The sequence below is a fragment of the Streptomyces sp. NPDC085900 genome (assembly GCF_044540925.1).
In the GTDB taxonomy this organism is placed as follows: Bacteria; Actinomycetota; Actinomycetes; order Streptomycetales; family Streptomycetaceae; genus Streptomyces; species Streptomyces gilvifuscus.
Map to the genome: position 1 here is coordinate 816,871 of NZ_JBITSP010000004.1, position 57,221 is coordinate 874,091.

A 57,221-nucleotide genomic window follows, 5' to 3' on the forward strand; every position below is an offset into this window, starting at 1 on the left:
GTCGAGACCGCCGCGGACGGGCGCGCGCAGTGCGACGGCCAGGAAGAAGTGCAGCTGCCACTGGTCCTGCTGGTCGCCCCCGGGCGTGCCGAACGCCATCACCGGAACGCCGTCGCGCAGGGCGATGGAGGGGGTGAGGGTGGTGCGGGGGCGGCGGCCGGGGGTGAGCGAGTTCGGCAGGCCCTCCTCCAGCCAGGTCATCTGCAGCCGGGTGCCGAGCGGGAAGCCCAGTTCGGGCACGACGGGGTTGGACTGCAGCCAGCCGCCGCTGGGGGTGGCGGCGACCATGTTGCCCCAGCGGTCGACGACGTCGAGGTGGCAGGTGTCGCCCCGGGTGGTGCCGTCCGGGGAGAGGGGCGGCTCACCGGGCACCGGTGAGGCCGGGCTCTTGGCCACGGTGGGCTCCCCCGCCCCCATGGGGCTGAACCCCGGCTCGTCGGTGACCACCACGTGCGCGTGCGCGCTGAGCCGCGGTGCGCGTCCGCCGGGGCTGCCGGGGCGCAGCTCGTACGAGGCCTGGTCGCCGACGAGCGCGCGCCGGGCGGCGTTGTACTCGGCCGACAGCAGCTCGTCGAGCGGCACTTCGGCGGCGTCGCCGTACCAGGCCTCCCGGTCGGCCATGGCGAGTTTGCAGCCCTCGATCAGCAGGTGCAGGTAGTCGGCGGAGCCGTACGCGGGCAGCTCGGCCGGGAGCAGGGCGAGCTGCTGGAGCAGGACGGGGCCCTGGCTCCAGGGGCCCGCCTTGCACAGGGTCCAGCCGTTCCAGTCGTATGTCGCCGGGCTCTCGTAGGTGGCGGACCAGCCGGCGAGGTCGGCGGCCGTGAGGGTGCCGGTGTGGCGCTCGCCGCTGGTGTCCATGGTGGGGCGCGCGGACTGGCGTACCAGGGCCTCGGCGATGAAGCCGGAGCGCCACACCTCGCGCGCGGCCTCGATCTCGGCGACCCGGTCCCCGATGCCCGCGACCTCGGCGAGCAGCCGCTTCCAGGTCGCGGCGAGGGCGGGGTTGCGCAGCAGCTCACCGGGGTGCGGGGCCCGCCCGTCCGGCAGGTACACCTCGGCCGACGAGGTCCACTCCGTCTCGAACAGCTCGCGGACCGTCTCGACGGTCGCCCCGACGTTCTCCACGGGCGCGTGCCCGTGTTCGGCGTATCCGACGGCGTACTTGAGGACGTCGGCGAGGGGCTTCGTCCCGTGGTCGCGCAGCAGCAGCATCCAGGCGTCGAAGGCACCGGGGACGGCGGCGGCGAGCGGCCCGGTGCCGGGCACCAGGTCCAGGCCGAGTCCCCGGTAGTGGGCGACGCTCGCCCCGGCGGGTGCGATGCCCTGTCCGCACAGCACCCGCACCTCGCCGCCGGCCGGCGCGAGCAGGATCGGCACCTCGCCGGCGGGGCCGTTGAGGTGCGGCTCGACGACGTGCAGCACGAACGCCCCGGCGACGGCCGCGTCGAAGGCGTTGCCGCCGTCCTCCAGCACGGCCATCGCGGACTGCGAGGCGAGCCAGTGGGTGGAGGACACCATGCCGAGGGTGCCCTGGAGGGTCGGCCGGGTCGTGAAGTGCATCTCTCACCTCGCCGCTCGCGCACCCCGGGCGTTCCGGAGCGCGATCACACCTGTGGGGCTGCCTCTACCCGTCCGAGGGGGCTACGAAGATTTTGCGATCCCTCGGGCACTTCATGAGCCGTACTCAACCCCCGCGTTTCTACGCGCGTGGTGTCATGCTCACGCCCGCCACCCCCCACACGGGCATCAACTCGACTAGGAGTCGGGCATGTTGTCGAAGGTCCTCCGCCGTGCGGGCGTGACCCTGGCGGCCGGTGCCGCGGTGATCGCCACCGCCGTTCCCGCCAATGCCGCGAGCTACACCGCGTTCGCCTTCTCGCTCAGCGGCAGCGAGCCCACGATCTACGACTTCATCAACTCGGCCACCACCTCCCTCGACATGACGATGTACGAGCTCGAGGACACCACCGCGGTCGACGACCTCATAGCCCTGGAGAACAAGGGCGTCACCGTCCGGGTGGTCCTGGACCAGGCCCACAAGTCCGCCAACTCCTCCGCCTACACCGCGCTGACGAACGCGGGCGTGGGCGTGGCCTGGTCGCCGTCGAGCTTCGTCTACACCCACCAGAAGACGATCACGGTGGACGGCACCAAGTCGCTGGTCCTCACCGGCAATCTGACCTCGCAGTACTACACGACCGGCCGCGACTACGGCGTCTTCACCGACGACACCCGCGACGTCGCCGCCATCGAGAAGGTCTTCAACGCGGACTACGCCGGCACCTCGGTCACGCCCACCGACGGCGACCACCTGCTGTGGTCGCCGACCGACTCCCGCAGCCGCCTGCTGTCCGTGATCAACGCGGCCACGAAGACGCTCGACGTCGAGGAGCTGGAGTTCAGCGACAGCACGGTGGTCAACGCCATCGTGGCCAGGGCGAAGGCCGGCGTCACCGTGCGCGTGGTGCTGGAGACGCCGGGCAGCTATTCCAGCCAGGTGTCCGCGATCAAGGCGGCGGGCGGCAAGGTCGCCGGGTACTCCGACCCCAACGGCTTCTACATCCACGCCAAGGCCATGGTCGCCGACTACGGCCTGTCCACCCAGGAGGTGGAGGCGGGCTCCATGAACATCAGCAGCAACTCCCTCTCCAACAACCGCGAGTTGGGCATCATCCTCACGGGCACCGGGGTCGCGCAGTCGGTGGCCACGACCATCGAGAACACCTTCGCCGGCGACTTCGCGGGCGGTACCGCGGCGTAGTGGCTCCGGACCGGCGCCCGCCTGCCGTGAGCGCGTGACCGTTCACGGCCGGCGTGGCGCCACCAGTCCCGACTCGTAGGCGAAGACGACCAGTTGAGCCCGGTCGCGAGCCCCGAGCTTCGTCATGGCCCGGCTGATGTGGGTCTTGGCCGTGAACGGGCTGATGACCATGTGCCCCGCGATCTCCTCGTTGGTCAGGCCCCGGGCGGCCAGGGCCGTCACCTCGCGTTCGCGCCGGGTCAGGCAGTCCAGGCCGGGTGCCGTCGCCCGGTCCGGCGGCCGGGAGACGAACTCACCGATCAGCGTGCGGGTGACCGACGGGGACAGCAGTGCCTCGCCACGGGCCACGACTTCGATGCCCTGGAGCAGGTCGGCCGGTTCGGTGTCCTTCAGGAGGAAGCCGCTGGCGCCCGCCCGCAGCGCCTCGAAGACGTACTCGTCGAGGCCGTAGTTGGTGAGGATCACCACGCGTACGGCCGCCAGGGCGGGGTCCGCGGCGATCAGCCGCGTCGCCTCGATGCCCGTCATCACCGGCATCTGGACGTCGATCAGCGCGATGTCGGGCACGTGCGCGCGGACGAGGGCGAGACCCCGCTCGCCGTCCGCCGCCTCACCGACCACCTCGATGCCGTCCTCGGCGTCCAGCAGGGCACGGAACCCGGCACGCATCAGCGCCTGGTCGTCGACGAGCGCGACCCTGATCATCTCAACTCCCCCTTGGCATGGGGGATTCGTCGGGCCGCGCCACCCCCGGCCGGCCGACCTCCCCGATGGGCGGCCGCGCCCGCGCCCCCGAGCCCGCCCCGCTGACCCCGCCTCCCCCAGTGGCCGGCCCAAGCCCAACCCCGAAGCCGGCCCGCCCACCCCGCCTCCCCCAACGGCCGGCCCGAGCCCAACGCCGAAGCCGGCCCCGCTGACCGCGCCTCCCCCAGTGGCCGGCCCAAGCCCACCCCCCTCACCCCGCCTCCCCCAGCGGCAGCCGCGCCCGTATCGCGAAGCCGCCCTCCGCGCGCGGGCCGGCGTCCAGTGTGCCGCCCAGTGCCGTGACGCGTTCCCGCATGCCGGTGAGGCCCACGCCGGGGGCGGGAGGGCGGGCCGGGTCGGCGGCGCCGTCGTCCTCGACGCGTATCGCCAGTTCGTCGCCCCCGTAGTCCAGCCGGACGCTCACCTTGGCCGGGCCCGCATGCCGGGCCGCGTTGGTCAGGCCCTCCTGCACGATGCGGTAGACCGCCCGATCGACCGTGGCCGCCAGCGGCCGTTCCTCCCCGGTCACCGTGAGTTCGGTGGTGAGGCCCGCCGCGCGGGCCCGCTCGACCAGCAGCGCGGGGGTGCCGGTGGGCTCGTCCTCGGAGCGCAGGATCTCCAGGGTGGCGCGCAGTTCGCGCATGGCCTCGCCGCTCGCGTCCTGGATGGCGAGCAGCGCCGGCGGTATCTCCTCGCCGCGCTTCTTCGCCAGGTGGACGGCGACGCCCGCCTGGAGCTTGACGATCGAGATGCTGTGGGTGAGCGAGTCGTGCAACTCCCTGGCGATGCGCAGGCGTTCCTCGCCCGCGCGGCGCAGGGCGGCCTCCTCCCTGGTCCGCTCGGCCTCCAGCGCGCGCCGCTCGGTCTGGCGGAGGTACGCCTGCCAGTTGCGGTCGGCCTGTCCCGCGACCACGGCGCACAGGAACCAGCCGGCGAGCAGCGCCGTCCGCTCGACCACGTCGTGCGTCGTCGGGCCCGTCGCCAGCCACGCTCCCAGGAAGACCCCGCTGGCCGCGGCCGCCCAACCCCGGTGTCCCGCACTGGCCGTCGTGGCCACGGCGACGAAGACCGGCAGGGCGGAGAGCGGGCCGGGGTGCGCGTGCAGCACGTACCCGGCCCCGCACAGCGCGGCGACGACCGCCACCGTGCGCGGGGCCACGCGGTGGAACGCGAGGACGGCCGAGGACAGGACGACGAGGGCCTGGTCGACGGCCGTGGTGTCCCGGCCGAAGGCTGCCGTGGTCACGGCGAGAGCACCGACGACGACCGCGAGGGCCACGTCGGCGAGCCCCTTGCGTGTGGTGAAGTGCCCGCTCATGCACGCACAGTAGAGGGCGGCGCCGACAACGGCGTCACCCCTGTGGACGGCTCCCCGGCTACTCCCCACGCAGTAGTGCGCGGCCCCGGCGGCCTCGTCGTCGTAGCGCCAAGTGCCTCCGCGGGGACGACGCCCGGGCCCGCCCCGGCCGCGCATGCTGCCGTACATGTCCACACCCTTCAGGTACACACAGCCACCGTCGCCCAAGTCGGCCACCGGCCGGGTCGCCGAGGTCCACGCGCAGATCGCCGCCGGCTTCGGCATCGACCGGCCCGCAACCTTCATGGTCCTGTCCTCGACGCCCGAACTCCTCGTGTCAGCCTGGGCGTTGATGCGCGAGTCGCTGATCGCCGGCCCCGGCAGCCGCACCGGCAAGGAGCTGGCGGCGCTCGGGGTCTCGCTCTCCAACAACTGCCCGTTCTGCGTCGACGCGCACACCGTGCTGCTGCACGCGACCGGCGACCACGCGCTGGCCGAGCGGCTGGCCCGCGGCGACGACCCGGAGAGCGAGGAGCACAAGCGCGTGCTCGACTGGGGGCTCGCCAGCCGCGCCCGCGGGCCGCGCTGCGGCCGTACCCCTTCCCCGAGGAGCACGCGCCCGCCTATCTGGGGACCATGCTCACCTTCCACTTCATCAACCGCGTCGCCTCGGCGCTGCTGTCCGAACAGCTCATGCCGGGCGGCGTCCAGCGGTTCCGGGCGGTGCGCAGCCTCGCGGGCCGCGCCCTGGGGCGCACCGTCCGCCGCGAGGCCGAGCCCGGAGCGTCCCTGCCGCTGCTCGACACGCTCGGCCCCGGGCCGGACTGGGCCCTCGGCTCCCCCGTGGGCCCGGCCTACGCGGCGCTGCGCGCGGCCGCCCGCACCGGCGCCGAGCTCCTCGATCCGGACGAACGCGCCCTCGTCCACCACGCCCTGCGGGACTGGGACGGCGAGCACCCGTCGGCCGTCCTGCGCGGCTTCCCGACCCGGCGTGAGCGGCCCGGCGCGCGCCTGGCACTGCTCGCCGCGCTCGCGCCGTACGGGCTCACCGACGAAGACGTGGCCGCCTGGCACATGCCCTGGCACAACGACGAGCAACTGGTCCGGCTCGTCGCGTACGGCGCCTTCGCCGCCGTGGACCGCATCGAGAGCGCGCTCGCGCTGCCGGCCGCCCAGGAGGCCACCCCATTGACGACGACCAGAGGTGAACCCTTTATCCGATTCCGGCATTTTTAGAGGGGTTTTATGCGCATACGAGGGGATCGTCGTCGCTTGTTCGGACGGAGTCCGGTTGGTCATGGCACATCGGCACCGGCCTCGGTGACCGCCCGAGCACGGAGCGAGTTGACGCTTCCGTCTCACAGGGACTCATGTGAGACTGGCGCTCCGTCCGCAGTGCGGACCCCCTTCCGCACACCGTCCCCCACCGAGAAGTGTGCCCGTGCGTGAATTTCCTCTGCCGCTCGCTCTGACCGCGCGCCTGTCCCCCGTCGTCGTGCTCGCCGCGATGGGCTGGGCGCTGACGTCCAGTCCCGCGACGCCGGCCGACCGGCACGACGAGGCGCAGCACAAGAGCACTTCGACGCCCTCCGCGCCGTCGACGGCGGCAGCGGCGACCAAGTCGTACAGCGCCGCCCCCGCTCCGTGCGGCAGCGTGGCCACGGCGACGGTCAAGTCGCTCGTCCCGGGCGCCAAGACGGCCGGGAAGGAGATCAAGTCCACCGACGAGAAGCTGCGCCGCACCTGCTCCTGGAACGCCCTCAAGGGCTACGACTACCGCTGGCTCGACGTCTCCTTCGAGGTCCTGGACTCCGACGCGGCGGCGCAGAAGGAGTACAAGGAGAGGACCGCGGAGAAGAGCGGCGGAGGCGCCGTACCGGGGCTCGGGGACGCGGGCTACTCGGTGGTGAACCTCACCACCGAGGACAAGCAGCAGACCCGGGAGGGCGTGGTGATCGCCCAGGTGTCCAACGTCCTGGTGGTCACCACCTACAACGGCAGTGACTTCGAGACGAAGAAGGCACCCGGCACGGACGAGATCAACAAGGGTGCCATCAAGGCCGCGAAGGACGCCGTGACCGCGCTGAAGGGCAGCCGGTAGCGTTCGCCGGCCGCCCTTCGGGAGGCTTCAGGCCTCCAGGCGCTGTCGGCCGCGCAGCAGCATCAGGACCAGGTAGAGGGCCATCGAGGTGCCCAGGCCCACCGCCCAGCCGTAGTCGGCGAGCGGCTGCAGCGCCGGAATGGGCCGTCCGTCGATCAGCGGCTTGAAGCTCGCGCCGCCGATCGCCAGCACACCGCCCGTCACGAATGCGACGACGGCCCGCCAGTTCCAGCCGCCCGCGTACCAGTAGCGGCCGCCCGAGCGGTACAGGTCGACCAGGTCCAGCTTTCCGCGGCGCAGGATCCAGTAGTCGGCGATGAGGATGCCGGCGACCGTGCCGAGCAGGCCGCCGACCAGGCCGAGCCAGGTGAAGATGTAGCCCTGCGGGTCGGAGTACAGCTTCCACGGGAAGATCAGGACGCCGATGAAGCAGGTGGCGAGGGCCCCGGCCCGGAAACTGACCTTCCTGGGCGCGATGTTGGAGAAGTCGAAGGCCGGTGAGACCAGGTTGGCGGCGATGTTCACGGACAGGGTCGCCACCAGCACGGTCACCAGGGCGAACAGCAGGCCGAAGACGTTGTCGGTCTTGGCGGCGAGCTGGACCGGGTCCCACACGGCCTGGCCGTACACCTTCTGCGAACCGGAGGTGACCAGCACCGACAGCAGCGCGAACAGCGTCATGGTGGTGGGCAGTCCGAGCGCCTGCCCCCACGTCTGGGCCTTCTGGCTCCGGCCGTAGCGGGTGAAGTCGGGGATGTTCAGCGACAGGGTGGACCAGAAGCCGATCATGCCCATCAGGGAAGGCCAGAACAGCTTCCAGAAGTCGCCGCCCCAGCCGAGCTTGGAGGGCTGGTCGAGCAACGGGCCGAAGCCGCCCGCCTTGTTGCTCATCCAGACCAGCATCACCAGCGCGCCGACGATGACGAAGGGCGCCGCCCAGTTCTCGAAGCGGCGGATCGTGTCCATGCCGCGGTAGATGATGGCGACCTGGATCGCCCAGAAGATCGCGAACGACAGCCACATCGTCCAGGCGTAGCCGCCGATCTTCCCCGCGTCGGACCAGCCGTTGCCGATGAGCTTGCCGGCCAGGAAGTAGATCGCCTCACCGCCGATCCAGGTCTGGATGCCGAACCAGCCGCAGGCCACCAACGCCCGAACCACAGCAGGCAGGTTGGCGCCGCGGACGCCGAACGAGGCACGCGCGAACACCGGGAACGGGATGCCGTACTTCGGCCCGGCGTGCCCGGTGAGCAGCATCGGAACCAGCACGATCACATTGGCCAGGGCGATGGTGAGCACCGCCTGCTTCCAGTCCATGCCGACGGCGATCAGACCGGAGGCGAGGGTCCAGGAGGCCGTGTTGTGGGCCATGCCGACCCACAGGGCGGAGAAGTTGTACGTGGTCCAGGTGCGCTTCTCGATCGGGACCGGGAGCAGGTCCTCGTTCGCGTACGGGCCGCTGGGCAGCGGAGCCCCGGGCGCGATCTCCACGCGCCCGTCGGCGAGGGTGACTTGAGCGGTCGGCGGTATGGCCGTGGGAGCGGTGTCGGTCATGGGCAGGCCAATCGATGAGGGGTGGTCCGGAAAGGCCGTGCGGGCCGGCGGGGCCGGGGAGGGGCGGGTGGGTTCCCGGGTCGTCCGGTGCGCCGAGAGTGCGTGCCGGGCGGCGTGGGGACGTGCCCGCCCCTCCCCGGCCCCGCCATCCCCTCCCCGGGGAGGTGGGGAGGGGAGATCTGGAGTGGGGGGGTGGGAACTGGCTTTGAAGGCTCAGGAGTTGACGGCGGGGATGACCTTCTGGCCGTACGCGTCGATCACGGCCTCCTGGGCGTCATGCATGTCGTAGACGGCGAACTGGTCGACGCCCAGCTCACGCAGGGCGTTGAGCTTCTCGATGTGCCTCTCGACGGGGCCGATGAGGCAGAACCGGTCGACGATCTCGTCGGGCACGAACTGGGTGTCGGGGTTGTCCGCGCGGCCGTGGTGGGAGTAGTCGTACCCTTCGCGCGCCTTGATGTAGTCGGTGAGTTCCTCCGGGACCTGCGAGGAGTGCTCGCCGTACTTGGAGACGAGGTCGGCGACGTGGTTGCCGACCATGCCGCCGAACCAGCGGCACTGCTCCCGGGCGTGGGCGAGGGCCTCGGGCGAGTCGTCCTCGGTGACGTAGGCGGGGGCGGCGACGCAGATGCGGACGTCGGCGGGGTCGCGGCCCGCGGCCACGGCCGCGTCCTTCACGGCCTTGACCATGTACTCCGTCAGGTAGAGGTCCGCCAGCTGCAGGATGAACCCGTCGGCCTCCTCGCCGGTCATCTTCAGGGCCTTGGGCCCGTACGCGGCCATCCAGACGGGGAGTTCGGCGCCGGGCTTGATCCACGGGAACCTGACGACCGCGCCGCCGAGGTCGGCCTCCTCGCCCCGGCCGAGGGCCCGGATGACCTTCATGGCCTCGCTGATGCGGGCCAGCGTGTTGGGCTTGCGGCCGGCGACGCGCATCGCGGAGTCGCCGCGGCCGATGCCGCAGACGGTGCGGTTGCCGAACATGTCGTTGAGGGTGGCGAAGGTGGAGGCGGTGACCTCCCAGGTGCGGGTGCCGGGGTTCGTCACCATCGTGCCCACGGTCAGCTTCTGGGTGTTCGCCAGGATCTGACTGTAGATCACGAACGGTTCCTGCCACAGCACGGCCGAGTCGAAGGTCCAGCCGTAGGTGAAGCCGTTGCGCTCGGCGCGCTTCATCAGGCTGACGACCTTCGAGGCCGGCGGGTCGGTCTGCAGGACGAGTCCGAAGTCCATAAGCGCCACTCCTAGTTGAGGTACTGACAGGTGGAGCGCGGGGTGTAGACGCCGTGTCCGGCGCGTCCGGTGTACTCCCGCTCGGTGATGACGGGTTCGCCGCGCGAGAGGACCGTCTCGACCCGGCCGGTGGTGCGCTTGCCTTCGTACGCCGAGTAGTCGACGTTCATGTGGTGCGTCTCGGCGGACATGACCTGCTCGGCGTTCGGGTCGTAGATGACGATGTCCGCGTCGGCGCCCGGGGCGATGGTGCCCTTCTTCGGGTACATGCCGAACATCCGGGCGGGGGTGGCGCAGGCGATCTCGATCCAGCGGCGGCGACTGATGTGCCCGTCGACGACGGCCTGGTGGAGCAGGTCCATGCGGTTCTCGACACCGGGAAGGCCGTTCGGGATCTTCGAGAAGTCGCCGCGGCCCAGTTCCTTCTGGCCGACGAAGCAGAACGGGCAGTGGTCGGTGGAGACGACCTGCAGGTCGTTCGTCCTCAGCCCCTGCCACAGCTTGGCCTGGTGCTCCTTGGGCCGCAGCGGTGTGCTGCAGACGTACTTCGAGCCCTCGAAGTCGGGCTCGGCGAGGTTGTCGGTGGACAGGAACAGGTACTGCGGGCACGTCTCGCCGAAGACGTTCAGGCCCTCGTCGCGTGCCCGCGCCAGCTCGGCCACCGCCTCCATGGCCGAGACGTGCACGACGTACAGCGGCGCGCCCGCGACCTGCGCGAGCCTGATGGCGCGGTGGGTGGCCTCCGCCTCCAGCAGGGCCTTGCGCACCTCGCCGTGGTAGCGCGGGTCGGTCTCGCCGCGGGCCAGCGCCTGCTCCACCAGCACGTCGATCGCGATGCCGTTCTCGGCGTGCATCATGATCAGGCCGCCGTTCTCGGCGGAGCGCTGCATGGCGCGCAGGATCTGGCCGTCGTCGCTGTAGAAGACGCCGGGGTAGGCCATGAACTGCTTGAAGGAGGTGACGCCCTCCTCCACGAGCAGGTCCATCTCCTTGAGCGTCTCCTGGTTGACGTCGGAGACGATCATGTGGAAGCCGTAGTCGATCGCGCAGTTGACCTCGGCCTTGGCGTGCCAGGCGTCCAGGCCCTCGCGCAGCGAGTGCCCGACGCTCTGCACGGCGAAGTCGACGATCGTGGTGGTGCCGCCCCAGGCGGCGGCCCGGGTGCCGGTCTCGAAGGTGTCGGAGGCGAAGGTGCCGCCGAACGGCAGCTCCATGTGCGTGTGGGCGTCGACACCGCCCGGGATGACGTACTTCCCGGTGGCGTCTATCGTCCGCTCGGCGGCGAAGGCCTCGGCGGCAGGAGTGCCGGAGGCGGCGAGGGCGGCGACACGGCCGTCCTCGATCAGGACGTCGGCGTGGATCTCGTCGGACGCGGTGATGACGAGGCCACCACGGATGACGGTGCGGCTGCTCATTCTCCCTCTCCTGCCGTGCTCGACACTGATGCGGTTACGGGGCGGTGATCGGGGCGTACGCGTCGGGCCGGCGGTCCCGGAAGAACTGCCAGCGGTCGCGGACCTCGCGCAGCTTGGCCAGGTCCAGGTCGCGTACGACGAGTTCGGTCTCCTTGTCGGAGGCGACCTCGCCGACGAACTGGGCTTCCGGGTCCACGAAGTAGGAGGTCCCGTAGAAGTCGTTGTCGCCCAGGTCCTCCACGCCGACCCGGTTGATCGCGCCGACGAAGTACTCGTTGGCGACGGCCGCCGCCGGCTGTTCCAGCTGCCAGAGGTAGCGGGACAGGCCGCGCGAGGTGGCCGAGGGGTTGAAGACGATCTCCGCGCCTTCCAGGCCCAACGCCCGCCAGCCCTCCGGGAAGTGGCGGTCGTAGCAGATGTAGACGCCGATCCTGCCGACCGCCGTCTCGAACACGGGCCAGCCCACGTTGCCGGGCCGGAAGTAGAACTTCTCCCAGAAGCCCGGGACTTGGGGGATGTGGTGCTTGCGGTACTTGCCGAGGTAGGACCCGTCCGCGTCGATCACGGCGGCCGTGTTGTAGAGGACGCCGGGCTGCTCCTCCTCGTACATCGGCAGGATCAGGACGAGGCCCAGCTCCCTGGCGAGCGCCTGGAAGCGCTGGACGATCGGGCCGTCCGGGACCGCCTCGGCGTACTCGTAGAACGCCTTGTCCTGGACCTGGCAGAAGTAGGGCCCGTAGAACAGCTCCTGGAAGCACAGGACCTGGGCACCCTGCGCGGCCGCGTCCCGGGCCGCCTGCTCGTGCACCTGGATCATCGACTCCTTGTCGCCCGTCCACGCGGTCTGGAAGAGGGCGGCACGGATCACTCTGCTCATCGGGACCTCCGGTCGCTCGGTGTGCGAGAAGCGTAGGAAGTCCGGAAACCGGCTTTGAGTTGCACGGTGTCACGTCTGCGGGGGTGCCGCGTGTCACGGTGTCACCCTGTCGTGGGCCCATGTTTCACCGCCGTTTTCCCAGGTCGTCGCATGTTTCACCCCTGTTGCGCGTCATGCGCGAGGAGCGCGATGTGCACCGAGGCCGCCTGCTCGAAGTCGTCGAGGTCCACCCCCAGCCGGCCCTGTATGGCCTCCAGCCGGCGGTAGAGCGCGGGCCGGGAGACATGGTGGAGCTGGGCGGTGCGGGACTTGTTGCGACCGGTGGCGAGGTAGGTGCGCAGCACCGACAGCAGGTCGTCGTCGGCCGAGCACAGCAGCCCGTCGAGCTCCCGCTCCGCGAACGACTGCACATGCGGATCGTCCCGCAGCAGCCGGATCAGGCCGCGCAGGTGCACGTCCCTCAGGCGTACGACGGCCGGGAGGTCGAGGGCGGCCGAGGAGTCCGCCACGGCGTCGGCGACGTGCTGGGCCTCGCGCAGCCCGGCGGGCACGTCGTCCCAGGCGGTGCGCGGGTCGGCGGCGGCCACGGCCGTCCGGGCCGCCTCCGACCGCAGGCGGGCCGCGAAGTTGGCCACGAGCACGGTGGCGTCCTGGTCCCGCGCCAGGCTCAGCAGTACTGCGGTGGCTCCGTCGGCCAGCTCGGCGACGATACCGGGCAGCCCCAACAGCCGCAGCACCCGCTCCAGTTGGGCGGGTTCGCCGTCGCGGACGACCAGCGGCACGAAGGTGCGCCGGTTGACCGGAAGCCCGGCGGCCCGCGCCCGGGGCAGCAGCTGCCGTGCCGGTACGACCCCGCTGACGAGGTCGGTCAGCAGGCTCTGCGCCGACTGCTCCTCCCAGGTGTGGGCCGAGTTGCCGCCGAGCATGCGGTGCAGGACGAGGGCCTCGGCCGCCCGGTCGGCCAGCAGCCGTCCGGTGGCGGTGTCCCCCCGGTGCCCGCACAACACGATCTGGCCCCAGCGCTCTCCGCGCCCGCCCAGCTCGGCGCGGATCCAGCCGTCGCCCTCGCTGCCGCCCGCCTGCCGGGCGATGCGCTCCCAGTCGCGCAGCACGTCGTCCACGGCCGGCCGTTCCCCGGCGGTGGCCAGGACGCGGTGGGCGAGGTTCGTGACGACGACCGGGCAGGCGCTGTGCTGGGCGACCTCGTCGAGGAGGCGTTGCAGCGGGGCGCCGGCGGTGATGAGGCCGGTCAGGGCGGTCCGTACGGACTCCGACAGGCTGACGGCGGCGAACTTCCGCCGCACCAGGCGGGCCTGGACCTCCTCCGTCAGCTCGGCGAAGGGGAAGGGCCGGTGCAGCACGATCATCGGCAGCCCGCACCGCTCGGCGGCCCGGCGCATGACGTCCGGGGGCGCGGGGAAGGCGCGCCCGAGCCCGAGGACCACGGCCGACGCCTCCGCCCGGTGCAGGGACCGGATGTACTCGGCCTGCTTCTCCTCGTCGCCGGCGAGCAGCACCCCGGTGGTGAGGACCATCTCGCCGCCGCTGAGCATCACGCCCACGTCGGGTGCCTCGGCGACGTGCACCCAGCGCACCGGCCGGTCCAGCTGGCCCGCGCCGGCCACCACCTCGGGCTCCCCGGCGAGCACCCGTTCCATGGTCAGCACCTGGCGCACCGACAGGGCGGGTTCGAGGGTCCCGAAGGTGGTGGTCATCAGGGTCTTCCCTTGCTCAGCGCACGGCTACTACAGGCTCCTCAGAGCGGATTCGAGGATCGCGGCGCCTTCCTCGGCCTCCGCGACGGTCAGGGACAGCGGCGGGGCGATGCGCAGCGCGCTGGTGTTGTGGCCGCCGCCCTTGCCGATCAGCAGCCCGCCCGCGCGGGTCGCCTCCAGCACGGCGGCCGCCGCGTCCGGATCGGCCTGGTCCGTGCCCGGCTTCACCAGTTCGACGCCGAGCATCAGACCGCGCCCGCGCACCTCGCGTACGTGGGGAACCTGCGCGGCGACGCCCCGCAGCCGTTCCATGAGCAGACCGCCGACCCGCCGGGCGTTGCCCTGCAGGTCGTGCTCCAGCAGGTAGTTGAGGTTGGCCAGGCCCGCCGCCATGGTGATCTGGGTGCCGCCGAACGTCGAGATGCTGTTGGCGTCCAGGCAGTTCATGATCTCGGCGCGGGCGACGACACCGCCGATGGAGCTGCCGTTGCCGATGCCCTTGGCGAAGGTGAGCATGTCCGGCGGCCCGCTCCGGCCGTGCGCCTGCCAGCCCCAGAAGTGGTCGCCGGTGCGGCCCCAGCCGGTCTGCACCTCGTCGGCGATCCACAGGATGCCGCGCTCGGCGAGGACCTCGCGGAAGGCCGCGTACAGGCCGTCCGGGCCCGAGGTGAAGCCGCCGACGCCCTGGATGGGTTCGGCGATCAGGGCCGCGGGCGGGCGGGTGTGGCCGAGCAGGTCCTTGAGGTCGTCGACGCAGGCCGCGATGAAGTCGGCGTCGCTCAGGGAGGCGTACGGGCCGCGGGTGCGGACGCCGCCGTGGACGTAGAGCGTCTGCAGCGGGGACAGCGAGGTCGGTGACCAGCCGCGGTTGCCGGTGATGCCGACCGCGCTGAAGGAGCGGCCGTGGTAGCTGTTGCGCATCGCCAGGATCGTGTTGCTGCGCCGGTAGGTGGTGGCGAGCAGCAGCGCGGTGTCGTTGGCCTCGGTGCCGGAGGTGGTGAAGAAGACGCGGGCGTCCGGGATGCCGCTCAACTGGGCGATACGCTCGGCGAGTTCCACCATCTGGCGGTTGAGGTAGAGAGTCGACGAGTGCAGGATGCGGCCCGCCTGCTCGCTCACCGCCTTCGTCACCTCGGGCAGCGCGTGCGCGGTCATCGTGGTGAGGATGCCGCCGAAGAAGTCGAGGTACTTGTTGCCGTCCGAGTCCCAGACGTGGCGGCCCTCGCCGTGGGTGATCTCGATCGGGTCCTCGTAGTAGAGGGCGAGCCAGTCCGGCAGGACGGATCGATGGCGTGCGTAGAGGTCGCTCACGGCTGCACCAGCCCCTCGTAGGCGTCGGGTCGTCGATCGCGGTAGAACGCCCACTGCTGGCGCACTTCCTCGATCAGGTCGAAGTCCAGGTCGCGGACGACGAGTTCCTCCTTGGTGTCGCTGGCGACGTCGCCGACGAACTGGCCGCGCGGGTCGACGAAGTAGCTCGTGCCGTAGAAGTCGTTGTCGCCGTACTCCTCCTGGCCGACGCGGTTGATGGCGGCGATGAAGTACTCGTTGGCGACGGCCGCGGCGGGCTGTTCCAGCCGCCAGAGGTAGGAGGACAGACCGCGGTGGGTGGCCGACGGGTTGTAGACCAACTGGGCGCCGTTGAGGCCGAGTTGGCGCCAGCCTTCGGGGAAGTGGCGGTCGTAGCAGATGTAGACGCCGACCCTGCCGACCGCCGTGTCGAAGACCGGCCAGCCGATGTTGCCCGGCTTGAAGTAGTACTTCTCCCAGAAGCCCTTGACCTGCGGGATGTGGTGTTTGCGGTACTTGCCGAGGAAGGTGCCATCGGCGTCGATCACGGCGGCGGTGTTGTAGTAGAAGCCGGACTGCTCGACCTCGAAGACCGGGACGACGACCACCATGCCCGTCTCCCGGGCGAGATCCTGCATACGACGGACGGTCGGCCCGTCGGGCACGGGCTCGGCCCAGCGGTAGTGCTCGGGTTCCTGGACCTGGCAGAAGTAAGGGGCGTTGAACACTTCCTGGAAGCCGATGACCTTCGCGCCCTGTCGGGCCGCCTCGCGGGCGTGCTCCTCGTGTTTCGCCACCATGGACTCGGTGTCGCCGGTCCAGGTGGCCTGGACCAGAGCGGCACGTACGACGTTGGCCATGAGCTGCTCCTTCGGCGGGGACGTCAGAGCCTCTACGCCCGTAGACACGGCCGTAGAGGGATGAACGTAAGCCTCCGGGAGGGCCTTGCCAAGACCATCGCCGTCAACCCGCTGAGTCGATCATGTTTCGCACTCCTGTGGGTGATAGGAGGGGCCGGTGGTAGGGGGGTGTCGGGCGGGTCGCAGGAGGTCTTCCGGCGGTTGTCAGGCGGTCGTACGACGGTTGTCAGGCGGTTGTCAGGCGGTGAAACCGGCCACCCGGAGGGCGTGCACCAGATCCCAGTGTCGCTCGTCCGACACCCCGTGCGCCGCCTCCAGCAGAAGGGGTACGAGGGTGCCGGGATCGGGTTCCGCGCTGCGGGCCGCCTCCTCCGGCGTGCGGACGCGGACGTAGGCGTCGAGCAGCGCGCCCACCTCGCGCCGTCGCCCCTCGGCCGCGAGGCCCAGCACGGCCTGCCCGATCTCCGTGGCGGGCCGGACGACGCCCTGCCGCAGGATCTGCTCGCCGTCGGCCGCGCGCCCCGCCGCGACCAGCGCGTCCGCCGCGGCGACCAGCCGTTCGGCGGGCAGCGAGGCGGCCTCCCACAGCAGCGTCGTCCAGTCGAAGCCGAGCCCCGCACCCTGCAGTTCCGCGGCGAGCAGCGGGAACCGGGCGGCGGGCCACTGGGCGACCTCGACGAGCAGGGCGTGCGCGTCACCGCTGCGTCCCTCGGCACGCAGCCGCACCAGCCTCCCGACCGCCTCGGCCACCTCCTGCGGCCCCGCCGTGTCCAGCGGCTCCGCCTCGGGCTCCGACCGCGGCTCGGGAGCCTCGGCGGCCCCGGCGAACCGGGCTCCGCGCGGGGTGCGGCCCCCGGCGGCGGCAGGACCGGCGGCGGCAGCGTCGGGCGCGCCGACCGGCGGCGCGACGACGGGAGCGGCCTCCTCCACCATCCCGGCGAACCGAGCACTCCCTCGGCGACGCTTGCGTTGCTTGATGGTGGGGGGTGCGGGGGTGAGGGGTGCTGAGGTGGGGGCTTCGAAGCCGTGAGACTCGGCTGCTGGGGCATCGGAGCCGCGGGACTCGGGGGCGGAGGCATCGGAGCCGTGAGTTTCGGGGGCGGGGACTCCGGAAGCCGGGGCGTCGAAGACGGAAGCTTCGGAGGCGAAAGGGATGGGAGCGGGCGCGGGAGCAGGGCTCGCAGGTCCGGGGGCATCCGGGCCGTAGGGTTCGCGCAGGTCGGGTCCCCGGAACACGGTCCGGGAGCCGGCATCCGGGGCGTTCGGGGCCTGCGAGGCCGGGGCGACGGCGTCGCGAGGGGCGGAGTTCGGCCGTACGGCCGGAGCACCGGCGCGGTACGACCCGGCCTGCCGACGCGCATCAGGGCCGTACGGTCCGGCCTGCCGACGCGCATCAGGGCCGTACGGTCCGGCCTGCCGACCCTCACCGATACCAGTACCGGCCGTCTCACCGCTGCCTCGGCCCGCCCAGGCGTCGCCGAACGGTGCGGCATCTCGCGGATGGGTGGCGTCGACGCGGTATCCGGCGCTCTCCGGCGGGTGGCCGCGGCGGACCGCCGACACCCGTTCGCCCGCCGCGCGCCGGTCCGTCTCGGCCATCCGGGCGCGGAGTTCGGCGCACCGAGCGGTGGCGCGGTCGTGGTCGTCGCGGGCCCAGGCGAGGTCGAGGCGGAGGGCGTCGGCCTCCTGACGGGTGGCGACGGACGCGAGGAGGCGGCTCAGCTCCGCCTGCCGTTCGGCGGCGTAGCGCTGTTCGCGGAGCATCACGTCGAGCCGGTCGCTCAGGGCGTCCCGGCCGCCGGGCCGGGCGTCGTACGCGGTGAGCGCGGCGGCGTGCAGCGCGCGGGCCCGCTCATGTTCCGGGGCGGCGACGCCGGGGCCGAAGGCCGCCGCGAGATCGTGCAGCAGCGCCTCCATGACGTCCCAGGGCGGCACCTCGCGCCCGTCGAGACAGGCCCGCATGCCGTCGGGGTCGCGCTGCCAGAACACCGCGCACCAGCCACCACGCTGGTCCAGGCGCGCCAGCAGGCCGTTCAGGTAGTTCGCGAACTCCCGCACCCGTCCCGGGAGTTGATCCACAGCCATCGCTCAACTCCCGCCAGACCGGAGCACTCCGGTCCGTAGGCAACACCAGTTGTGTTACGGCGGTGCTACGGACAGTTTGCAACGGGCGCGCGGAGAGCTCATTACGGGATCTTGACCGATGAGCGTCACACGACCAGCAGAGCGCACTGTTCCACGAGGTCGTCCATCGAGAGGCCGAGCGTCCGGGCGAGCGCGGCGACGGTGAAGAACGCCGGGGTCGGCGCCCGTCCCGTCTCGATCTTGCGGAGCGTCTCCGCGGAGATCCCCGCCGCCGCGGCGACGTCCGTCATGCTCCGTCCGCCGCGGGCCTCGCGGAGCAACCGCCCGAGACGCTCGCCGCGTTCGCGCTCTTCGGGGGTGAGAGGGGTGCGCACCATACCGTCATTCTAATCCCGCATTTCAAGCCGGTCGAGTAAGCCGGTATAGTAATTGGCATGGTGGAGCTCAAGACAGACACATCTATCGACGCGATGTACGCGGCGGGCCAGGTGCTCGGCCGGTCCCTGACGGCCGTGCGGCAGGCCGCGGACGTGGGCGTTTCCCTGTTGGAACTGGACGAGGTGGCCCGCGGGGTGCTGCGGGAGGCCGGTGCCTCCTCCCCCTTCCTCGGCTACCGCCCCTCCTTCGCGCCGATCCCCTTCCCCGCCGTCATCTGCGCTTCGGTGAACGACGCGATCGTGCACGGCATCCCGACCGGCTACCGGCTGCGTGACGGCGACCTCGTCTCCATCGACTGCGGGGCCGAACTGGACGGCTGGGCGAGCGACTCGGCGATCAGTTTCGTCGTGGGCGAGCCCCGCCCGGCCGACGTACGACTGATCGAGACGGCGGAGCGGGCGCTGGCGGCCGGCATCGAGGCGGCGGTGGTCGGCAACCGCACCGGCGACATCGCGCACGCGATCGGCAGGGTCTGCCGGGACGCCGGATACGGCATCCCGCAGGGTTTCGGGGGCCACGGCATCGGCCGCCGTATGCACGAGGACCCCTCGGTGCCCAACGAGGGCCGTCCGGGCCGGGGTTTCCCGCTGCGCCACGGAATGGCCCTCGCGATCGAGCCCATGCTGATCGCGAGCGGTAGGGACGGCTACCACGAGGCCCCGGACGGCTGGACCCTGCGCACGAACGACGGCTCCCGCGCGGCCCACGTGGAGCACACGGTGGCGATCACCGACGACGGGCCGCGGATCCTCAGCGAGCGCTGAGTCCCGCGCGCCCCGACCGTCCGCGCGCGCCGACGCGGTCCCGTCGAGCGCACGCGCCGACGTCGTCCCGGCGGCCATGCCGCCGGTCCTCCCCACCGGTCGTGCCGCCGGCCCTCCCCGCCCGTCGTGCCGCCGATCCTCCCTCCGGTCCTCCCCGCCGGTCGTGCCGCCGGTCCTCCCCGCCGGTCGTGCCGCCGATCCTCCCTCCGGTCCTCCCCGCCGGTCGTGCCGCCGGTCCTCCCCGCCGGTCGTGCCGCCGGTCCTCCCCACCGGTCGTGCCGCCGGCCCTCCCCGCCCGTCGTGCCGCCGATCCTCCCTCCGGCCCTCCCCGCCCGTCGTGCCGCCGATCCTCCCTCCGGCCCTCCCCGCCCGTCGTGCCGCCGGTCCTCCCCGCCGGTCGTGCCGCCGATCCTCCCCGCCGGTCCTCCCGCCGGTCGTGCCGCCGATCCTCCCGCCCGCTCGTCCCGCCCGGTCATCCCGTCCGGCCATCCCGCCCGCTCGTCCCGCCTGGTCACCCAGCCCGTCGGACCGCTGCCGGATCTCTGTCGGACCGCCGCCCGCGCCCTGCACGGCCCCGCTGGACGTGCCCCCGTCCGGGGGCCGTGCCAAGGTGGTGTAACCGGGCCCTGCAGGGGCACCCGCGTGGACCGGCACGTCGATCAGCGAGCGCGTCCCGCCAGGCGCCGGGACGCCGGAACGGAACGAACGCTCATGACCAGCGGCTACCCCGGTCCCGGCGACTTCGGATCGGACCCCTTCCAGGAATTCTTCGCCCGCTTCTTCGGCGGACCCCGCCAGGGTCCCCGGCAGATCGACATAGGCCGTCTGCTCAGTCAGCCGGCCCGGGAACTGGTCCGCGGCGCCGCCCAGTACGCGGCCGAGCACGGCAGCCGGGACCTGGACACCCAGCATCTGCTGCGGGCCGCGCTGAGTGCCGAGCCGACCCGGAGCCTGCTCAGCCGGGCCGGTGCGGACCCCGATTCGCTGGCGTCGGAGATCGACGAACGCTCCGGCCCCGTCCAGCACACCCCCGAGGAGGCACCGGCGCCCACCTCGCTGTCGCTGACCCCGGCCGTCAAGCGCGCCCTGCTGGACGCGCACGACCTGGCGCGGGCGAGCGGCGCCGGTTACATCGGCCCCGAGCACGTCCTCAGCGCGCTCGCGGCCAACCCCGACTCGGCCGCGGGGCACATCCTCAACTCGGCCCGCTTCGCGCCGTCCGGACTGCCGCCCGAGCAGCCGGAGACGGCCCAGCCCCGCCCCGAACGGGCGCGCTCGACGGGCACGCCCACCCTCGACAAGTACGGCCGCGATCTGACCGACCTGGCCCGGCAGGGCCGTATCGACCCGGTGATCGGCCGGGACGACGAGATCGAGCAGACCATCGAGGTGCTGTCCCGGCGCGGCAAGAACAACCCGGTGCTCATCGGGGACGCGGGCGTCGGCAAGACCGCCATCGTGGAGGGGCTCGCCCAGCGGACCGCGGACGGGGACGTCCCCGACGTGCTGATCGGCCGCCGGGTGGTCGCCCTGGACCTGACCGGTGTCGTCGCGGGCACCCGTTACCGGGGCGACTTCGAGGAGCGGCTCAACAACATCGTCGGCGAGATCCGCGCCCACTCCGACCAACTGATCGTGTTCATCGACGAGTTGCACACCGTCGTCGGTGCGGGCGGTGGCGGCGAGGGCGGTTCGATGGACGCGGGCAACATCCTCAAGCCGGCACTGGCCCGGGGTGAGCTGCACATCGTCGGGGCGACGACGCTGGAGGAGTTCCGCCGCATCGAGAAGGACGCGGCCCTGGCCCGCCGGTTCCAGCCCATCCTGGTGCCCGAGCCCTCGGTCCCGGACACCCTCGAGATCCTGCGCGGCCTGCGCGACCGCTACGAGGCCCACCACCAGGTCCGCTACACCGACGAGGCCCTGGTCGCCGCCGTCGAGCTGTCCGACCGCTACCTCACCGACCGCCGCCTGCCCGACAAGGCCATCGACCTGATCGACCAGGCGGGCGCCCGGGTCCGGCTGCGCGCCCGCACGAAGGGCACGGACGTACGGACCCTGGAGCGCGAGATCGAGCAGCTGACCTGCGACAAGGACCAGGCGGTCGCCGACGAGCAGTACGAGCGGGCCACCCAGCTGCGGGACCGTATCGCGGAGCTGAAGCAACGGGTCACCGACACCTCGGGCAGTGACGAGGCCGACGAGGGCCAACTGGAGGTGACGGCCGAGGCGATCGCGGAGGTGGTCTCCCGGCAGACGGGCATCCCGGTCGCCAGCCTCACCCAGGAGGAGAAGGAGAGGCTGCTCGGCCTGGAGGGGCATCTGCACGAGCGGGTCGTCGGCCAGGAGGAGGCGGTCGCCGTGGTCGCCGAGGCGGTCATGCGCTCGCGCGCCGGACTGGCCAGCCCGGACCGTCCGATCGGCAGCTTCCTCTTCCTCGGGCCGACCGGCGTGGGCAAGACGGAACTGGCCCGCGCGCTCGCCGAGGCCCTGTTCGGCAGCGAGGAGCGCATGGTCCGCCTCGACATGAGCGAGTACCAGGAGCGCCACACCGTCAGCCGTCTGGTCGGCGCCCCGCCCGGTTACGTCGGCCACGAGGAGGCCGGCCAGCTCACCGAGGTGGTCCGCCGGCACCCGTACTCGCTGCTCCTCCTGGACGAGGTGGAGAAGGCACACCCGGACGTCTTCAACATCCTGCTGCAGGTGCTCGACGACGGCCGCCTGACCGACTCCCAGGGCCGCACGGTCGACTTCACCAACACGGTCATCGTGATGACCAGCAACCTCGGCTCGGAGGCCATCACCCGGCGTGGCGCCGGCATCGGCTTCGGGGCGGCCGGCGCGGACGCCGACGAGTCGGCCCGGCGCGAGCAGATCCTGCGCCCGCTGCACGAGCACTTCCGCCCCGAGTTCCTCAACCGCATCGACGAGATCGTCGTCTTCCGCCAGCTGACGGGCGATCAGCTGCGGCGTATCACCGACCTGTTGCTGGAGCGGACCCGTCGGCTGATGCAGGCCCAGGACGTCACGGTCGATTTCACGGACGCGGCGGTGGACTGGCTGGCGGAGCGCGGCTACCAGCCGGAGTACGGCGCCCGTCCGCTGCGCCGCACGATCCAGCGCGAGGTGGACAACCGGCTCTCCCGGCTGCTGCTCGACGGCACGGTCAAGAAGGGCGGCCGGGTGACGGTGGACGTGGCCGACGGTGCCCTGGAGTTCCGTCCCGCGCCGGTGGCCTGAGAGCGCGGGGACCGCGCGACCGGTCCCCGCGCCCGCGATCGCGGTCTACCGGGCCGGGTCCACCACCTGGGCCGACCCCCCGCCCCGTCGCACGGTCTCGGCGGCGGCCAGCCACTTGCCGCCCGGCAGCCGTTGCACGCCGGTGGCCGCCCCGATCTCGGGGTTCAGCGAGAAGGAGTGCCCGATGGCCTCCAGCCGAGTCCTCAAGTCGCTGTTGTAGAGGCCGGGTTCGAGTTCGGTCTTGGCGGCGTTGCGCTGGCTGGCCCGCGGCGCGGCGATCGCGTCGACCAGCGGCAGGTGTCGGTCGAGGAATTCGGTCAGCACCTGCAGGACGGTGGTGATGATGGTCGCCCCGCCGGGTGAACCCACGGCCACCACGGGCCTGTTGTGCTGGTCGAGGACGATCGTCGGGGAGATGGACGACCGCGGACGCTTGCCGGGACCGGGCAGGTTCGGGTCGTGGACGGCGGGGTTGGCCGGGGCGAAGGAGAAGTCCGTCAGCTCGTTGTTGAGCAGGAAGCCGCGCCCGGGCACGGTGATCGCGCTGCCGCCGGTCTGCTCGATGGTCAGCGTGTAGGACACCACGTCGCCCCACTTGTCGGCGACCGTGAGATGGGTGGTGTTCTCGCCCTCGTACGTCGTCGGAGCCGCCGTGCCGCCCGAGCCGCACGCCGCGGGATGCCGGGGGTCGCCCGGCGCCACCGGGCTGGTGAGCACCGCGTCGTCCTTGATGAGGCACGCCCGCGAGTCGGCGTACTTCTGCGACAGCAGTTCCTTCGTCGGTACGTCCTCGAAGGCGGGGTCGCCGACCCAGCGGCCGCGGTCGGCGAACGCGATCCGGCTCGCCTCGATGTAGTGGTGCAGGTACTGGACCTCGCTCGCCTTCGAAAGGTCCGTGTTCTCCAGGATGTTGAGGGCCTCGCCGACCGTGGTGCCGCCGGAGGAGGAGGGCGCGATCGAGTACACCTTCAGGCCGCGGTACGACGTCTCGGTGGGCGCCTGGAGCTTGGCGCCGTAGGCCGCGAGGTCCTTCTCGGTGAGCTTGCCCGGTCGCGCGTTCCACCCCGAGGCCGGGTCCACCGGGGGCTTCTCGACCGTGTTCACGATGTCCCGGCCGAGGTCGCCGTGGTAGATCGCCCCGACGCCCTTCCTGCCCAGCTCCCGGTAGGTCCGGGCGAGTTCGGGGTTCTTGAAGGTGGAGCCGACCACCGGCAGCTGCCCGCCCGGCAGGAACAGCTTCGCCGTGTCCGGGAAGTAGCGGAAGCGGGTCTCGTTCGCGGCGGTCTGCGTGCGGAAGGTGTCGTCGACGACGAACCCGTCGCGGGCGATCCGCTCGGCGGGCTTGAGCACGGTGCCGAGTCTTCTGCTGCCCCACCGGTCCAGCGCCGTCTGCCAGGTGGCGGGGGTGCCCGGGGTGCCGACGCTCAGGCCGCTGCTGACGGCGTCGGCGAAGGCGAGCGGCTTGCCGTTCTCGACGAAGAGGTCGGAGTCCGCGGTCAGCGGCGCGGTCTCGCGGCCGTCGATGGTGTGCACGGTGCGGGACTTGGCGTCGTAGTAGACGAAGTAGCCGCCGCCTCCGATGCCGGAGGAGTAGGGCTCGGTGACGCCGAGCGCGGCGGCGGTGGCGACGGCCGCGTCGACCGCGTTGCCGCCCTTGCGCAGGACCTCGATACCGGCCGCGGAGGCGTCCGCGTCGACGCTGGCGACGGCTCCCCCGTAGCCGACGGCGACCGGGACTTTCGCGGGGGTGCCCCTCGTCGCGTCCGTGGGTGGCGCCGCCGCCCCCACCGACACCACGGCGGCCGAGATCGCCAGGACCGACAGTTTTCTCGCGACAGGGCGACGCATCCGTACCTCCAGTGAAGGGCCGTCCGGGCAGCCTATGCCATCCTCATGGCCACGTCAGGAAGGCGCGAGGCACGCCTCGAACACGGGTTTGCGCGGGCCCGCTAGCATGCGCGCCCATGAATGACGACGTGCGCAACACCGTGCTGGGAGTGATCGCGGCGGGCATCAGTGCCGCGCTCGGCTGGCTCGCCCGCACCTACCTGTGGAAGCGCAGACTCCGCCGCAAGCAGGCGTTCTTCGGGCTGCCCGACAACTCCGAGACGCTGCTGGTGGTGAACCGGGACGCGGGCAGCCCGGACCTGGCGGTGCACCGGTACGACGTGTTCGCCCTGCTGGAGCTGTCCGCGCTCATCAAGGACTGCGGGGCGAACGCGCAGGTCGTCACTCAGGACGCGGCGCAGCAGGGCTTCGGCGAGCGGACCGAGTTCTGCGTGGGCGGACCGGGGTCGAACCGGCGGATGCTCGCCCACATGTCGGCCATGCTGCCGGGCGTACGCGTCAACATCGATCCCGAACCGGGGCCGGACCGGGGCGCCTTCCAGATCGGGACCGAGCGCTACCGGATGGAACCCGGCATCACCGAGTACGTGCTGCTGGCCCGGATCACCACCGGACAGTCCCGCCCGGTGTTCCTCTTCTGCGGCCAGCGCGCGATCACCAACCAGGCCGCGACACGCTATCTGGCCCGCCATCACGAGCAGTTGGCGCGCAAGTACGGCAACAAGTCGTTCGTACTCCTGCTCAAGGTCGTCAACTCCCAGGCGTACGGCCCCGATGTCGTGGAGCTGGTCGCCGACGTGACACGGGCGGCGCAGACCTCCCCGCCGGCCCCCGCCGCGGCGACGACGCCGGCTCCACGCAACTCCCACCGGTCGTCCTGAATTGATTCACGCGCCAACAATCGTTACTGGCACGTAACTTACCGACGGGTTACTTCCGGTAAAGGGGTCCGGTTACCGTCTGGTCACTTTGCTCTGACCAAGTGAGGAGTGACCCGTGGGACACCATCGCAGGGCCCTGCGCACGACCGCCGTGGGCGCCGTCTCCGCGTCGTTGATCGCCGGTGGCGTCCTCGGGCTCGCCCCGGCCGCCCAGGCCACGAACGCCGTCCGCTTCGTCGACATCACCGGTGACGGCGGCGTGACTCTGAAGGCGAACGTCACCATGCCCGCGGGGGCCGCCGACGGCGCGCGCCGCTACCCGCTGATCGTGCTCCCCACGAGCTGGGGCTTCCCCCAGGTCGAATACCTCGCCCAGGCGCAGAAACTCGCCGACTCCGGCTACATCGTGGTCGGTTACAACGTGCGCGGCTTCTGGCAGTCCGGCGGGCGGATAGAGGTGGCCGGGCCGCAGGACACGGCCGACGCCTCCAAGGTCATCGACTGGGCGCTCGCCAACACCCCGGCCGACGCCGCCCACATCGGCATGGGCGGGGTCTCCTACGGCGCCGGAATCAGCCTGCTCGCCGCCGCGCACGACAAGCGGATCAAGGCGGTCGCCTCGCTGAGCGGCTGGGCGGACCTCATCGGCTCGATCTACTCCGGCCGCACCCAGCACGTCCAGGCGGCGGCCCTGCTGGACGGCGTGAGCGTGGTCACGGGCCGGCAGGACCCCGAGGTCCGGCAGGTCTTCGACGACTTCTACGCCTCCAACCTCGCCAAGGAACAGGACCTCATCGACTGGGGGAAGAAACGTTCTGCCGCCACATATGTGGACCAGCTGAACAAGAACGGCGCCGCCGTCCTGATGGCCAACGCCTGGGGCGACACGGTCTTCCCCGTCAACCAGTACGCCGACTTCTACGAGAAGCTGACCGTCCCCAAGAGAATGGAGCTCCGCCCCGGCGACCACGCGACCGCCGAGCTGACCGGCCTGTTCGGACTGCCCAACGACGTCTGGACGGACACCGAGCGCTGGTTCGACCACTACCTCAAGGGCACGGACAACGGCATCGACCGCGAGCAGCCGGTCCAGCTCAAGCCCCGTTCCACGGGTGGCTACGAGGGATACCCGGACTGGCAGTCGGTGGGCGAGGCACGCGGCAGGATCGCCCTGGACGGCACCACCACGATCCACACCAACGTCGACTCCGGAGCGGACGGCGGGATCGTCTTCCTGTCCAGCATCCTCGACCAGGTGGCCCAGGTGCCCCCCATCGCCGCCATCCCCCTGCTCCCCCGCCGCTGGGCGGCCGTATGGCAGTCGGAGAAGTACGCCACGGCCCGCCGGGTGCGCGGCACGGCGAAGCTGCACACCACGCTCACGCCGACCAGGGAGAGCGGCACCCTCGTCGCCTACCTCTACGACGTGGGGCCGCTCGGCCTCGGCAAGCTGGTCAGCAATGCGCCGTACACCTTCCACGACCGCACGCCCGGCGAGCCGTTCGGCGTCGACCTGGAGCTGTTCTCCACGGCCTACGACGTCCCGGCGGGGCACCGGCTGGCCCTGGTCGTCGACACGGTCGACCCGCTCTACATCGAGCACAACCCGTCCGGCGCGCAGCTGACCTTCTCCTCGCCGGCGAACGACCCGTCGTACGTGTCGATTCCGCTGCGCGAGCAGTGATCTCCGGCCGCCGCCGGGCGGGTTCGGCTCTGTCGGTGCGTGTGCGGCTCAGTGCTGGAGGATCTTCGACGGGAAGTCCTCGGCGTGGCGGCCGCGCGGACCGGTGGTGAGCCCGCCCGGTGCGCGGTCCGCGGCGGCGCGGCCGCCGATCATGAGCACGGCGCGGTCGGCGGCAGCGCGGGCGGGGCCCGGCTCGTCGCTGACGGAGATCGCCTCCGGGGCGGGAACGGAGGTCGGCCGCTCGCACCGCGACGCCTCCGGCTCCGTGGCCAGGGCGCGGGCGACGGCCACGCGCCGCCGACGGCCGCCGGGAAGCCGCGCCGGGACCACGAGCACCTCCCCCTCCTCGTAGTTCTTGTCGACGTCACGCAGCTCGATCAACGGATCGACGGCCATACGCAGCCACACTCACTCTCAGCTGTGTCGTGGTTGCCGCAAACTATCCAGGCCCGGCGTCCAGTTGATGTGCGACACGCACTTTTCGGGCATTAGCCGTATTTACGACTCCGCGACCTCGGCGTACAGCTGCGAGAGCTCGGGGGCGCCGCTGGCCGCCCATTCCTGGCCGGATTCCACGACGTCGAACTCCCGGCCGGATTCGAGCAGGACGACGGGCTGACCGTCGGAGCGGATCTCCCAGGCGGCGCCGGGGACCGTGCGCACGATGACCGTGCCCAGGTACAGCCCCGCGTCGTTGCCGAGCCAGGGCAGCACCTCCTCGTCGTCCCGCCAGCGCGGCACGACCTGGTCGAGAGCCTCCAACGACCCGGCGGAGTCGTCGAGTTGTACGCCCTCTCGGGACGCCAGCGACCGGAGCAGCTCACACTCGGCGAGGAGTTCGGCGATGCCTTCGGGATCGAGGGCGCCGTACTCCTCGTGCGGGTGGCCCAGAAAAGGGATCTTCATACGTCCAGCGTGTCACTCGCACCCGCGTGCGCACCACAGGCGCGCGGATGGTCACTTCGGGGTGATTTCGCGCCGGGTTCGTGCACGCCTCGTTGACGCACCCCTCGCGCCTCCCTAGCTTCACCCTGCGTCTTTCGTCCCACCGGTGAGCGGGAGGAGTCGGAGCGTGAGCCGACGGGTCCGTTGCTTCACGATCGCCATCGTCCTCTTCGCCGCCCTGGTGCCGGCCGTCCCGGCCGAGGCCGAGGCCGCCGCGGGGCGCCCGGCGAAACCGCTGCCGCTGGAGCGGCTCTTCGACAACAGGGCCGTCAGCGACGACTCCCGGCCGGCCGCGGCGGACCTGGACGGCCTGGGCGCCTCCCTGTCGGCGGGCGATCTGGCGGCCGCCGGATGGACGCCGGGCCGTGCGCTGACCGTGCAGGGCGCCCGGCTGACCTGGCCGGACCGGCAGCCGGGCGAGCCGGACAACGTCCGGGCCGACGGACAGTCCGTGCGGGTGCGCGGACGCGGCGACACCCTCGCCTTCCTGGTCACGGGCACCGGCGGGGGCGAGCCGGGCGGCGCGGGCTCGGTGTCGTACACGAACGGCACCCGCTCCTCGTACGTGCTGACGGCTCCCGACTGGCGTACCGGACCGCTGGCGACGAAGGCTGTGGCACTCCCCCACGTCAACACCCCCGGCGGCCGGCTCACCGAGCGGGCCCGGCTGTACGTCGTGACGGTGCCGCTGATCGCGGGGCGCACCGTCGCCTCGGTCCGGCTGCCGCGGGCGACCGGCCTGCATGTGTTCGCGCTGGCGGTCCGGGCGTCCGGGACGGGCTGGACGGGGAGCTGGGCGGCGGCCACGTCCGGGTATCCGGCCGTGGGGCCGTGGCACGACAGGACGCTGCGGCTGGTGGTGCACACGTCGGCGGGCGGCCCGCGGGTGCGGCTGCGGTTCGACAACACGTTCGCGGCCGCGCCGGTGCGGATCGGCGGCGCGACGGTGGCCGTGCAGGCGGCCGGGGCGGAGGCACTGGACGCGCCGGTGCCGGTGTCCTTCCGGGGAGAGGCCGGGACCGAGATCCCCGCGGGGGCACAGGCGTTCACCGACCCGCTGTCCTTCGCGGTGCCGGAGGACACCAACCTGCTGGTGAGCTTCCACCTGCCGGACATGGTGACGGCCGCGCCCGTGCACCGGGTCGCGGTGCAGCGGTCGTACCTGAGCGCGCCCGGCGACCACACGGCGGAGGGCTCCGCGGCGGCGTTCACCACGACGCTGACCAGCTGGCCGCTGCTGACCGGTGTGGACGTCGGCGGCGGGCCGGGGGCGGTGGCGGTGATCGGGGACTCGATCACCGACGGCACCATGTCGACGCGGGACGCGAACCGGCGCTGGCCCGACGTGCTGGCCGACCGGCTGCGCGAGCAGGACCGGGTCCCCCGCTACGGGGTGCTCAACCTGGGCATCTCCGGGAACAGGGTGGTGTCCGACGGGTATCCCGGGGACGGCGTGTCCACGGAGACCGGCGGCGTGAGCGCGCCGCACCGCTTCGACCGCGACGTCCTCGCCCAGACCTCGGCGCGCACGGCGATCGTCTTCGAGGGCGTCAACGACGTGCGGTGGGGCACGACGGCGCGGCAGGTGATCGCCGGGCTGCGGGAGATCGCCGCCCGGGGGCACGCGCGGGGGCTGCGGATGCTGGTGGCGACCGTCGTGCCGTGCGAGGGGGAGGCCCGGTGCACCCCCGCCGTGGACGCCGAGCGGGTCGCGGTCAACGAGTTCATCCGGGCCACGGACGCGTTCGACGGCGTCCTCGACTTCGACGCCGTCGTCCGCGACCCCGCGCGCCCGGCGCGGATGCTGCCCGTGTACGACAGCGGGGATCATCTGCACCCGGGGGACGCGGGGCTGGCGGCGCTCGCGCGGTCGGTGGACCTCGGGCTGCTGTGAGGCGTCAGACGTCCAGGTCCACGACCACCGGCGCGTGGTCCGAGGCGCCCTTGCCCTTGCGCTCCTCCCGGTCCACGTACGCGTCCTTGACCGCCTTCGCGAACGGCTCGTTGCCGTACACCAGGTCGATGCGCATGCCGCGGTTCTTGGGGAAGCAGAGCTGGCGGTAGTCCCAGTACGTGAAGGGGTGCTCGTACTTCAGGGGGCGCGGGACCACGTCCGACAGGCCCGCCTCGCGCAGGGCGGCGAGGGCGGCGCGCTCGGCCGGGGTGACGTGGGTGAGGCCCTCGAAGGCGGCCCTGTCGTAGACGTCGTCGTCCGTCGGCGCGACGTTGTAGTCGCCGAGGACCGCGAAGGGGCGGCTGCCGGCCGCGTCGCCGGCGACGGCGGCCTTCAGGGCCTCGAACCACTGGAGCTTGTAGGCGTAGTGCGGGTGGTCCACCTCGCGGCCGTTGGGCACGTACACCGACCAGACGCGGACCTGGCCGCAGGTCGCCGAGATGGCGCGGGGCTCGGTGGAGCCGTCGTAACCGGGGTCGCCGGGCAAGCCCTTGACCACGTCCTCGATGCCGACCCGGGAGAGCACCGCCACGCCGTTCCACCTGCCGGTCGCGTGCACCGCCGCCTCGTAGCCCAGCTCGCGCAGCTGGTCGAACGGGAACTGCTCCTCGGCCAGCTTGGCCTCCTGCAGGCAGAGCACGTCGGTGCCGCTGCTCTCCAGCCAGGCCAGGAGCCGCGGCAGGCGGGCGGTGATCGAGTTCACGTTCCAGGTCGCGATGCGCATGCCCCACAACCTACCGGGCGGCACTGACAACGCCTCCCGTCCGCCGTCCGGGCTCAGACCTCCGCCGAGCCGCCCGGCGTCAGCCGCAGGTGCTCCGAGCCGCCCAGGGCCCCGATCTGCCGGTCGTAGATCGGGCGGGCGAGGTCGGTGAGCAGGGCGTCGTGGATGTCGTAGGCGCGCTGCGGGCGGACCTCGCGGACGTAGTCGATGACCTCGGAGATCTTGTTCCAGGGAGCCATCACGGGGAGCATCAGCGTCTCGACGGGGTGGTCGGGGACCGTGAGGGCGTCACCGGGGTGGAAGACCCGGCCGCCGTCGATCAGGTAGCCGACGTTGGTGATGCGCGGGATGTCCGGGTGGATCACCGCGTGCAGCTCGCCGTGGACCTGGACGTCGAAGCCGGCGGCGGTGAAGGTGTCGCCGTGGCCTACGGTGTGCACGCGGCCGGGGAAGGCGGCCGAGATCTGCCCGGCGACGGAGGCCAGGGTCCAGATCTCGGTGGCCGGGTCGGCCTCCATGGCCGCCCGCAGCCGCCCCTCGTCGAAGTGGTCGGGGTGCTCGTGCGTGACGAGGATCGCGTCCGCGCCGAGCGCGGCGTCCTCCTCGCTGAATCCCCCGGGGTCGAGGACGAGCGTGCGCCCGTCCTTCTCGAGGCGCACGCACGAGTGCGACTTCTTGGTGAGCTTCATGGGTCCATCCTGCCGTCGTCCCCGCCCGCCGGCCCACCCGGCCCGGGGGTCACTCCTCGGGCGTGGTCTCCTCCCGGATGACCTGCTGCGCCACCTTGAAGGCGCTGTTCGCCGCCGGTATGCCGCAGTAGACGGCCGCCTGCAGCAGCACCTCCTTGATCTCGACCGGGGTGAGGCCGTTGCGCAGGGCGGCCCGGGTGTGGGCGGCGAGGTCGTCGAGGTGGCCGCCGGCGACGAGGGCGGTGAGGGTGACACAGCTGCGCGAGCGCCGGTCGAGGCCGGGCCGGTTCCATATCTCGCCCCACGCGTATCTGGTGAGGAGTTCCTGGAAGTCCCCGGAGAACGCGTCGGTCTCGGCCAGCGTCCGGTCGACGTGCGCGTCGCCGAGCACCTCGCGGCGGACCTTGATGCCGGTGTCGTACAGGTCGGTGTGTCCGGTCCCCTGCGGGGGGACGGGGGCGGGCGGTGCGATCTCGGCGATGGGCGCGGGCTGCCGGGGCTGCGGCTGGGCCGCGATGGCGGTCTTGACGGGAGCCGCCGGGATCGCGATCTGGCCGGTGGAGGACTCGACGTAGCCGGGCTGCCAGGCGGTGGAGAAGTGCCGGACCAGCAGGTCGGTGACGGCGGCGGGCTGCTCGACCGGCACCAGGTGGGAGGCGCCGGGCACGACGGCGAGGCGGGCGTCCGGGATGCCCGCGACCAGGGTGCGGGCCTCGGCGGGCCCGGTGACCCGGTCGTCGGAGCCGACGAGGACGAGGGTCGGCACCCCGACGCGGCCGAGTTCGGCCCGCACGTCGAACGAGGCCAGCGCCTCGCAGGCGGCGATGTAGCAGCCGGGGTCCGTGGTGCGCACCATCTGCACGGCCCAGTCGGTGATCGCGGGCTGGGTCGCCGCGAACCCGGTGGTGAACCAGCGGTCGGGGGACGTACGGGCGATGGGGTCGAGCCCGTTGGTGCGTACGATCACCCCGCGCTGGCGGAACTCGTCCGCCGTGCCGAAGCGCGGCGAGGCGGCGATCACCGCGAGCGAGGCGAGCCGCTCCGGGTGGCGCAGGGCGAGCTCCAGACCGAGGCCCGCGCCGAGCGCGCAGCCCGCGTAGCCGAAGCGCTGCACGCCGAGCCGGTCGAGGGTGGCCAGCAGCCGCTGGGTGAGCTCGGTGACCGACCCGGCCGGGTAGGCGGGTGCGCCGCCGTGTCCCGGCAGGTCGAAGCGGAAGACCCGCCACTGCCTGATCAGCTCCGGCACCTGGCGGTCCCACATGTGCCAGGTGGTGCCCAGGGAGGGGCCGAGGATCAGGACAGGGGCGTCTTCCGGCCCGTCGAAGCGGTATTGCAGGGTGTTGGACGAACTCTCACTCACCCGACTCACGCTCCCACATCTCACTGTGCCCCTCAGACGCAGGTCGTGAGAATGCGGGTGGGATCGGGTGAAGGCCTGGGGAGGGGCATGGCGTTCCGGGCGCCGGATGATCTCCGCTTCGGCCGCCGCCGCGGACGCCGATGCCGACGGCACGACTGTGCGGGCGGGGTGGTCACCCGATGCGTTCCCAGCCGGGACGGGGGGCGCGGGCGCCGAGCCGGTCGTCGGGGGTGCGGTGGACGACGTAGGGGTGCGTGGGCCAAGCGGAGAAGAGCATGGCGCTGACGGCGTGCGACTGGATCCGTGCCGGGACGCCCGCGCCGAAACGGCGGTCCGCCCACACTGCACGTACCCCCGTCCGTCGGCGGCAGGGACCGACGGTCCCCGGTCGAGGACGGACGTCCCGCACGTCGCAGTGGGGCCGGTCGGCCCTACCCGCTTCGCACACGCCCACCGACCATGGACGGATGTTCCAGTCAGACAGCTTCCGCGCACTCGACCGACAGGAGAGTCTGCGCCTGCTGGCCGAAGTGCCGGTCGGCCGCGTCGTGTACACCCGTCAGGCGCTGCCCGCGGTCACGCCCATCAACTTCTCCCTGGACGCGGACTCCGCCGTCCTGATGTACACATCGCCCTCCTCGGACCTGGTGCGGGCCGTCGACGGCGTCGTGGTCGCCTTCGAGGCCGACGAGTTCGACGCGGTCACCCGATCCGGCTGGAGCGTGATCGTCACCGGGCGGGCCACCGTGGTGACCGACCCCGCCGAACACGAGCGGCTGTCCCGCACCGGACCCATCTCCTGGATGCCCCCGCGGAACGGCGTCTTCGTCCGGATCGAGGCCGAGATGGTCACCGGGCGCGAGCTCAACGGAGCCCTCGACGCGGCGCCGAACGGTGCCGACGCCGCGCACCCCGCGGGGACCGGTGCCTGAACGTCTTGCCGTCCCCGCTGCGGGTCAGCCCCGCGGATCGTCGCGCGGGGTACGGGCGCCGTCCCGCCCGTAGCCGAACCTGATCAGGATGTGCGGGTGGCACCGCCCGCCTCGGGGCAGAGCCGCCGCCCTGCGCAGATCGGGCCATTCCATGGCCTGGTGCAGGAGCGAGGTGCGCAGACCGCGGGCAGTCGCCGTGAGCAGAACGTACTGCAGGGCCTGGCCCGCCCGCAGCCAGTCCTCACGGCGGTCGTGCGACGTCCACAACAGGGCCGTCTGGACGTGGCGTTCGAACCCCAGGGCGGGCAGGCGCGGGCCAGGCAGCCGGCCGGTGAAGTCCCGCATCGGTATCCGGGCGGCCGCGTCGGGTGGGCCGAGGGCGGTGACGGGGATGCCGTACGGGATGTGCGAGCCCGGGGTCCTGAGCCAGGTCCGGGTTTCGGCGGTGCGGTCGGGGTGGGCGTGGTTGCGTGCCTCGGCCGCGGCGGTCAGCCGCAACAACCGCCTCGTCCCGGCGAAGTCCGGCACGTACAGGCGCGCTCCGGCGGCATGCGCGGCCGTCACCATCTCCGCCACGACGGGGTCGGGCACCGGGCGCCCGGTGAACGGCAGCCGGCTGGTGCGCCGGCGCGCGATGGCCGCGTACAGGCCGTGGTCCGGCAGCCGGTCGTCCCCGACGGACGGACCCGTCAGTCGTACGGTGGCCAGCAGTCCCGGTTCGCCCGGGTCCGGCAGGAGCGCCACCTCGGGCCGGAGTGCGTGGTGGACGGCCGCGAGCCGGAGGTTGAAGACGGCGGCGCCCACGGACAGATGCTGGGCGCGGTGCGTGGGATCGGTCAGCGGCAGCGTCCGCTCCGGCACCGTGTGGACCTCCACCATCCGGTCGCGGGGGTCCACGTGGAAGCGCCACGGCTGGGTGTTGTGGATCGACGGGGCCGCCACGGCCGCGGCGAGCAGCGACTCCACGGTGGCCGGGTCCAGGGCGGGGCTTGGGGCGTACAGCACGGGTCCTCACTCCTTGCAGCTGCTGCGGTGCGGGCGGCCGCCGCCTCCCGCGGGTTCCTCGCCGGCTCCCCCGTTCAGCAGCACGGCCAGCTCCCGCTGGTAGGGGAAGGAACCGGGCCGGTAGCCGCACCACGGCTCCTCGGCGAAGGGGTCGCCGGTGACGCCGTACGCCCGTGACCGCGAACCGCCGCAGACCTCGCGGAACTCGCAGGCCCCGCAACGGCCTTGGAGCATGCCGGGGGCTCGCAGGCCGGTGAACAGCGGCGAGGTGCGGTAGACGGACGTCAGCGGCGAGGTGCGCACGTTTCCCGCGCTGAGCGGCAGGAAGCCGCTGGGGTGGACGCTGCCGGTGTGGGAGACGAAGACGAATTCGCGGCCGGCGTTGACGTCCAGCGGTGGGCGCCGCACCCGGCGCACTTCGGCATGCAGGCCCAACTCGGCCGCTCGGTCGCGCAGTTCGCGGTACAGGGGTCCGAGGCCGAGCACCGCGACATGGTCCTCGCCGCGGTCCGCGAGGATTCGGCGTTGCAGGGCGACGCGGCGGAAGTGGTGGGCCTCGGTGGTCTTGGCGGGCACGGTCAGGCCCACGTCGTGAACGAAGTTGAGCACGTCCTCGGTCTCGGCCGGGGTCAGTGCGCCGAGGTCGCGGCCCCGGCCGGTGGGCGCCAGGAAGAAGGCGCTCCACAGCACCGCCCCGTGCTCGGCGACCAACCGGACGATGTCGGGGAGGTCGTGCAGGTTGTGCCGGGCGACCGTGGTGTTGATCTGCACCTTCATGGCGAGGGAGCGGGCGGTGTCCCAGGCGTCCAGGGTCCAGCGGTAGACGCCGGGCACCCCGCGGAAGGTGTCGTGCACCTCGGCGGTGGAACCGTCCAGACTGAGCGAGAGCCCGGAGGCGCCCGCGGCGTGCACGGCACGCAGCCGTTCCTCGGTGAGCGTGGGGGTGCCGGAGGGCGAGACGGCGACCCGGACCCCGATCCGCCTGCCGTGGGCGATGAGTTCGGTGAGGTCGGGGCGCTGGAACGGGTCTCCGCCGGTGATCACGAACAGCGGGACGGGCTGCCCGAACTCGGCGACCTGGCGCAGCAGTTCCTTGGCCTCGGCGGTGTCCAGTTCGCGGGGGTCACGGCGTGGCACGGCCTCGGCCCTGCAGTGCAGGCAGGCCAGCGGGCAGGCCCGGGTGGGCTCCCAGATGACGATGAACGGGCGCTCCGCCGCGTCGTGCCGCCGGCGGCGCACGGCCCGTACGGCGGTGCTCACCCGCTCGCCCTCCCTCGCGCCCCGAGACTGCGTCCGGCCGCCCTGGAGTCAGGGCAGACGAGGCGGGCGGCCGGACGGTGACCGGCTCGGACCGTGCGCGGCGCCTGTGCCGAGGGACGGCGACGGAAACGGCCGCACAGGCGCGGGTTGCGGTGGTGCACGGGATACCTCCGGGTCGGTCACTGATCATCATGCGGAGTCGACACGGCCCGGCGCGGCGGCCGACCAGTCCCCTCCGAGGGGCCGAGGGTCCCTTGACCTGCGGTCGGTCAGGTGCGGCACGCGGGGCTTGTGGGCCGGTGACGCAGGACGGTCAGGAGCGGCGCGGCGGGACTTGCGGGCCGGTGACGCAGGACGGTCAGGTGCGGCGCGGCTCGGTTTGCGGGCCGGTGACGCAGGACGGTCAGGTGCGGCGCGGCTTCGCCTCAAGACCGGTGGCAGTGGCTACGAGGGCTGCTCCGGTGGCGGTCAGCAAAGTGCCGAGGCCCATGACGAGGGTGGTGAGGTGCCAGGCCTGGCAGGCTGACAGCAGCGAGCCGCGCAGGGTCTCCCCCATGAACGCGGTCTGCCGCAGTTGGGCGAGCTTCTCGTCCTCGCCTCCGCCGGCGTGGAGTTCGTCGGTGATCTCCGCGTAGGTGCGGCCGCCGGTCGCCGGGGCGAGATGGTCCTTGATGAGATCGGCGTAGGCATGGGCCTCGTGACCGGTCTCCACCCTGCAGCCGGTGAAGCGGGCCAGGTGGGCGGGGAGTCCGTGGTCCGGGAAGGTGATCCGCTGCGCCGTCAGTTCGGCTCGTATCTCCTTACGGCCGCTGCGGCCTCGCAGCAGCATGACGGGCCCGGCGGCGGACAGGGCGATGCCGACCGAACCGATCAGGGCGTTGGTGCGGCGGGGTGCGGCCTTCATGGCGGGTCTTCTTTCGTACTCGGGGCGGTGAAAAGGGGTGTCAGCGGTGGCCGAGCCGGAGCCGCCAGGTTTCGTGGCCGACCGGCCGTCTCCGGCGCACCGCCACAGCTACAACCGCGGCCCCCGCCGCAGCCGTCGGTCTTCTCGGGCTTCGCCGGATCAGTCCGACAGTGCGTCAGATCGCCGTCTCATTACCTCCGTTGGGCCGACGGAAGCCGCTCGTGGAGTCGGGTGAGGAGGGTGGCCAGGGAAACCCCGGGGGCCATGGCCAGCAGGGGCAGGACCAGGCCGTTCTCCTTGGCGGTGTGCTCCTCGAACAGGACCTGCAGGGCCCGGGCTTCGGCCACCGCGTCCGCCGGCGCCGCCTCGCGCATCGCGTCCACGAGCGCGCCGAGGCAGCGGTGCTCGGACACCAGGCTCACGATCAGCAGCCGGGCGTCGGGCATGGTCCGCGCGACGGGGTAGAGGACGGCCTCCTCGGCCGCCGCGTACGGCAGCACCTCTCGGTCGCAGAAGGCCACGAGACCGGCGCGGACCCGCTCGGCCGCACTCGGGTCGGTGCCCGCCGCGGTGGTCAGCAGTGCCACCCGTCCGGCCAGTTCCCGCGCCGTGCGGGCTTGGTGCGCCTCGGCGCTCTCGAGAGCGATGGCGTCCTCGGGGGCCGACGCGACGGTGAGCACGCTCATGACGGTGTCTCCAACAGGTCGACGGCCGACGTGGCCGGCCGGTGCGGGTGGCGGCGGCCACGGATGCGCGCCGACGCGGGGCGGATGCCGCGTCCGGCCGCGCGAGGCGGCCGGACGGACGACCGATCCGGGCGGCACACTCCGTGCTCGCCGTGACCCAGGCGGCCTGGGACGGGGTGACGGCCGCCGACGAGTACGGCGCGCGGTCGTGGCCGCGCCTCGGCATCCGCGGTTCGATCAGTGCTCAGAATGCATCGCCGGACCCGCCCTCCTCGCCCGCCGACCGGACCCCACACTGGGGACCATTGGGCCCTGTCGGCACCGCCGGGACTGGGCCGGAAGGCCGCCCGGCCAGGACCGCCGGCCCCAGGCGCACGAAGGGACGCGCGCCTAGCGTTCCGAGCCATGGAGAACGATCAAAACGGTCGGCGGGAACGGCCGCGCGGCGAGCAGGGCTGGCCGCTCGCGGCCCGGCGGCTGTTGACGCGGCGTGAGATCTCGGCCGACGGCCGGGCCGTGTTCGGTGAGAACGACGGCAAGTGGGAGGGGTTCTACCGGGATCGGTGGGCGCACGACAAGGTGGTGCGCTCCACCCACGGCGTGAACTGCACGGGCTCCTGCTCGTGGATGGTGTACGTCAAGGACGGCATCATCACCTGGGAGCACCAGGCCACCGACTACCCGTCGATCGGCGCCGACTGCCCTGAGTACGAGCCGCGTGGCTGCCCCCGGGGCGCGTCGTTCTCCTGGTACACGTACTCACCCAGCCGGGTGCGCTACCCGTATGTGCGGGGCGCGCTGCTGAAGCTGTGGCGCGAGGCGCGCCGGCGGCTGGGCGATCCGGTGGCCGCGTGGGCGGAGATCACCTCCGACCCGGCGAAGGCCCGGGCGTACAAGCGGGCGCGGGGCAAGGGCGGTCTGGTGCGCGCCGAGTGGGACGAGGTGGCGGAGCTGGTCGCCGCCGCGCAGGTGCACACCGTCAAGGAGTACGGGCCCGACCGCGTCGCCGGGTTCTCGCCGATCCCGGCGATGTCGATGGCGTCGTTCGCCGCGGGGGCCCGGTTCATGTCGTTGATCGGCGGCACGCTGCTGTCGTTCTACGACTGGTACGCCGACCTGCCGATCGCCTCGCCGCAGGTCTTCGGCGACCAGACGGACGTGCCCGAGGCGGCCGACTGGTGGAACGCCGGCTATCTGGTGATGTGGGGCTCCAACATCCCCGTCACGCGTACACCGGACGCGCACTTCCTGACCGAGACCCGCTACAACGGCACCAAGGTCGTCGCGGTGAGCCCGGACTACGCCGACAACGTCAAGCACGCCGACGAGTGGCTCGCCCCGCACCCGGGCACCGACGGGGCGCTGGCCATGGCGATGGGTCACGTGATCCTGCGGGAGTTCCTGGTCGACCGTGAAGTGCCGTACTTCCGGGACTACTTGAGGTCGTTCACGGACGCGCCGTTCCTGGTGACCCTGCGCGAGGGCGCGCACGGTCTGGTCCCGGACGGGTTCCTGACCGCGGCCGACCTCGGGCACGACACGGAGCACGCGGAGTCCAAGACGGTGCTCCTCGACGCGGCCACCGGTGAACCGGTGGTGCCCAACGGCTCGCTCGGCTTCCGCTGGGGGGAGGCCGAGCGGGGCCGCTGGAACCTGGAACTCGGTGACGTGGTACCCGAGTTGAGCCTGCTGGAGTCGGCCGAGGACACGGTCGGGATCGCCCTGCCGCGCTTCGACGAGGGCCCCACCGAGGGCGGTTCGGTGATGACGCGCGGTGTGCCGGTCCGCACGGTCGGCGGCCGTCTGGTGACCACCGTCTTCGACCTGATGCTGGCCCAGTACGGTGTCCACCGCCCCGGCCTGCCGGGCAGCTGGCCCGCCTCCTACGAGGACGCCTCGCAGCCGTACACCCCGGCCTGGCAGGAGACCGTCACCTCGGTGCCGGCCGAGCAGGCCGCCCGCATCGCGCGTGAGTTCGCCCGCAACGCGGAGCGCACTCGGGGCCGTTCGATGATCGCGATGGGCGCCGGAACCAACCACTGGTTCCACTCGGACACCATCTACCGCGCGTTCCTGGCGCTGACGACGATGACCGGCTGCCAGGGCGTCAACGGCGGCGGCTGGGCGCACTACGTCGGCCAGGAGAAGGTCCGTCCCGTCACCGGGCTGCAGCATCTGGCGTTCGCCTTCGACTGGCAGCGGCCCACCCGGCACATGGCGGGCACCTCGTACTGGTACCTGAACACCGACCAGTGGCGCTACGAGGCCTTCGGGCCCGAGGAGTTGGCCTCGCCGCTGGGCACGGGCCGCTTCAAGGGCAAGGGGTTCGCCGACACCCTCGCGCAGGCGGTGCGGCTGGGCTGGACGCCGGGCCACCCCGGTTTCGACCGCAACCCGCTGGACCTGGCCGACGAAGCCGCGGCCCAGGGGCGCCCGGTCGCCGAGCACGTCGTCGACGAACTCAAGGCGGGGCGGCTGAGGTTCGCCGTGGAGGACCCTGACGACCCGGCCAACTTCCCGCGCGTGCTGACGGTGTGGCGGGCCAACCTGCTGGGCTCCTCCGGCAAGGGCAACGAGTACTTCCTGCGCCATCTGCTGGGCACGGACGCGGCCGTCCGCTCCGCCGAGACCCCGCCCGAGCACCGGCCGCAGGAGGTCGTCTGGCACGACGAGGCGCCCGAGGGCAAGCTCGACCTGCTGGTCGCGATGGATTTCCGGATGACCTCCACCGGACTGCTCGCCGACGTCGTCCTGCCGGCCGCGACCTGGTACGAGAAGGACGACCTGTCGTCGACGGACATGCACCCCTTCGTGCACGCCTTCACCCCGGCCATCGCACCGCCCTGGCAGGCGCGCACCGACTACGACACCTTCCTGACGATCGCGGACCGGTTCAGCGAGCTCGCCGTCGAGCACCTGGGCACCCGCACCGACGTCATGGCGGTGCCGCTGCTGCACGACACCCCCGACGAACTCGCCCAGCCCGGCGGCGTGGTGCGGGACTGGAAGGCCGGCGAGTGCGAGCCCGTCCCGGGCCGGACCATGCCGAGGCTCGTCACCGTCGAACGCGACTACACGGCCGTGGCGCAGAAGATGCGGGCGGTCGGCCCCCTGCTCGACACGCTCGGCACGACCACCAAGGGCGTCACCGTCCACCCCGACCGGGAGATCGAGGACCTGCGCCACCGCAACGGCACCGTCCGCGAGGGCGTGGCCGCCGGCCGCCCGTCCCTGGCCACCGCCACCGACATGTGCGAGGCGATCCTCGCCCTGTCCGGCACCACCAACGGGCGCCTGGCCACGGAGGGTTTCCGCCGGCTGCAGGAGCAGACCGGCAGCGAGGGCCTGGTCGAACTCTCCGCCGAGCGGGAGGCGGAACGGATCACGTTCGCCGACACCCGCACCCAGCCCCGGGCGGTCATCACCTCCTACGAGTGGTCGGGCTCGGAGACCGGCGGGCGGCGCTACTCGCCGTTCGTCATCAACACCGAGCACCGCAAGCCCTGGCACACCCTCACCGGCCGCCAGCACTTCTTCGTCAGCCACGACTGGATGACCGAGCTGGGTGAACAACTGCCCGTCTACCGGCCACCGTTGAACACGCCCCGGCACTACGGGGACGAGCAGCTGCGGGACGGACGCGCGGAGGTGACGGTGCGCTACCTCACCCCGCACTCGAAGTGGTCCATCCACTCCAACTACCAGGACAACAAGTACATGCTCGACCTGTCCCGCGGCGGTCCCGTGATCTGGATGTCGACCGCCGACGCCGAGAAGATCGGCGTGCGGGACAACGAGTGGATCGAGGCCTACAACCGCAACGGCGTCGTCGCCGCCCGGGCCGTGGTCACGCACCGCATGCCCGAGGGAACGGTGTACATGTACCACGCCCAGGACCGCACCGTGAACGTGCCGAAGACCGAGGTCAGCGGCAAGCGGGGCGGCATCCACAACTCGCTGACCCGGCTGCTGCTCAAGCCCACCCATCTCGCGGGCGGCTACGCGCAGTTCACCTACGCCTTCAACTACTACGGCCCGACCGGAAACCAGCGCGACGAGGTCACGGTCATCCGCCGTCGCTCGCAGGACGTGGAGTACTGACATGCGCGTGATGGCCCAAGTGGCGATGGTGATGAACCTCGACAAGTGCATCGGCTGCCACACCTGTTCGGTCACCTGCAAACAGACGTGGAGCAACCGCACCGGCGTGGAGTACGCCTGGTTCAACAACGTCGAGACCAAGCCCGGCGTCGGCTACCCGCGCCGCTACGAGGACCAGCAGCGGTGGAAGGGCGGCTGGATGCTCGACAAGCGCGGCCGGCTGGTGCTGCGCTCCGGCAACCGGGTCAAGCGGCTGCTGTCGCTGTTCGCCAACCCCGACCTGCCGTCCATCGAGGACTACTACGAGCCGGTCACCTACGACTACGACAACCTCGTCGGCGCCCCGGCCGGCCAGGACATCCCGGTCGCCCGCCCCCGTTCCGTGCTGACCGGCCGGCCCACCGCCATCACCTGGGGCGCCAACTGGGAGGACGGCCTGGGCGGCGCGCCCGAACACGCCGGCGGCGACCCCAACCTCTCCGGTGAGTGGGCGCAGAAGGTGAAATTCGAGTTCGAGCAGACCTTCCTCTTCCACCTGCCCCGTCTGTGCGAGCACTGCCTCAACCCCGCCTGCGTCTCCGCCTGCCCGTCGGGCGCGATGTACAAGCGCACCGAGGATGGCATCGTCCTGGTCGACCAGGACCGCTGCCGGGGCTGGCGGATGTGCGTGACGGCGTGCCCGTACAAGAAGGTGTACGTCAACCACGCCACCGGCAAGGCCGAGAAGTGCACGTTCTGCTTCCCGCGCATCGAGGCCGGCCAGCCCACCGTCTGCTCGGAGACCTGCGTCGGCCGTCTGCGCTACCTCGGACTGCTCCTGTACGACGCCGACCGCGTCGGCGAGGCCGCGGCCACCGCCGACGAACAGGACCTGCTGGACGCCCAGCGCGGGGTCTTCCTCGACCCGAACGACCCCGAAGTGATCGCCGCGGCACGGGAGTCGGGCATCCCGGAGGACTGGCTGGCGGCCGCCCGCCGCTCCCCCGTGTACGACCTGGTCTGCCGCTACCGGGTCTCGCTGCCGCTGCACCCGGAGTACCGCACCCTGCCCATGGTCTGGTACGTGCCGCCGCTGTCCCCGGTGCTGGACGCCGTCACCGGCGCGGGCGGCGACCAGGACGACCCCGACCACGTCTTCGCCGCCGTCACCCGGCTGCGCATCCCGCTGGAGTACCTGGCGGAGCTGTTCACCGCGGGCGACACCGACGTGGTGGCCGGCGTGCTGATGAAACTCACCGCGCTCCGCTCCCACATGCGCTCGCGAACGCTCGGCGAGCAGGCCGACGAGGCGGCGCTGGCGGCCGTCGGGCTCACCGCGAGCGAGGCCGAGGACCTGCACCGGCTGCTCGCCGTCGCCAAGTACGACGACCGCTACGTCGTGCCGGCCGCGCACAAGGAGGACGCGGCCGCGCTGAGCGCCATGGAGAACCGCTGCCCGGTGGAGACCACCGGCGACCCCCAGACCCGCAAGGTGATGCTCGGCATCCCCACCCTGCGCCGCGCATCCGACGGAGGACGAGCATGAGCCCCCTGCCCTCGCCCAGTGCCGGACGCCTGGGGGGACCCCGGTCGATTCCCGCGCTCGTGCGCACCCGCGTCCGGGCCGCCGTACGTCGGCCCGGCCGGCTCACGCCCGAGGAGACCGCCGGCCGGGCACTGACCCTGCGGCTCGTGTCCCTGCTGCTGCAGTACCCCGACGAGGAACTCACCGACGCACGGGCGGAGTTGACGACCGTGGTGGCGGCCCTGCCGGACACGCCGGCGGCGGAGCACCTGGCGCGGTTCACCCGCTGGTTCGCCGCGCAGGAACCCGAGGCACTGCAACGGCACTACGTCGAGATGTTCGACCTGCGCCGCAAGAGCAGCCTCTATCTCACCTACTACCTGCACGGCGACACCCGGCGCCGCGGCATGGCCCTGCTCACCCTCAACCAGCGCTACCGCGCCGCCGGTTGGGACACCGACGGGGGCGAACTGCCCGACCACCTCCCGGTCGTCCTGGAGTTCGCCGCCCTGGCGGGCCCGGGCGGGGGTGAGGCACCGCTGCGCCAGCACCGCCGCGGGCTGGAACTGATCCAGCGGGCGCTGACCGACGCCGACTCGCCCTACCGGCACGTCCTGGCCTCGCTGCTCACCCTGCTGCCCCCGCCCACCGAGGCCGACCGGACCGCGGTGGCCCGGCTCGTCGCCGAGGGCCCGCCCAACGAGGACGTCGGACTCGACCCCTACGGCACCTACGGAGACGGCGAGTTCGCGCCTCCGGGCACCTTCGTACCGCCGCCGCCCGCCCCGCCGACCCGGGTACCGCCCGCCCCGACCAGCCGTACGGAAGGCCCCCGATGAACGCCCCGCTCCCCCTGTCGGCCACCGCCGCGGCGAGCAGCACCGACCTGCTGCTGTGGACCGCCTTCCCCTACATCTGCCTCGCCGTGTTCGTGGTGGGGCACGTCTGGCGCTACCGCCAGGACCAGTTCGGCTGGACCTCGCGCACCAGCCAGCTGCTCGAACACCGCTGGCTGCGCTGGGGCAGCCCGCTGTTCCACCTCGGCGCGTTCGCCGTGATCGCCGGGCATGTCGTCGGCCTCGCCGTCCCCGCCTCCTGGACCGAGGCGGCCGGCGTCGGCGAACACGCCTACCACACCACGGCCGTCGCGCTGGGTTCGGTCGCCGGGGTCGCCATGGTCACGGGCCTGGGCATGCTGTGCGCCCGCCGGCTGCTCGCCCGCCGGATCCGCCTCACCACCGACCGCAGCGACAAGCTGCTCTTCCCCCTCCTCTCCCTCACCGTCCTGCTGGGCTTCAGCGCCACCGCCGTGCACAACGTCTTCGGCGGCGGCTACGACTACCGGGAGACCGTCTCCGTCTGGTTCCGCGGCGTCTTCACCCTCCACCCGCAGCCCGAGGCGATCTCCGGGGCGCCGCTGCTGTTCCAGCTGCACGCCCTGAGCGCCTGCCTGCTCTTCGCCGCCTGGCCTTTCACCCGGCTCGTGCACGTGTGGAGCGCCCCGGTCGGTTACCTCGTCCGGCCCTACCTGGTCTACCGGCGGCGGGCCGGCACACCGCCCGCCCCGGCATCGGCCGTCCGGACGGAGGCCTCCTCCGTCTCGCGTCGCGCGGCATGAGCGGCGACCTCACGCCCGCCCCGTGTACGCGCGCGGTGGGCGCCGGACGCCGTACCGGTCTCGTCATGCTCGTGGCCGGGGTCCTCGGCTGGTTCGCCTCCTTCCAGCTCACGGTGGACGACTGGCGGCTGCTGAAGAACCCCGCCTACCGGCCGCCGTGCAACATCAGCCCCGTCGTGAGCTGCGGCAGCGTCATGTCCAGCGCCCAGGGCAGCCTCTTCGGATTCCCCAACATGCTGCTCGGACTGGGCGCCTTCGCCGCCGTGACCGCGCTGGGCGTCGCCGTGCTGGCCGGGGCCCGCCTGCACCCCCGGCTGTGGCTCGCGCTGGATGCCGGGGCGCTGGCGGGAGTGGTCTTCGTCCACTGGCTGATGGGCCAGTCCCTGTACGAGCTGAACAAGCTCTGCCCCTACTGCGCGGCGGTCTGGGTGGTCACCATCGCCCTGTTCTGGTACCTGACGCTGCACTGCCTGGAACGGGGGATCCTGCGCGCGCCACGCGGCGTGGTCACGGTCCTGCGCGACACCCACGGACTGCTGCTCGCGGGCTGGTACGGGGTGATCGTGATGCTGGTCCTCACCCGTTTCTGGTCCTACTGGAGCGGCCTGCTCTGAGCGGCGGACCCGGCGGGGCGGCGATGCCGCGGAGCAATGTGCCGAACAGCCCTACGGGCGGGGGCTGTTGGTCCTGTGCGGGGCTGCCGGCGTCCGTGCCCGCGCTGGCAGCCGCCCCTTGCTGCGCGGACACTGGTCACCATGCAGAAACTGTCACTGGACGCTCTCGCCCGCGAACACCTCGAACGCGCTGCGGCCGCAGCCACCGGCCGCAGCGCCACCACCGTGTACGGGGGCCACGAACACGTCCTGCGCCAGACCGTCCTCGCCCTGACCGCCGACACCGAGCTGGCCGAGCACGAGAACCCCGGGGAGGCGACCCTGCTGGTGCTGCGCGGGCGGGTCCGTCTCACCAGCGGCGACACGTCCTGGGACGGCAGGACCGGCGACCTCATCGCCATCCCCGACGCCCGCCACAGCCTGCGGGCGGTCGAGGACGCCGTCGTCCTGCTCACCGTCGCCAAGGCCTGACGTCACCGCTCGTTCAGAGGTCGTTCGGCGCGCCCAGGCCGGTGAGCGCCCCTACCGGGTCCAGGTCCGGTGTGCCGCGCGGCCACCAGCCGTCGTGGCCCGGCTCGGACTCGTAGGCGTACCAGAGGCCGTCGCGTCCGAGGCGGAGCTGGACGTGGCCGCGCGGGTGGGTGAGGTGGTTGTGCCAGGGGCGGAAGGCCGGGAGGTCCGCGGCGAGGAGCAGGGGACGCGCGCGGTCGAAGCGGCCGGCCGGCGGGTCCCAGGGCTCCTCCAGGACGGCGAGCCCTTCGAGACCGCCCTGCCGCCAGGCGGCGACCGCCCGCGCGAGCTCGGCCGGGGTGCGGCCGGACGCGGAGGCCAACGAGGCGTACAGGGACCGGGTGGCCGCGGTGAGGCCGGAACCCGGGCGGGCGGCGGCGACGCGGACCGCGTCCTGCCACAGCGTCAGGTCGGCCACGGGATCGCGGCCGGTGCTGAGCAGGGCGTGCGCACGGGCGGCGGCGTCGGTCGCCAGCTGGTCCAGTGCGAAGGGGTCGGGGCCGCCCGGCGCCGCCGGGTACGCGGGGGGCTGCCCGGGGTGCGGGGGCACGGGCAGCGGCGGCGGCAGGGGCGGGAGTTGACCGGCCGCCAGGACTGCCTCGGCGGCCCGGACACCGGGGAGGGGCGCCGGTTCCCGCTCCTGGGCGGCGCGGGCCGCCCGGGCCGCGTTCAGCCGGGAGAGGGCGTCGAGCAGCTCGCGCTCGCCGCGGCCGCGCAGCAGAAGCAGTACGAAGGGGTCTGCGTCGAGCAGCCGGGCCGTCTGGTAGCACAGTGCGGCGGCGTGCTTGCAGGGGTGGCCGCGGTCGGGGCAGCTGCAGTGCGGGTCGAGGTCGTGCGGCCCCGGCAGCAACGGCACCCCGCAGTCGGCCAGCGAATGCGGCAGCTCCTTGTCGAGCAGCGCGGCGATGTGTCCGGTCCGCTCGACGGCGGCGTCCAGGAAACGCTGCCAGTCGGCGTCCTCCAGCGTGCGCAGCCGCACCTGCACCCGGTACGGGCGCGGGCGGCTGCCCTGCACGTACGCGAGCACCAGCCCCGGCGTGACGGTGATGGCGTCCACGTGCCCCTGCTCGGCGTAACTCCGGCCGCGGGCCAGCCTCTTGGCGTCCAGCGCGCCTTCCTCCAGGGCCGTGACCCACGCGTTTCCCCACCAGGTCCGCGCGAACGCCCCGGAATCCGGGGGCGGCAGGGCGGGGAACGTGCGCCGCAGCTCCCCGTCGCGGGACGGGGCGGCCATGGACGGGGGCGGCGGAGGAGCCATCACGTCCGGGCCGGGCGCACTGTCAGGGGCCGCGAGCCGAGCGTCCGCGTCGGCCGAATCTGCCTTCCCGGTGCGGTCGTCGCGCGTCGTCCCGTCTTCCGGTGGGGCATCGTCGGACGGCATGTGGAACGCCCCGGCCAGCAACTCCCGCACGGCGCGCGCCTGACCGCCCGGAGACCGGCCGATCGCGCCTGCGCGCGTCGCCTCGCCACCCGGAGACAGCCCGACCGCACCCCCGCGCGTCGCCTCGGCCGTCCGCTCGGCGCGGCGCGGCCCCCACGCGGGCCGACCGCCCGCCCGCTCACCGGCCTCCTCGTCCCGCCGCGCCCTGATACGGGCTGCCCGCAGCGCTTCCCGCGCGGCGTCGGCGCCCCGGCTCGGCCGAACATCGGGAGAGGTGCTCGGCGGTCCGCCTTCGCCGTCGACGAACGGCTCCGCTTCTCCTCCGTCAGGGACATCGCCCTCCTCGAGCGGCCCGCCGGCGAGGGGTGCCTCGGCGGCAAGGGCCCGCCGCAGTGCCGCGCGCGCGGCATCACCGGGTCGCACCTCGGCATTCCGAGATCCCTCGGACGACTCCCTTCCGTCCGCGGGCGCCCCCTCGACGGCTTCCCGGGGTGCGGTCCCCTCCCCCGCCTCCGCGACGGCCGTCGACTCGGGCCCGGCGCCCTCTCCCTCGTCCCGGAGCCGCCTCTCCCGTGCCTCCCGCAGGGCGCGGCGGACCTCGTCCGCCGGGCTCGGGGTCATGACGGCCTCCTGAGGGACACCAGGTCGGAGAGTTCGCGGTCGGTCAGTTCGGTGAGCGCCGACTCCCCGGAGCCGAGGATGGCGTCGGCCAGGGCGCGCTTGGCCTCCAGCATCTCGGCGATGCGGTCCTCGACCGTGCCCTCCGTGATGAGGCGGTGGACCTGCACCGGCTGGGTCTGGCCGATGCGGTAGGCACGGTCGGTGGCCTGCTCCTCCACCGCCGGGTTCCACCAGCGGTCGAAGTGGACGACATGGCCGGCGCGGGTGAGGTTCAGGCCGGTGCCCGCCGCCTTCAGGGACAGCACCAGCACCGGGGTCGCGCCGCCCTGGAAGCGGTCCACCATGCGTTCCCGCTCGGGGACGGGCGTGCCGCCGTGCAGCAGGTCCACGGGGACCGCGCGGGCGGCCAGGTGGGCGGTGATCAGCCGGGCCATGCCGACGTATTGCGTGAAGACGAGCGCCGAGCCGTCCTCGGAGAGCAGCGTGTCCAACAGCTCGTCCAGGAGGGCGAGTTTGCCGGAGCGGGCGAGCAGGCGGCCGTCGGACGCGGCGGCCGTCTCCTCCTTCAGGTACAGGGCGGGGTGGTCGCAGATCTGTTTCAGGGCGCCCAGCAGCTTGAGCACCAGGCCCCTGCGCGCGATGCCCTGCGACGTCTCGATGGCCAGCATGGACTCCCGGACCACCGCCTCGTACAGCGCGGCCTGTTCGCGGGTGAGCGGTACGGGGTGGTCCGTCTCCGTCTTGGGCGGCAGCTCGGGGACGATGCCCGGGTCGGACTTCTTGCGGCGGAGCAGGAAGGGCCGGACCAGGCGGGCGAGCCGCTCGACCGCCTCCGCGTCCTCGCCGTTCTCCACGGCGCGCGCGTGCCGGGCGCGGAAGGACTTCAGGGGGCCCAGGAGCCCGGGCGTGGTCCAGTCGAGCAGGGCCCACAGCTCGGAGAGGTTGTTCTCGACGGGCGTGCCGGTGAGGGCCACGCGCGCCGGGGACGGGATGGTGCGCAGTGCCTTCGCCGTCGCGGAGTACGGGTTCTTGACGTGCTGTGCCTCGTCCGCGACGACCATGCCCCAGCGCTGCTCGGCGAGGCGCGGTGCCGCGGTCCGCATGGTGCCGTAGGTGGTGAGGACGAAGCCGCCGGTCAGGTCCTCCAGGCTGCGGTCGGGGCCGTGGAAGCGGCGGACGGGGACGCCGGGCGCGAAGCGGGTGATCTCCCGCTGCCAGTTGCCGAGCAGGGAGGCCGGGCAGACGACCAGGGTCGGCTCGCGGCGGGCGCGCTTGAGGTGCAGCGCGATCACCGTGATCGTCTTGCCGAGCCCCATGTCGTCGGCGAGGCAGCCGCCGAGGCCGAGGGAGGTCATGAGGTCCAGCCAGGCCAGGCCGCGCAGTTGGTAGTCGCGCAAGGTGGCGTGCAGGCCGGCCGGGGGTTCGGCGGGGCGCACCCCGGTGGTGAGGCGGTCGCGCAGGGCGGCCAGCGCGCCGACCGGGACCGCCTCGACCGTCTCGCCGTCGACCTCCGCGGTGCCGGTGAGGGCGACGGACAGGGCGTCGACCGGGTCGAGGAGGCCGAGCTCCCGCTTGCGGGCCCTGCGGACCAGGGCCGGGTCGACCAGCACCCAGCGGTCCCGGAGGCGGACGACCGGGCGGTGCGCCTCGGCGAGGGTGTCCATCTCGGCCTCGGTGAGCGGGTCGCCGCCGAGCGCCAACTGCCAGCGGAACTGCAGGAGTTCCTCGCTCTCGAAGAAGCCCGTGCCGTCGGTCGCCGAGCCCGGGGCGGGGCGTACCACCGCGGCCGCGGAGAGGTCCTGGGCCAGGTCCCGAGGCCAGTGCACGGCGACGCCCGCCGCCGCGAGCCGCGTCGCCGCCACCCCGAGCAGGTCGCCCAGCTCCTCGTCCTGCAGGGCCAGGACGTCGGGCACGTCCTGCTCGGCGAGCCGGTCCAGGGGCGGCCAGATGCGGGCCGCGCGCCGCACGGCGAGGGCGGCGTCCACGCGTGCGCGTGGGCCGAACGCGGCGTCCGCCTCGCCCGCCCACAGGGCCGCCGCGTCGACGACGAGGGTGGGGTCGGCGAGGCTGTGCACCTGGACGATCGCGGCGCCCGCGGTGCGCACCGACTCCTCGCCGTCGAACAACTCGTAGGCGGACAGGTCGAGGCGGAGGGAGATGCGCACGCCGGCGTCCATGCCGGCGGCGACCTCCGCGGCCCAGTCGTGGGCGTCGGGCAGGCGCTGCGGGCGGCGGTCCGCGAACGGCCTGCCGCAGGCGTGCGGGGCGGCCGGAGTGCGGGGAAGGGTGTCCGCGACCGCGTCCAGGAAGGCGCGCATCAGCGCCTCCGGCTCGGGCAGCAGCAGCGGGCCGGGGCCGGGCAGCGGGACCGCGTGGCCCTCGTGGGGCAGGGCGGCGGCGACCGCCCTGAGGTGTGCGATGTCTTCGGGGTCCAGGGGGCCGGCCCGCCAGGCGTCGTGGCCGGTGGCCGTCAGGCCGGGCAGCAGGCGGCCGCGGGCGACGAGCCGCAGCGCGTGCAGTGCGGCCGCTCCCCAGCAGGCGGTGGCGGGGTGGGCGGCCGGGTCACGGCGGGCGCGGACCAGGTGGGGCAGGGCCTCGCCGACGGGAAGGGTCAGCGCGGGGGCGCTCCTGCGCCGTACGCCGGACGCTCCGTGCGGTCGTACGACCGTGAGCTCGGTGTCCTCGGCGGGCAGCGGGTCGCCGTCGGGGTCCCAGAAGGCGATCCGGCCGTTCCTGGGCAGGGGTGCGGGCAGGAAGACGGCCGCGAGTCGGACGGGGATCGGCGCTCCCGCGTGTTCGGCCACCACAGCCGTGTCACCCATACGACCTGTCACCTCCCGGCCCGTGTGTCGGATCAGACGTCTTCGACTCTACGGGCGGGGTCTGACAATCGGCCCCGACGGCCCGGCCGGGGCCGGCTAGGGAACCGTGCGGGAGACGACGTAGAAGAACGGGTTGTTCGCGTCGGACATGTTCACGACGACGTCCTGGGTGGGCGCCGGGTCCTTCTGCTTGTGGACCAGTCCGTACCAGGGGCCGGGGCGGGTGAACCGCCAGCCGGTGATCTTCTGGTCGCGCGCGCCGATGGTGATGTCGTCGCGCTTGAGGTCGGCGCGGCTGACGCCCATGTCGTGGAGGAAGACGTCGAGGTTGCGGACCGGGGTCTGGAACTGGACGTAGAGCCGGCTGGTCTTCCAGTTGTTCGTCTCGTAGTAGGCGACCTTGCCGGAGGGGTGCGGCATCGGCACCTGGTAGATGCGGCGCTGGACCTTCGACGGCCAGCCCCTGGTGAGGCCGGTCGCCGAGTACTTGGCCTCCTTGTCCTTGCCGCTGTTGCGGCTCTGGTTCGCGGAGATCACCAGGTAGCCGGCCGGGACGCCGATGAGCAGCACGATGATGAGCAGGGTGAGCGCCCTGCGGCGGATCATGTGGCGGCGGTCCTCGGGCTGCCCCGGCTCGTCCGGGGGCGCCACCTGACGCGGCAGCGATGCCGTCATGCGGTGTCCTGTGTGGAGCGGCGGCCGTCGGTGTACCGGGCGTAGCGCTCGTAGCGCTCGACCCGGCGCCGGTTGGCGCGGCGGAAGCGGCGGGCGACGAGCCGGGCGAGGTCGGCGGCGCCCACCATGCCGGCCTCCGGGCCGAGCTGGGCGCGCACGATTCGGGCCTCGGGGCGGTAGCCGCGGCCGGTGAGCTGGCGCTTGAAGGCGTCGCGGGCGGGGGCGATGAGCAGGTCGTCGGCCGCGGAGACGCCGCCGCCGATGACGAAGCAGGAGGGGTCGAGGGCCGCGGCGAGGTTGGCGATGCCGACGCCGAGCCACTGGCCGATGTCCTGCAGCAGCTCGATGCACATCGCGTCGCCCTCGCGGGCCAGCTCGGTGATCATCGGGCCGGTGATGTCGCCGATCTGCCCCTTGACGTGCTCGATGATCCCGTACGCCACCGGCGAGTCGGCGGCGGCCAGCTCCTTGGCCTCGCGGACCAGGGCGTTGCCGGAGCTGTACTGCTCCCAGCAGCCGCGGTTGCCGCACGGGCAGCGGTGTCCGCCGGGGACGACCTGCATGTGCCCGAACTCGCCCGCCACGCCGTATTTGCCGCGCTTGACCTGGCCGTCCTCCAGGATCGCGCCGCCGATGCCGGTACCGAGCGTGATCATGACCAGGTGGTCCTCGCCGCGGCCCGCGCCGAAGCGCCACTCGGCCCAGGCGGCGGTGTTGGCGTCGTTGTCCACGAGGACGGGCACCGCGAGGCGGCCGGCGATGCGGTCGCGCAGCGGCTCGTTGCGCCAGGACAGGTGGGGGGCGAAGAGCACGCGGTTGCGGTCGGCGTCGACCCAGCCGGCCGCGCCGATGCCGACGGCGTGCACGTCGTGGCGGTCGGACAGGTCCAGGACCAGCTCGACGATGGTGTCCTCGACGACCTTGGGGCTCTTGGACTTGTCCGGGGTCTCCGTGCGGAGCTTCTCCAGGATGTTGCCGTCGGCGTCGACGACGCCTGCCATGACCTTGGTGCCCCCGATGTCGATGCCGACCGTCGGCACGCGGGGTGCGGTCAGGTGCGAGCGGCGCTCTCGGGTGCCGACCGTGCGCAGGGCCGGGGCACGCCGGGAGCCTATGGGGGCCGTGAAGTTGCCGTAGGTGCTCATCAAGGCCCGATTGTGCCGCACGCTCACGCTGGGTGCCGAGCGGGGGAGCAAGCGGGCGGCGCGCGCCGGGTGTCGGCCGACGGTTCGACGCGGCTGGTCGCGCGGTTCCGAGCACCCTCCTCCAGGCGGGACAATTGTCGTGACTTTATGACAATTGCCACATCCGAGGCGGGTCCTCAGCCCCGCACGAGCAGCTGGAACTCGAAGGAGTAGCGGCTCGGCCGGTACGTGTGCGTGCCGTACTCGACCGCCCTGCCCGTGTCGTCGAACGTGACGCGCTGCATCGTCAGGAGCGGGGCGCCCTCCTGCTCGGCGAGGCGCTCGGCCTCCGCCAGGGTGGCCGCGCGCGCACCGATCGTCTGCCGGGCGCTGTGCAGGGTGATGCCGACGGCCCGCATCATCCGGTAGAGGCCCGTGGCCTCCAGCTGCGCCGTGTCCAGGTCGAGCAGGCCCGGCGGGATGAAATTGCACAGGTACGCCATCGGCTCACCGTGCGCGAGGCGCAGCCGTTCCACCTGGTGAACCTCGCTGTCCTCGGCGACACCCAGGGCCGCGGCGACCTCGGCGGCCGCCGGGACGACGGCGTTGACCAGCACCTTCGTCGCGGGGCGCTGGCCGGCCGCCTCCAGGTCGTCGTAGAGGCTGGACAGTTCCAGCGGGCGTTTGACCTGGCTGTGCACGACCTGGGTGCCGACGCCGCGGCGGCGCACCAGAAGGCCCTTGTCGACCAGGGACTGGATGGCCTGGCGGACGGTGGGGCGGGACAGGCCGAGCCGGGCCGCCAGCTCGATCTCGTTGCCCAACAGGCTGCCGGGCGTGAGCGCTCCGTGCTCGATCGCCGCCTCCAGCTGCTGCGACAGCTGGAAGTACAGCGGGACGGGAGAACTCCGGTCCACGCTGAGCTCGAGCGACACGGTCGGGTCCACTTCAGGTTTCGGCACCCGCCGAGCGTAGCTCCACACGTTGTTGACGGGAAGTTGTGTAGTTCGATTGTCCGGACATACGCATTGACAGCGCGACCACCAAACCCTCACTTTGTTTTCATGCGCATCGGGGTCATCGGTACGGGGCGGATCGGCACCATCCATGCGAACACGCTCAGCCGCAATCGCGAGGTCGGGTCCCTGATCCTCACGGACGCGGATTTCGCGCGCGCCCAGGAGCTCGCGCTCCGCCTGGGGGAGACGGCGGCGCCGGGAGTGGACGAGATCTTCAAATGGGGCGTCGACGCCGTGGTGATCACCGCCTCGACCGCCGCCCACGCCGAACTGATCGGTCGGGCAGCACGCTCGGGACTCCCGGTGTTCTGCGAGAAGCCCATCGCCCTTGATCTGCCGGGCACGCTCAACGCGATCTCCGAGGTCGAGACTGCCGGGACGATTCTGCAGATGGGGTTCCAGCGCCGCTTCGACACCGGGTACGCGGGGGCGCGGGACGCGGTGCGCTCGGGCCGGCTCGGCCGGCTGCACACCGTCCGCGCCCTCACGTCCGACCAGGCCCCTCCCCCGCCGTCGTGGCTGCCGCTGTCCGGCGGGCTGTATCGGGACACCCTGATCCACGACTTCGACATGCTGCGCTGGGTGACCGGGCGCGAGGTCGTCGACGTGTACGCGGCCGGGTCGGACGCCGGGCCGCCGATGTTCCGGGAGGCGGGCGACGTCGACACGGGCGCGGCGCTGCTGACTCTCGACGACGGCACGCTCGCGACAGCCACGGCGACGCGGCTGAACGGCGCCGGGTACGACGTACGCATGGAGCTGGCCGGGGAGCTGGACCAGATCGTCGTCGGCCTGGACGACCGTACGCCGATCGCCTCGACGGAGCCGACTGGCCCACCCGCCGCCGACAAGCCGTGGTCGGGGTTCCTGGAGCGCTTCGGGCCCGCCTACGAGGCCGAGTTGGGCGCCTTCGTCGAGGTCGTGCTCGGGCATCGGGCGAACCCGTGCGACGGGCGCGAGGCCCTGCAGGCCCTCAGGATCGCCGAGGCCTGCGAGATCTCCCGACGGGAGCGCAGACCGGTGGCACTCGCGGAGATCCCGGGGCGGGTGGAGTCGGCGTTCCGGTGAGCGGCGCGGCGGGGTGAGCCTGCGGCTTGGTCGGCCGCTGGGCGCGGTGAGCCTACGGCCCGGTGAGCCCCCTGGCCCGGTAAGCCTCGGGCGGATAAGCCGCCCGACGCGGTAACTCTCCGGCCCGGTAAGCCGCCGGGCGCGGGTCGGCGCCACGGGCGTCCCGCCCGGCGCGGGGTAGGCCAGGAGAGCTCCCCGCCCGGCGCGGATGGACCGCCGGGCCCGGTAAGCCCCGGGTCTGGTGGGCCGCCCGGTGCGGGTCAGTAGCGCGGCGGCCCGCCCGGCAGGGGGTAGTGCCAGGAGGGATCCCCGTCAGCGCGAGGTAGCGCCACGAGCCCCCCGCGCCGGCCGCGGCTACCAGCGCACCGGAAGGCTGCGTACCCCGCGCATCAGCATGCCCGGGAGCCAGTCGCCGGGTGGGCCGTCGAGGGTGAGAGCGGGGGCGCGCTCCAGCAGGGTCCGTATCGCCGTGCGGGCTTCGAGGCGGGCCAGCGGGGCGCCCAGGCAGTAGTGGATGCCGTGGCCGAAGGCCAGGTGGCCGCGGGTGTCGCGGTGGAGGTCGAAGCGGTCCGGGGCGGGGTAGCGCGAGGCGTCGCGGTCGGCGGCGCTCAGGCCGATCATCACGGCGTCGCCCCGCACGATCTTCGTGCCGCCGATCTCCAGGGTCTCGGCGGCGAACCGGAACGTGGCGTTCTCCACCGGGCCCTCGTAGCGCAGCGTCTCCTCCACCACCGCGTCGACGAGGCTCATGTCGGCACGCAGGGCGGCGAGTTGGTCGGGGTGGGTGAGCAGGGTGTGGACGGCGCCGCTGATCAGGTTGACCGTCGTCTCGTGCCCCGCGATCAGCAGGACGAAGGCCATGCCGCGCAGTTCGCCCGGGGAGAGCCGGTCGCCGTCCTCGGCCGTGGTGCGGACCAGGTCGCTCAGCAGGTCGCCGGTCGGGCCCGCGCACCGCTTGTCCTCGATCAGCTCGGTGAGATAGGCGGCGAGCCGCGCGAAGGCGTCGTACTCGGTCTCCGGACTGCTCGGCGCCACCGCCTCCGTGGACATGCGGCGGAACTCCCCGCGGTCCATCTCCGGCACGCCCAGCAGCTCGCAGATCACCGTGATCGGCAGCGGGTACGCGAAGGAGTCCACCAGGTCGGCACGGCCGTGCGGCAGCATCGCGTCGAGCAGTTCGTCGGTGATCTGCTGGATCCGCGGCCGCAGTTCCGCCACGCGGCGCGCGGTGAAGGCGCGGGAGACCAGGGAGCGCAGCCGGGTGTGCTGGGGCGGGTCGGTGACCAGAAGGTGCTTGCCGATGAGCTCCTCGTCGAGGAACTCCGTGCCGATCCTGCTGCCGTCCTTGGCCAGGCGCGGGTCGGCGAGGGCCGCGCGGGCCTCCTCGTAGCCGACGACGAGCCAGGTCTCGTAGTGGGCGTCGACCCCCGGCAGGCGCACGCGGTGCACCGGCCCGCGCTCACGCAGTCGCGCGTACACCGGATGCGGGTCGGTGCGGAAGCCGTCGCCGAACTCCCCCAGGTCGATCAGTTCCGCCATGTGGCTCAAACCTGCCCTCCCCCGTCCCCCGCCGGTGGTCCCCGGTACCCGGACAACGCGCCGCGCCGGCCGCTAGTGCCCGTTCCCCTCCGGTTCCTCCAGGAGTCCGGCGTCGTAGGCCAACAGGGCGATCTGCACCCGGTTGTTGAGATCCAGCTTGGCGAGGACGCGGGAGACGTGGGTCTTGACGGTGGCGACGCTCATGAAGAGGTCCGCGGCGATCTCCGCGTTGGACAGACCCCGGCCGACCGCGACGGCGACCTCGCGTTCGCGGTCGTTGAGCAGCGCGACGCGTTCACGCGCGCGTGCGCGTCGCGTGTCGGCGGCGTTGCCCACGGCGTGCTCCACCAGCTGGCGGGTCACGGTGGGCGACAGCACGGGGTCGCCGGTCGCGACCCGGCGCACGGCGTCGACGATCTCGGCGGGCGGGGTGTCCTTCAGGACGAACCCGGCGGCCCCCGCGCGCAGGGCGCGCAGGACCTGTTCGTCGGCGTGGAAGGTGGTCAGGACGACGACCTGCGGGGCGTCCTTGCGGGCGCGCAGCCGCTCCGTGGCCGAGAGACCGTCCACCGACGGCATCCGGATGTCCATGAGGACGACGTCGGGCCGCGTGCGGTCGACGAGCGCCTCGACCTCGGCGCCGTCGGCGGCCTCGCCGACGATCTCGATGTCGTCCGCACCACCCATCATCAGTGACAGGCCGGCCCGCACCAGGGGGTCGTCGTCGACGAGGAGCAGTCTGATCGCAGTCATGGGCCTCACGTAATCACGGTCGCGGGCACGGGTGTTGGCAGTCTTGCGTGACAATGGCCTCGGCGCCGTTCCCAGGGCACCTTGCGTGACGATGACGTCGCAGCCGTTTCCAGGACACCTCGCGTGACGATCGCCTCGGAACCGTCATCCCCAGGGCAGCCACGCCCGTACCCGGAAGCCGCCGTTCGCGTCCGCGCCGTGTTCCAGGCGCCCCCCGGCCAGGGTGGCCCGCTCCGTCAGCCCGATCAGGCCCTGCCCGGAGCCGGGGACGGGGGGCACCTCGCCCTCGGGCGGAGGGTTGCGCACGGTCACCGTCAGGCCCTCGCCGGGGGCGCCCGACACCGTCACCGTGACCTCCGTGCCGGGGGCGTGCTTGCGGGCGTTGGTCAGGGCCTCCTGGGCGATGCGGTAGGCGGTGCGGCCCACGGAGGCCGGGACGGTCGCGGGGTCGGTGACACGACTGTCGAGGGTGACCTTCATGCCGGCCTCGCGGGACTGGGCGACCAGCGTGTCCAGCGCGGCGAGCGTCGGCTGGGGGCGTCCCGTCTCGTCGGGCTCGCCCGCGCGCAGTACGCCGATGATCTCGCGCAGGTCCTGCAGCGCCTCGTGCGCGCTCTCCCGGATGA

Annotated in this window: 45 protein-coding genes and 1 pseudogene (2 of these 46 only partly in view); 16 read left to right on the forward strand and 30 right to left on the reverse strand. The window is 72.6% G+C overall.

The genetic code is table 11. The annotated features are described in order from the left end of the window. A protein-coding gene (locus ACIGDI_RS17760; protein ID WP_399897170.1) for a gamma-glutamyltransferase family protein crosses the window boundary here: on the reverse strand, window positions 1-1,560 show its 5' portion. 270 nt of this gene lie to the left of the window's left edge; the window shows 1,560 of its 1,830 coding nt (coding positions 1-1,560); its start codon is at window positions 1,558-1,560; the stop codon falls past the left edge of the window. Window positions 1,561-1,768: 208 nt separating this feature from the next. On the opposite strand from ACIGDI_RS17760, the gene ACIGDI_RS17765 reads away from it, so the two are divergent. After that, window positions 1,769-2,761, forward strand: coding sequence for a phospholipase D-like domain-containing protein (locus ACIGDI_RS17765; RefSeq protein ID WP_399897173.1), 993 nt, complete (start codon window positions 1,769-1,771; stop codon window positions 2,759-2,761). A 42-nt stretch (window positions 2,762-2,803) separates the two neighbouring features. Here ACIGDI_RS17765 and ACIGDI_RS17770 read toward each other — a convergent pair whose 3' ends face one another. Beyond that, a complete protein-coding gene (locus ACIGDI_RS17770; RefSeq protein WP_399897176.1) occupies window positions 2,804-3,466 on the reverse strand; it encodes a response regulator in 663 nt (220 codons plus the stop codon). Between the two features lie 250 nt (window positions 3,467-3,716). After that, on the reverse strand, window positions 3,717-4,823 hold the full coding sequence (locus ACIGDI_RS17775) for a sensor histidine kinase (protein WP_399897179.1): 1,107 nt from the start codon (window positions 4,821-4,823) through the stop codon (window positions 3,717-3,719). Window positions 4,824-4,989: 166 nt separating this feature from the next. On the opposite strand from ACIGDI_RS17775, the pseudogene ACIGDI_RS17780 reads away from it, so the two are divergent. Together ACIGDI_RS17780 and ACIGDI_RS17785 are read left to right on the forward strand one after the other, a co-directional pair. After that, window positions 4,990-6,038: pseudogene (locus ACIGDI_RS17780) on the forward strand (carboxymuconolactone decarboxylase family protein). A gap of 205 nt (window positions 6,039-6,243) precedes the next feature. After that, window positions 6,244-6,903 carry a hypothetical protein gene (locus ACIGDI_RS17785; RefSeq protein ID WP_399897182.1) on the forward strand — a complete coding sequence of 220 codons (660 nt, stop codon included), beginning with the start codon at window positions 6,244-6,246 and terminating at the stop codon, window positions 6,901-6,903. A 27-nt stretch (window positions 6,904-6,930) separates the two neighbouring features. On the opposite strand, the gene ACIGDI_RS17790 is transcribed toward ACIGDI_RS17785, so the two are convergent. From ACIGDI_RS17790 to ACIGDI_RS17830, 9 genes are all read right to left on the reverse strand, one after another. After that, a complete protein-coding gene (locus tag ACIGDI_RS17790; protein WP_272176695.1) occupies window positions 6,931-8,457 on the reverse strand; it encodes an NCS1 family nucleobase:cation symporter-1 in 1,527 nt (508 codons plus the stop codon). Between the two features lie 213 nt (window positions 8,458-8,670). Then, window positions 8,671-9,690 (reverse strand): TIGR03842 family LLM class F420-dependent oxidoreductase, encoded by a 1,020-nt coding sequence (locus ACIGDI_RS17795; RefSeq protein ID WP_399897185.1) that lies wholly within the window; start codon window positions 9,688-9,690, stop codon window positions 8,671-8,673. Window positions 9,691-9,701: 11 nt separating this feature from the next. Then, window positions 9,702-11,105, reverse strand: coding sequence for a dihydropyrimidinase (hydA, locus tag ACIGDI_RS17800; RefSeq protein WP_399897188.1), 1,404 nt, complete (start codon window positions 11,103-11,105; stop codon window positions 9,702-9,704). Window positions 11,106-11,139: 34 nt separating this feature from the next. Then, window positions 11,140-11,982, reverse strand: a complete 843-nt coding sequence (locus ACIGDI_RS17805; protein WP_399897191.1) for a nitrilase-related carbon-nitrogen hydrolase — start codon at window positions 11,980-11,982, stop codon at window positions 11,140-11,142. A gap of 155 nt (window positions 11,983-12,137) precedes the next feature. Then, entirely contained in the window at window positions 12,138-13,697 is a 1,560-nt protein-coding gene (locus ACIGDI_RS17810; protein ID WP_399897194.1) for a PucR family transcriptional regulator, read from the reverse strand. 30 nt (window positions 13,698-13,727) lie between these two features. Beyond that, entirely contained in the window at window positions 13,728-15,008 is a 1,281-nt protein-coding gene (locus ACIGDI_RS17815) for an aspartate aminotransferase family protein (protein WP_399897197.1), read from the reverse strand. Next, on the reverse strand, window positions 15,005-15,847 hold the full coding sequence (locus ACIGDI_RS17820; protein ID WP_200705468.1) for a nitrilase-related carbon-nitrogen hydrolase: 843 nt from the start codon (window positions 15,845-15,847) through the stop codon (window positions 15,005-15,007). Before ACIGDI_RS17820 ends, ACIGDI_RS17815 begins: the two co-directional genes overlap by 4 nt. Window positions 15,848-16,084: 237 nt before the next feature. Continuing rightward, window positions 16,085-17,932, reverse strand: a complete 1,848-nt coding sequence (locus tag ACIGDI_RS17825) for a hypothetical protein (RefSeq protein ID WP_399897199.1) — start codon at window positions 17,930-17,932, stop codon at window positions 16,085-16,087. A gap of 125 nt (window positions 17,933-18,057) precedes the next feature. After that, the gene (locus ACIGDI_RS17830; RefSeq protein ID WP_399897201.1) at window positions 18,058-18,309 is read right to left on the reverse strand and encodes a helix-turn-helix domain-containing protein; all 252 of its coding nucleotides are present in this window, start codon (window positions 18,307-18,309) and stop codon (window positions 18,058-18,060) included. Between the two features lie 57 nt (window positions 18,310-18,366). Between ACIGDI_RS17830 and map the strand changes: the two genes are divergently transcribed. Together map and ACIGDI_RS17840 are read left to right on the forward strand one after the other, a co-directional pair. Continuing rightward, window positions 18,367-19,134 carry a type I methionyl aminopeptidase gene (gene map, locus ACIGDI_RS17835; protein WP_399897204.1) on the forward strand — a complete coding sequence of 256 codons (768 nt, stop codon included), beginning with the start codon at window positions 18,367-18,369 and terminating at the stop codon, window positions 19,132-19,134. A 711-nt stretch (window positions 19,135-19,845) separates the two neighbouring features. Next, window positions 19,846-22,374: an ATP-dependent Clp protease ATP-binding subunit gene (locus ACIGDI_RS17840; protein ID WP_399897206.1), complete on the forward strand. Its 2,529-nt coding sequence runs from the start codon at window positions 19,846-19,848 to the stop codon at window positions 22,372-22,374. A 45-nt stretch (window positions 22,375-22,419) separates the two neighbouring features. Here the strand turns inward: ACIGDI_RS17840 and ggt are convergent, their stop codons facing one another. Then, window positions 22,420-24,222: a gamma-glutamyltransferase gene (ggt, locus tag ACIGDI_RS17845; RefSeq protein WP_399897209.1), complete on the reverse strand. Its 1,803-nt coding sequence runs from the start codon at window positions 24,220-24,222 to the stop codon at window positions 22,420-22,422. Window positions 24,223-24,338: 116 nt separating this feature from the next. Here ggt and ACIGDI_RS17850 point away from each other — a divergent pair, with 116 nt between their 5' ends. Continuing rightward, window positions 24,339-25,103 (forward strand): hypothetical protein, encoded by a 765-nt coding sequence (locus tag ACIGDI_RS17850; protein ID WP_399897212.1) that lies wholly within the window; start codon window positions 24,339-24,341, stop codon window positions 25,101-25,103. A gap of 115 nt (window positions 25,104-25,218) precedes the next feature. Beyond that, entirely contained in the window at window positions 25,219-26,787 is a 1,569-nt protein-coding gene (locus tag ACIGDI_RS17855; protein ID WP_399897215.1) for a CocE/NonD family hydrolase, read from the forward strand. Window positions 26,788-26,835: 48 nt separating this feature from the next. Here the strand turns inward: ACIGDI_RS17855 and ACIGDI_RS17860 are convergent, their stop codons facing one another. Together ACIGDI_RS17860 and ACIGDI_RS17865 are read right to left on the reverse strand one after the other, a co-directional pair. Continuing rightward, window positions 26,836-27,183 (reverse strand): hypothetical protein, encoded by a 348-nt coding sequence (locus ACIGDI_RS17860; protein WP_399897218.1) that lies wholly within the window; start codon window positions 27,181-27,183, stop codon window positions 26,836-26,838. Between the two features lie 102 nt (window positions 27,184-27,285). Further along, entirely contained in the window at window positions 27,286-27,693 is a 408-nt protein-coding gene (locus ACIGDI_RS17865) for a DUF6278 family protein (RefSeq protein ID WP_200702925.1), read from the reverse strand. A 166-nt stretch (window positions 27,694-27,859) separates the two neighbouring features. On the opposite strand from ACIGDI_RS17865, the gene ACIGDI_RS17870 reads away from it, so the two are divergent. Next, window positions 27,860-29,626 carry an SGNH/GDSL hydrolase family protein gene (locus ACIGDI_RS17870; protein ID WP_399897221.1) on the forward strand — a complete coding sequence of 589 codons (1,767 nt, stop codon included), beginning with the start codon at window positions 27,860-27,862 and terminating at the stop codon, window positions 29,624-29,626. Window positions 29,627-29,630: 4 nt separating this feature from the next. Here the strand turns inward: ACIGDI_RS17870 and ACIGDI_RS17875 are convergent, their stop codons facing one another. The 3 genes from ACIGDI_RS17875 to pcaC are packed head-to-tail and all read right to left on the reverse strand — an operon-like array spanning window position 29,631 to window position 32,459. Further along, window positions 29,631-30,410, reverse strand: a complete 780-nt coding sequence (locus tag ACIGDI_RS17875; RefSeq protein WP_399897224.1) for an exodeoxyribonuclease III — start codon at window positions 30,408-30,410, stop codon at window positions 29,631-29,633. Between the two features lie 53 nt (window positions 30,411-30,463). Further along, window positions 30,464-31,099: an MBL fold metallo-hydrolase gene (locus tag ACIGDI_RS17880; protein ID WP_351567376.1), complete on the reverse strand. Its 636-nt coding sequence runs from the start codon at window positions 31,097-31,099 to the stop codon at window positions 30,464-30,466. A 49-nt stretch (window positions 31,100-31,148) separates the two neighbouring features. After that, entirely contained in the window at window positions 31,149-32,459 is a 1,311-nt protein-coding gene (gene pcaC / locus ACIGDI_RS17885) for a 4-carboxymuconolactone decarboxylase (RefSeq protein WP_399897227.1), read from the reverse strand. Window positions 32,460-32,926: 467 nt separating this feature from the next. On the opposite strand from pcaC, the gene ACIGDI_RS17890 reads away from it, so the two are divergent. Next, complete coding sequence (locus tag ACIGDI_RS17890) at window positions 32,927-33,391, forward strand: pyridoxamine 5'-phosphate oxidase family protein (protein WP_399897230.1); 465 nt, start codon at window positions 32,927-32,929, stop codon at window positions 33,389-33,391. A gap of 24 nt (window positions 33,392-33,415) precedes the next feature. Here ACIGDI_RS17890 and ACIGDI_RS17895 read toward each other — a convergent pair whose 3' ends face one another. The 4 genes from ACIGDI_RS17895 to ACIGDI_RS17910 all read right to left on the reverse strand — a co-directional run bounded on the left by ACIGDI_RS17895 (window position 33,416) and on the right by ACIGDI_RS17910 (window position 37,246). Further along, window positions 33,416-34,396: an Acg family FMN-binding oxidoreductase gene (locus ACIGDI_RS17895; protein WP_399897233.1), complete on the reverse strand. Its 981-nt coding sequence runs from the start codon at window positions 34,394-34,396 to the stop codon at window positions 33,416-33,418. 6 nt (window positions 34,397-34,402) lie between these two features. Then, complete coding sequence (locus ACIGDI_RS17900) at window positions 34,403-35,656, reverse strand: TIGR04053 family radical SAM/SPASM domain-containing protein (RefSeq protein ID WP_399897236.1); 1,254 nt, start codon at window positions 35,654-35,656, stop codon at window positions 34,403-34,405. Between the two features lie 403 nt (window positions 35,657-36,059). Continuing rightward, on the reverse strand, window positions 36,060-36,560 hold the full coding sequence (locus tag ACIGDI_RS17905) for a hypothetical protein (protein WP_399897239.1): 501 nt from the start codon (window positions 36,558-36,560) through the stop codon (window positions 36,060-36,062). Window positions 36,561-36,751: 191 nt separating this feature from the next. Continuing rightward, entirely contained in the window at window positions 36,752-37,246 is a 495-nt protein-coding gene (locus ACIGDI_RS17910) for a hemerythrin domain-containing protein (RefSeq protein ID WP_399897242.1), read from the reverse strand. Window positions 37,247-37,651: 405 nt separating this feature from the next. On the opposite strand from ACIGDI_RS17910, the gene ACIGDI_RS17915 reads away from it, so the two are divergent. The 6 genes from ACIGDI_RS17915 (at window position 37,652) to ACIGDI_RS17940 (ending at window position 45,554) form a co-directional block, all read left to right on the forward strand. Next, a complete protein-coding gene (locus tag ACIGDI_RS17915) occupies window positions 37,652-41,347 on the forward strand; it encodes a nitrate reductase subunit alpha (protein ID WP_399897245.1) in 3,696 nt (1,231 codons plus the stop codon). Between the two features lies 1 nt (window position 41,348). Next, window positions 41,349-42,872 carry a nitrate reductase subunit beta gene (narH, locus tag ACIGDI_RS17920; protein ID WP_399897248.1) on the forward strand — a complete coding sequence of 508 codons (1,524 nt, stop codon included), beginning with the start codon at window positions 41,349-41,351 and terminating at the stop codon, window positions 42,870-42,872. After that, window positions 42,869-43,690: a nitrate reductase molybdenum cofactor assembly chaperone gene (narJ, locus tag ACIGDI_RS17925; RefSeq protein ID WP_399897251.1), complete on the forward strand. Its 822-nt coding sequence runs from the start codon at window positions 42,869-42,871 to the stop codon at window positions 43,688-43,690. The genes narH and narJ overlap by 4 nt, the downstream gene beginning before the upstream one ends. Beyond that, window positions 43,687-44,469: a respiratory nitrate reductase subunit gamma gene (narI, locus tag ACIGDI_RS17930; RefSeq protein WP_399897254.1), complete on the forward strand. Its 783-nt coding sequence runs from the start codon at window positions 43,687-43,689 to the stop codon at window positions 44,467-44,469. The genes narJ and narI overlap by 4 nt, the downstream gene beginning before the upstream one ends. Next, the gene (locus tag ACIGDI_RS17935) at window positions 44,466-45,083 is read left to right on the forward strand and encodes a vitamin K epoxide reductase family protein (protein WP_399897257.1); all 618 of its coding nucleotides are present in this window, start codon (window positions 44,466-44,468) and stop codon (window positions 45,081-45,083) included. The genes narI and ACIGDI_RS17935 overlap by 4 nt, the downstream gene beginning before the upstream one ends. A 141-nt stretch (window positions 45,084-45,224) precedes the next feature. Continuing rightward, window positions 45,225-45,554, forward strand: coding sequence for a cupin domain-containing protein (locus ACIGDI_RS17940; RefSeq protein ID WP_399897260.1), 330 nt, complete (start codon window positions 45,225-45,227; stop codon window positions 45,552-45,554). Between the two features lie 13 nt (window positions 45,555-45,567). Here ACIGDI_RS17940 and ACIGDI_RS17945 read toward each other — a convergent pair whose 3' ends face one another. The 5 genes from ACIGDI_RS17945 to ACIGDI_RS17965 all read right to left on the reverse strand — a co-directional run bounded on the left by ACIGDI_RS17945 (window position 45,568) and on the right by ACIGDI_RS17965 (window position 53,151). Beyond that, window positions 45,568-47,595 (reverse strand): SWIM zinc finger family protein, encoded by a 2,028-nt coding sequence (locus ACIGDI_RS17945; protein WP_399897263.1) that lies wholly within the window; start codon window positions 47,593-47,595, stop codon window positions 45,568-45,570. After that, window positions 47,592-50,417 (reverse strand): SNF2-related protein, encoded by a 2,826-nt coding sequence (locus ACIGDI_RS17950; protein WP_399897266.1) that lies wholly within the window; start codon window positions 50,415-50,417, stop codon window positions 47,592-47,594. The genes ACIGDI_RS17945 and ACIGDI_RS17950 overlap by 4 nt, the downstream gene beginning before the upstream one ends. A gap of 96 nt (window positions 50,418-50,513) precedes the next feature. Then, on the reverse strand, window positions 50,514-51,092 hold the full coding sequence (locus tag ACIGDI_RS17955; protein WP_399897269.1) for a sugar kinase: 579 nt from the start codon (window positions 51,090-51,092) through the stop codon (window positions 50,514-50,516). Next, entirely contained in the window at window positions 51,089-52,237 is a 1,149-nt protein-coding gene (locus tag ACIGDI_RS17960; protein ID WP_399897272.1) for an ROK family glucokinase, read from the reverse strand. The genes ACIGDI_RS17955 and ACIGDI_RS17960 overlap by 4 nt, the downstream gene beginning before the upstream one ends. Before the next feature lie 176 nt (window positions 52,238-52,413). Continuing rightward, window positions 52,414-53,151 (reverse strand): GntR family transcriptional regulator, encoded by a 738-nt coding sequence (locus ACIGDI_RS17965; protein WP_399897684.1) that lies wholly within the window; start codon window positions 53,149-53,151, stop codon window positions 52,414-52,416. A 129-nt stretch (window positions 53,152-53,280) separates the two neighbouring features. Between ACIGDI_RS17965 and ACIGDI_RS17970 the strand changes: the two genes are divergently transcribed. Continuing rightward, entirely contained in the window at window positions 53,281-54,303 is a 1,023-nt protein-coding gene (locus ACIGDI_RS17970) for a Gfo/Idh/MocA family oxidoreductase (RefSeq protein ID WP_399897275.1), read from the forward strand. Window positions 54,304-54,657: 354 nt separating this feature from the next. On the opposite strand, the gene ACIGDI_RS17975 is transcribed toward ACIGDI_RS17970, so the two are convergent. From ACIGDI_RS17975 to ACIGDI_RS17985, 3 genes are all read right to left on the reverse strand, one after another. Next, complete coding sequence (locus ACIGDI_RS17975; RefSeq protein WP_399897278.1) at window positions 54,658-55,842, reverse strand: cytochrome P450; 1,185 nt, start codon at window positions 55,840-55,842, stop codon at window positions 54,658-54,660. Between the two features lie 72 nt (window positions 55,843-55,914). Beyond that, window positions 55,915-56,595, reverse strand: a complete 681-nt coding sequence (locus ACIGDI_RS17980; protein WP_399897281.1) for a response regulator — start codon at window positions 56,593-56,595, stop codon at window positions 55,915-55,917. A 144-nt stretch (window positions 56,596-56,739) separates the two neighbouring features. Further along, window positions 56,740-57,221, reverse strand: partial view of a sensor histidine kinase gene (locus tag ACIGDI_RS17985; RefSeq protein ID WP_399897284.1) — the 3' portion only. 778 nt of this gene lie beyond the right edge of the window; only the last 482 of its 1,260 coding nucleotides appear in the window; the start codon falls outside the window, past its right edge; it ends in the stop codon at window positions 56,740-56,742.

Bases quoted from the DNA above. Each gene is read 5' to 3' on its own strand.
- ACIGDI_RS17765 (WP_399897173.1), top strand. From the start codon at position 1,769: ATGTTGTCGAAGGTCCTCCGCCGTGCGGGCGTGACCCTGGCGGCCGGT.
- ACIGDI_RS17770 (WP_399897176.1), bottom strand. From the start codon at position 3,466: ATGATCAGGGTCGCGCTCGTCGACGACCAGGCGCTGATGCGTGCCGGG.
- ACIGDI_RS17775 (WP_399897179.1), bottom strand. From the start codon at position 4,823: ATGAGCGGGCACTTCACCACACGCAAGGGGCTCGCCGACGTGGCCCTC.
- ACIGDI_RS17790 (WP_272176695.1), bottom strand. From the start codon at position 8,457: ATGACCGACACCGCTCCCACGGCCATACCGCCGACCGCTCAAGTCACC.
- ACIGDI_RS17795 (WP_399897185.1), bottom strand. From the start codon at position 9,690: ATGGACTTCGGACTCGTCCTGCAGACCGACCCGCCGGCCTCGAAGGTC.
- hydA (WP_399897188.1), bottom strand. From the start codon at position 11,105: ATGAGCAGCCGCACCGTCATCCGTGGTGGCCTCGTCATCACCGCGTCC.
- ACIGDI_RS17805 (WP_399897191.1), bottom strand. From the start codon at position 11,982: ATGAGCAGAGTGATCCGTGCCGCCCTCTTCCAGACCGCGTGGACGGGC.
- ACIGDI_RS17810 (WP_399897194.1), bottom strand. From the start codon at position 13,697: ATGACCACCACCTTCGGGACCCTCGAACCCGCCCTGTCGGTGCGCCAG.
- ACIGDI_RS17820 (WP_200705468.1), bottom strand. From the start codon at position 15,847: ATGGCCAACGTCGTACGTGCCGCTCTGGTCCAGGCCACCTGGACCGGC.
- ACIGDI_RS17825 (WP_399897199.1), bottom strand. From the start codon at position 17,932: ATGGCTGTGGATCAACTCCCGGGACGGGTGCGGGAGTTCGCGAACTAC.
- ACIGDI_RS17830 (WP_399897201.1), bottom strand. From the start codon at position 18,309: ATGGTGCGCACCCCTCTCACCCCCGAAGAGCGCGAACGCGGCGAGCGT.
- map (WP_399897204.1), top strand. From the start codon at position 18,367: ATGGTGGAGCTCAAGACAGACACATCTATCGACGCGATGTACGCGGCG.
- ACIGDI_RS17840 (WP_399897206.1), top strand. From the start codon at position 19,846: ATGACCAGCGGCTACCCCGGTCCCGGCGACTTCGGATCGGACCCCTTC.
- ggt (WP_399897209.1), bottom strand. From the start codon at position 24,222: ATGCGTCGCCCTGTCGCGAGAAAACTGTCGGTCCTGGCGATCTCGGCC.
- ACIGDI_RS17850 (WP_399897212.1), top strand. From the start codon at position 24,339: ATGAATGACGACGTGCGCAACACCGTGCTGGGAGTGATCGCGGCGGGC.
- ACIGDI_RS17860 (WP_399897218.1), bottom strand. From the start codon at position 27,183: ATGGCCGTCGATCCGTTGATCGAGCTGCGTGACGTCGACAAGAACTAC.
- ACIGDI_RS17865 (WP_200702925.1), bottom strand. From the start codon at position 27,693: ATGAAGATCCCTTTTCTGGGCCACCCGCACGAGGAGTACGGCGCCCTC.
- ACIGDI_RS17875 (WP_399897224.1), bottom strand. From the start codon at position 30,410: ATGCGCATCGCGACCTGGAACGTGAACTCGATCACCGCCCGCCTGCCG.
- ACIGDI_RS17880 (WP_351567376.1), bottom strand. From the start codon at position 31,099: ATGAAGCTCACCAAGAAGTCGCACTCGTGCGTGCGCCTCGAGAAGGAC.
- ACIGDI_RS17890 (WP_399897230.1), top strand. From the start codon at position 32,927: ATGTTCCAGTCAGACAGCTTCCGCGCACTCGACCGACAGGAGAGTCTG.
- ACIGDI_RS17905 (WP_399897239.1), bottom strand. From the start codon at position 36,560: ATGAAGGCCGCACCCCGCCGCACCAACGCCCTGATCGGTTCGGTCGGC.
- ACIGDI_RS17910 (WP_399897242.1), bottom strand. From the start codon at position 37,246: ATGAGCGTGCTCACCGTCGCGTCGGCCCCCGAGGACGCCATCGCTCTC.
- ACIGDI_RS17915 (WP_399897245.1), top strand. From the start codon at position 37,652: ATGGAGAACGATCAAAACGGTCGGCGGGAACGGCCGCGCGGCGAGCAG.
- narH (WP_399897248.1), top strand. From the start codon at position 41,349: ATGCGCGTGATGGCCCAAGTGGCGATGGTGATGAACCTCGACAAGTGC.
- narJ (WP_399897251.1), top strand. From the start codon at position 42,869: ATGAGCCCCCTGCCCTCGCCCAGTGCCGGACGCCTGGGGGGACCCCGG.
- narI (WP_399897254.1), top strand. From the start codon at position 43,687: ATGAACGCCCCGCTCCCCCTGTCGGCCACCGCCGCGGCGAGCAGCACC.
- ACIGDI_RS17935 (WP_399897257.1), top strand. From the start codon at position 44,466: ATGAGCGGCGACCTCACGCCCGCCCCGTGTACGCGCGCGGTGGGCGCC.
- ACIGDI_RS17940 (WP_399897260.1), top strand. From the start codon at position 45,225: ATGCAGAAACTGTCACTGGACGCTCTCGCCCGCGAACACCTCGAACGC.
- ACIGDI_RS17945 (WP_399897263.1), bottom strand. From the start codon at position 47,595: ATGACCCCGAGCCCGGCGGACGAGGTCCGCCGCGCCCTGCGGGAGGCA.
- ACIGDI_RS17950 (WP_399897266.1), bottom strand. From the start codon at position 50,417: ATGGGTGACACGGCTGTGGTGGCCGAACACGCGGGAGCGCCGATCCCC.
- ACIGDI_RS17955 (WP_399897269.1), bottom strand. From the start codon at position 51,092: ATGACGGCATCGCTGCCGCGTCAGGTGGCGCCCCCGGACGAGCCGGGG.
- ACIGDI_RS17960 (WP_399897272.1), bottom strand. From the start codon at position 52,237: ATGAGCACCTACGGCAACTTCACGGCCCCCATAGGCTCCCGGCGTGCC.
- ACIGDI_RS17970 (WP_399897275.1), top strand. From the start codon at position 53,281: ATGCGCATCGGGGTCATCGGTACGGGGCGGATCGGCACCATCCATGCG.
- ACIGDI_RS17975 (WP_399897278.1), bottom strand. From the start codon at position 55,842: ATGGCGGAACTGATCGACCTGGGGGAGTTCGGCGACGGCTTCCGCACC.
- ACIGDI_RS17980 (WP_399897281.1), bottom strand. From the start codon at position 56,595: ATGACTGCGATCAGACTGCTCCTCGTCGACGACGACCCCCTGGTGCGG.